Source organism: Sandaracinaceae bacterium (assembly GCA_020633055.1).
In the GTDB taxonomy this organism is placed as follows: Bacteria; Myxococcota_A; Polyangia; order Polyangiales; family Houyiibacteriaceae; genus JADJJE01.
In genome coordinates this window covers 115,343-173,013 of record JACKEJ010000006.1, presented here as the reverse complement: position 1 = coordinate 173,013, position 57,671 = coordinate 115,343, and the positions used below count along the sequence as shown (strand labels likewise).

Below are 57,671 nucleotides of genomic sequence, written 5' to 3'. Positions count from 1 at the left end.
CGACGCGCTGAGGTGATACAGTGGCCGTCGCAAACGCCACGCTGTGGCGCGCACTCGCACCCGCGGCGGGGGGCCTTCGCGGCTACCGCTTTTTCCATCGATGACCGACGCTCCACCGCCACCGCCCGCGCCCAAATCCGATCCCGCGCCGCCCGACACGGCGCCGCCCCCCGCGGCGAGCGCGCCTCCGCCTCCACCTCCGCGCGCGGCGCCGCCGCCGCCACCACCTCCCCGTGCCTTCGTGCCGAAGCCGCCCGTCCCGGGCGCCCCTCCGCGCCCCGCGCCTCCCCCGCCGCGCCCTTTCCCAGGGGCGCCGAGCGCCAGACCCTCAGCGGTTCGTGCGCCAGACAGCCTGGGCGGCGGGGCGCCACGCCGCACCGCGCTCCCACCCCACGCAGTGCCGCCACCTCCGGCCGTGTCGCGCATCCCGGACCTCAGCGACGCCGACGTCTTCAGCCCAGCGTGGCGGGTCGACTGGCTGGAGGCTTCCCTCGAGAGCGTGGACGAGAGCACCCCTGCGGGACAGAAGGCGGCGCTCTTGCACGAGCTGGGGCTCGCGCTCACCGCGCTGGGAGGGCGGGAAACGGACGCGCTCAAGGCGCACCTGCGCGCGTACTCCGAGCAGCCCTCGTTCCGCCCTGCCCTGGCGGAGTTGGTCAACGCTTTCGAACGCAAGCGCAACTTCAAGCACCTGAGTCGCCTTTACGAAGCGGAACGCAAGCTGGACGCAGAGGCTGCGGCGGGTTCTCGCCTCGACCTGGCCAACTTGGCGGAAGACCAAGGTCAGCCTCCAGACGAAGTGCAAGCCATGTTGTCGGACGCACTCTCCGCGACCCCCGACAACGCGCTCATCGCGCTGACGTTGGAGCTCGCCGCCCGCGCGAACCAGTCCCCGGATGATGTGCTCTCCGCGCTTCGCAGCCGGGTCGCGACGACGACCGACCCCGTCTTGCGAGCCACTCTCGCGGTGGACCTCGCGGTCGCGCTCGCGGCCGCCGGAGACGCCGACGAGGCCCTCGAGACCCTCGCGCGCGCCTCCGCCGAGGGGTGCGAGCTGCGAGCCATCTACGACGCGATGGAGCGCCTCGCGCAGCGGCACGAGCGACCCACCTGGGAGGTGCGAGCGCTCGAGGGCCAGGCCGCCCTCGGCGCAGCTGGGCGCCCGGAGACCGACGAAAGCGCCCCCGCGGATGAACGCGCCGCGCGCGATGCCACTGCCGCGAGCGATGCCACTGCCGCGAGCGATGCCACTGCCGCGAGCGATGCCACTGCCGCGAGCGATGCCACCGCCACGAGCGATGCCACCGCCGCGAGCGATGCCACCGCCACGAGCGATGCCACCGCCGCCGCGCGCTGGTTCGAAGCTGCGCAGCTGCGCGCCAACGCCCTGTACGATGCGACGGGAGCGCTCGTGGCGCTCGACGAGGCGATTCGACTCACGCCTCGAGATACGCTGCTGCGTTACGAGCACATGCTCGCCCACGAACGCGCGGGCAACCTCCACGGGGCAGCAGCGGACGCACGGGAGCTTCTCGCCAGCGACGCCGGCCCCGCGCTGGCGGGTGCGCTGTGGTTCCGAGTCGCAGAGGCTGCACGAGCCGAAGGCGACGACAGCGGTCAACGCGAAGCGCTCGAACGCGCCTCGAGCGCGGACCCCAACGCGGTCACCGTCCGGGTGGCGTTGCGCGATCTGTTGGCGCGGACTGGAGACGGCCCTGCGCAGCTCGCGCTGCTGGAGACGAGAGCGGCGGCAGTCTCAGGTAACGCACGCAGCCAGTGGCTCGGATGGGCCGCGCAGCTGGCGGCCACCGAGCTGGACGACAACGCACGCGCCAGCAAGCTCTTTCGAGACGCCGTGCTGGCGGCGACCGATCCGACGGACGCGCTGCGCGAGGCCTACGAGACCGCGATCCGCGCCGGCGACGCGACGACCGCCAACAACGTGTCGGCCGCGTTGGTGGAGCGAGACACGCCCGCCCGCGAGCGCGCACGGCTCCTGCGAGAGCGCTTCGAGCTTCTGCTCGGGCCGCTCGACGACGAGGCAGCCGCGCACGAGCTGCTGGTGACCGCCCTCGAGGATCCAGACGCGGAGGGGTGGGTCCGAGACGCTGCACGCATGGAGGGCGCCCTGTCGCGCAACTACGGCCTCCTCGCGCTGGCCCACGACGCGCTGGCGGTGGGGGTGAGCCCGGAGGTCGCGGCGGCGCACCACGTCGCGGCGGCGCGCGCGCGACTGCGCCAGAAGGACACCGACGGCGCGGAACGTTCCCTCCGAGCGGCGCTCGCGGAGTCTCCAGGAAGCCGCTACGCCGTGACGCTCCTAGAGGAGATCCTCCGCGCACGGGGTGACGCGGACGAGGTCGTGCAACTCCTGCGCAACGCGGCGGACGCGCAGCGCGGGGCCGAGGCCGAGGTCAACCTGCTGCTCGCGGGCGCTGCAGCGGAGATGGGCGAAGACCACGCCGTGGCGGCAGACGCCTATCGCGAGGCGCTCGCGCAGAACCCCGACGCCATCGCCTCGGTGTGGGCGCTGGAGCGCCTCGCCCGACGCACCAAGAACGCGGAGCTGCTGCGCGAGGCCCTGAGCGCACGGGCGGAGCGCGACCGCGTCGCATCGGCGGGGAGCGCCTCCATGCGCGGGGCTTTGATGTTGGGCGAGCGCGCGGCCTTCATGGACGGAGACTCCGGCGAGGCGCTGACTCAGCTGCAGAGCGCGCTGCAGGCCGACGACGCATCGACGCGGGCTGCCGCGGCCGCGGCGCTGCTCTACATGCCGTTGCAGGCGCACGGCGACGATGTGCTCGGCGCGGACGCCGCCCTGAGCGCGAGCATGAGCGCCCTGGTCGAGCGGCTCGGCGCGGAGGACCCTGTACGGCGCGAGCTCGAAGCCGCGTTCGCGCACACGGACGGCGGGAGCCGAGGGCACCGTGGCGCCCCCAGCGAGGGACCCACCGCCGACGCAAGCGACGACAGCACCCGCGAACACGACGTCGCGAGCGGTGGCTTGGATGGCGCCGCGAACGTGCTCGACGGTGTGGACGCCGTGCTCGAAGCCGAGCTCGCCAGCACGCGACGCGCACAGCGCACCACGACGGGAGCCGTGCGTGCCCTCCTCGAGGCATTCCGTGATGGTGGCCTGAGCTCTGGTGACCAAGGCCACCTCGCACGAGCCAACGCCTATCGGGACCTCGCGAACATCGCGCGCGACGAAAGCACGAAGCGCGAGCTGCAGCTGCACGCCATCCGCACGCGCTACTTGGCGGGAGACGACGACGCCGCCACGGACGCCTTCTTGTGGGCACAAGACCTGCTCGGGAGCGCTCGCGCCTCGCTGGAAGCCGCAGCGGCCGTCGACGAGACGAGCGACGCTGCGACCGAGCCCGCGGCGCGCGCGCTCGCTCTCGCGGGGCGCTCGTCGGTCTCCAGTCGTCGTGTCCGACACACGGTCATGACCGCGCGCGCTCGCGCGGAGCTCGCTGCTGGCAACTTCGAGACCGCGGTACGAGAGCTACGCACTGCCCTGGAGGAGGACCCGGAGGACCTGACAGCGTGGGAGGCGCTGCGCGTCGCGGCGCGTGAGGTGGGCGACTACGACAGCGTCGCGGAGTCCTGCGACAAGCTCGCGCGCCGCGTGGACGGGGAGCTCCGCGCGCAACTGTTGGAGGAGGCGGCCGTGTGCCTGATGGACCACATCGGCGACGACCCGGCAGCCGAGGAGCGCCTGCGTGCTGCCCTCGCGCTGGACCCGTCCAGGCCGATTCCCTTCTGGCGCCTGCATGACCTCCTCGCCGAGCGCAAGGACGACGACGCCCTCCTGCAGCTCGTGGACGCCCGGCTCGCTGCGGTCGACGACGCCGACGAGATGCCCAAGCTGTACTACGAGCAGGCACGTCTGCGGCGCGCGCGTGGGGGACGCGAAGACGTGCTGGAGTCGCTCGAGAACCTCCTCATGTTGGAGGAGGATCACCCGGGCGGTCTGGCGTTGGCCGTCGAGGTTCACGTCACGCTCGAGCAGTGGGCGGAAGCAGTGACGGCGCTGAGGGGGCTGGCCAATGCCGACGTCCCACCGGCCCAGCGACGCATCGCCCGTCTCGGCGCGGCCGACTTCCTCGAGAAGAAGCTCGGACGCTCGGCAGACGCCATCGCCGAGTTGCGCGCGCTCGAACCACTGGGGTTCGGCAACAGTGAGCTGTACGAGCGCATCGCCGACGTCGCGGACCGCGGCGCGCTGCCCGCGGAGGCCATCCGGGCCCTCCAACAGCAGCACGACTGCTCGCCGCCCGACGTGGGCGCGGCCGCGCTCCGCCGCGCCGGCACCATCGCCCGTGACGAGCTCCGCGACCGCTCGACCGCCATCGAGTGCTTTCGCGGTGCGCTGCGCGCGGTGCCCACCGACATCGCCGCGCTCGAAGCGCTGGGTGGGCTGATCCAAGACCCGACACAGCGCCGGGTGCTCTCCGAGGCATTCGAAGCTGCCGGACGTGAGGCGGCGAGCGGGCAGTTCAGCCCCGAGCTGCCACGCGTGCTCGTGGCGGCAGCCCGCCTGCGGGGCGAGAAAGACCTCACCTTCTTGGCGATGCAGACGCTCTTGGCCGTGGGCGTCGCCACTCCGGAGGAGCGCGCCGCAGCCGACGAGCACACCGCCATCGTGCGCCGTGTACGCGCCGGGCATCCGCTCGACGCCAGCGTGCTGAACCTCCTGCGCGCGCCTGGGGACGACGGCGTCGTGGCCGAGTTCGCCCAGCTCGTCGGCGAGAGCCTGACGACCGCCGTGGGGATGGAGCCCGCGCTGTTTCACGTCGGTCGTGGCGACCTCACGTCGACCAAGCCAAGCCCGCTCCGCGACGAGCTCAACGCCATCAGCGAAGCGCTGTGCGCCCCACTGGGAGACGTGTACGTCGGGGGCTCGGACGCCGCCCGGGTGACCGCCTTCCATGGCAAGAAAGAGCGCTCGACGTGGGTGGTGGGGCCGGGCGTGTTGGCGCCACTCGACACGGCCCGGCGATACCACGCCGGACGTGCGGCCTTCGCCACGTACGCGGGGTCCATCGCTTGGCTGGATCGCCCCGCGGAAGAGGGAGCCCTGCTGCTGGCCGCCGCCGCCGCTGCCGCCGACGTCGCGCTCCCAGCCATGTCTGCGCTGCCCACGATGGCGGAGTGGACCCGAGCCATCGGGAAGGCCATGCCACGCAAGGTACGCAAGGCCGCGAACGAGCTGGCGCCGCGCATCCCGGGTGGAGGTGCCACGCTGGTGAGCTACTGCCAAGCCGCTCAGCTCAGCGCGGCGCGCGCGGGGCTGGTGGTGTCGGGCGACCTGCACGGCACTCTCAGTCACCTGCACGGGCGCGAGCCCCGCGTGGCAGAGATCAAGAGCAGCCCTCTCCTCTCAGACCTGATCCTCTACTGGACGTCCCGAAGCTCACTCACGCTGCGGCGCGAGCTCGGACTGGCGTCGTGATACACCCATGAGCGATCCCACCGACGACAACGACGACCTGGACCTCGAGTTCGACGAGATCTTCAGCGACCTCGGCCGAGAGAGCGACGCGGAGCGAGGCACTCCAGAGGAGGAACGCAAGGCGCCTACCGCGGCTCCCGCCACTCCCCCGCCGTCGCGCGGCCTCTATCGGCCGAGCACACCCCCGCCACCTGAAGAGCGCGTCACGGCGGTGCCGCGGACACCGCTCCCCCCCGCCTTCGACCGCGTGACCGTCCCCACGCCCTCCAGCGCGCTGCCGCCGCCTCCCGCACCCGTTGGGGCCGCAGCGCCTCCGTTCGATCCCATGACCTCTTGGGACGATGACGAGCCCAACGAGGCGACCCGGGTGGTCGAGCTGCCCGTCGAGATGCTCGCCGCCCTGGGTCGCAAGCGCCAGACCGAACGACCCACGGCCCCGCCTCCAGCGCACGACGATGCCGCTGCAGACAGGGTCGACGTCGCGGGGGCGCCGTCCGACGGTGACGCGGCCCGCGCACCTGCGATCGAGGCGGACGCGGGCGCGAGCCGGAGTGGGGAGGAGCACTGGACGGACGACGACGCGCAGGACGATGACGATGACGATGACGACGACGACGAACCTGTCCTCGAGTTCGAGCCGCTGACATCGCACGATGACGGAGCACCCGACGCGCTCAGCGAGCTGCTGGGTGACCTGATGACCGACGCCCCAGCGACCAGCGCGAGCGCAGACCCGACAGCCCGTTCTGGGGACGACGCCCTGTGGGATGCGCCCCCCCCCTACGAAGGAGCGCGTGGCGGGTCGTCGCCGGCGGTGCCCGTGCCCGAGAACGACAGCTTGGACGCGACGCCCGACCACGGGTTCGACGCGTGGGCGGATGACGTGCCCTCGACGGCTCGGGAGGACGGCCCCGAGCTCGACTTCGGTCCGTCCGACACGGCACCTCCTCCAGCGTCCCCGGCCCCGGCTGCGCCCGGAGGCGACGAGGACCTCTGGCCCGGCACGGAGGCGGACGCCCCTGCCGAGGCGCTGGCCGAGTCGAGCACGCCCGCGATCCGGGACGCCATCGAAGCCGCGGGGCCGTCCGCAGGGCCTGGGGACGGTTCACCCGCCGAGGGCGCGCGGACCGAGCTCGCGTTCGACGCGCCCCGCGCAGCCCAACACGACGACGACGACGACGAGCCCGAGCTCGAGTTCGACGCGCCCCGCGCAGCCCAACACGACGACGACGACGACGAGCCCGAGCTCGAGTTCGACGCGCCCCGCGCAGCCCAACACGACGACGACGACGACGAGCCCGAGCTCGAGTTCGACGCGCCCCGCGCAGCCCAACACGACGACGACGACGACGAGCCCGAGCTCGAGTTCGACGCGCCCGCCCCAGCAGGTCCTGGACCGCGTCCGGACGCAGGCGCCGAGGCCGCCCGCCGCACGGTCCGCGGCCGAAAGAAGCGCCCGGAGGCCTTCCCGTTGGTCGGGCGCTCCAACGAGACCCTCGCTGCGCGTCGCGGGCTGCTCGAGAGCCTCGCGCATGCCGCCATCGGCCCGCAGAAGGCCCAGCTCCTCACGAACGCCGCCGAGCTGGCGCAGCAGCTGGGCCAGACGGAGGACGCGCTGCACCTGCTGTCGCAGGCTCACGAGGCCGACCCGCACGACGCGGTCGCCCTGCGCGCGCTGCGTCAGGAATCGCTGCGGCGGTTCGACATCGACTCGGCCATCACGCGGTTGGAGGCGGAGACGCGGCTCCCCCTGTCGGCAGACGACAAGGCCCTGACGCTCAGCCTGCTGGCGGAGCTCCAGCTCTCCGAGGGTCGCGACGCGGACGCAGAGAAGAGCGCCCGCGCTGGCTTGGCGTTGGCCCCGCGGTCGCTGCCGCTCGCGCTGCTGGCTGCCGAGGCCGCCGCCGCGCGCGGCGATGCGGCGCGTGAGCGGGACGCGCTCTCCAAGGCCGCGGACGCCTCGCAAGACCCCGGCATTCGAGCCGCGTTGTACGTCGAGGCCGCCATGCGGCACGAGCGCAACGGGGCCGTCCCGATCGCAGCGAACCTCTACCGGCGAGCGCTCGACGCAGCGGAGGAGAGCATGACGGCGCGTCTGGGGGCTGCACGCACGGCGCTGGGTCTCGGGGCGCCCGACGCGCTCCAACACGTCCAGGCCATGGAAGCGCGCCTCGAGGCGGACCCCGTGTCGAACGCCGCCGTGCGCCGCTTTCGGGCGCTGCTCGTCTCAAAGCGCGACGAGGGCGCCGCGCTCACGATGCTTGGTGACGCGCCCTTCCGCGCGGGCCGGGAGCTGGCCGCGCACCTCGCCGTCGCGACGGGCGACAAGGAGCGCGCGGTCACGTGCGCGCGGGCCTGGGCCGAGAGCACCTCGGGCACGGATCGCGCAGAGGCCTACCTCGCGCTGGCTGAGGCCGCCGCGGTCGTAGGCGACGACGCGGGGACCGCGGCGGCCCTCGACAGCGCCGCCATCGCGGACCCCGAGTTCGCGGCGACCCGCGTCCTGCGCGAGACCCTCGCCCGCCGCTCTGGTGGCGCTGCGGCCATGACGCGCGTCGCGGTCGCCGAGGCCGAGACCAGCGCCATCGTCGCGGCGGCCCGGCTCGCAGCGGTCGATGCCATCGACGACGAGGCCACCTTGCTGCGCAACGCTCGCGAGAGCGCCGAGGCACCGCTGAGCAGCGACGTCATCGGCTTCGACGTCGCCGCGGAACGCGAAGACTACGAGGGCATGGCCGAGGCGCTCAAGCGCCAGGCGGAACGAACGCAGGGCGCGCGTCAGCTCTCGCCGTTGCTCACGCTCGCGAGCATCCACGTCGGGCGCGGTGACCCGCAGTCCGCCGTGGCAGTGCTGCAACAGGCTCACGAGCTGACGCCAGGCAACCCGCTCGTCACGCGCCCCCTCTCGCGCATGATGGCGGCCAAGAGCCCCGAGGAGGCGGGGGCGCTGTTGCTCCAAGAGGCCGCGAACGCGCGCGGCACCGCTGCGGCCGCGCCGTATCGCGCTGCGGCGGACTGGCTCTCGCAGGACCCGGGCGCCGCGGCCGACGCGCTCTACCGCGCGATCGACGCCGACCCGCAGTCGGCGCCCGCCGTATGGGCGCTCGACGCCCTGGGGCGCCGCCACGCGGGCGACCCCCAGCACCCCGCTGCGAGCTGGCGACGTCGCGCGGCCGAGGCATTGCTCGACTTGGCGGAGGACCCCCTGATGCGCGCCGAGGCCGCCCTGCGTCTGGCCAACGCCGGCGCCGACGGAGGCGCGTCCGAAGCCAATGCAGACGCTGAGGCCGATACCCGCGCGGCCGAGGCGCTCGAGCACCTCTGCCGTGCGCTGGACGAATGTCCACACGACGTGACCCTGGTGGACCTGGTCGCGTCGGCGGACCCGGGGGCAGCCAAGCAGCGCCTCGACGAGCTCGCCGACTCCGTCGCCGCCAGCGCGCCGGCGTTGGCACGGCTGTTGCGGCTGCGGGCCGCGTGGTTGCACGCGGCAACCGGCGAGCACGCCGAGGCGGCGGCCCGCTATCGGCTCGTGCTCGAGTCGAGCCCGGGCGACGCACTGGCGCGCGCAGGTATCGACCGCTTGGAGCTCCGCGCGGGCGAGCACGCGCGCGTCGGCGAGCGCCGCTTCGCCGCGCTTCGGAAAGCCGAGGAGTCCAACGACCCGAACGCTCGCGTCGAGGCGCTGCGCGCGCTGGCAGACCTCGATCTGCAAGCGCGCGGGGACGCCGCCGCGGCCGCGCTCACCCTGCGTGAGCTCGCGGACGCGCGCCCAGGGCACATCCCGACGCTGCGTGCGCTCGAGCGCTTGTACATGGATCAGGGTCGGCGCGCCGACGTCGCCGAGATGTCCGCGCGGCTCCTGCGGGCGCTGACGGCTCCAGAGGACATCGCGACGTACCTGCCGTTCGCCAGCCGCCAAGAGGTGCGCGAAGCCGACGACGGCGCGGCGGGAGACGCGCTCTACCTCGCGCACGCACGGCGCAGCGCCAAGACCCCACGCGTAGCACGCCGCTGGCTGGCCGTGGCCGAAGCCCGTCAAGAACGCGAACAAGCGACCGAGGCGCTACGCGCACTGACGGACCTCACAGACGCCCCGCTGGAGAGAGCGACACATTGCCTGCGTGCCGCGGGCCACAGGAGCGCCGACGGTGGGGCGCAGGGCGCGGCCGCGGAGCTCGGTCGCGAAGAGGCCGTGCTCGCCCACCCCGTGGCCGCAGCGCTCCTAGGACACTATCGGGCGATGGCCGGCTACGCCCTGCCTGCCGCAGAGGCGTTCGTCGAGGCCGCGAAGCTCGCCCCCGACGAGACCTATGCGGCCGCGTTCTGGTACGAAGCCGGCTGCCTGTTCCAAGACAAGCACGAGGATGAACGCGCCCTAGCCGCCTTCGAGCGTACGGTGGCGGTCGACATCACGCACCGCTCCGTGTTCGTTCGAATGCGCGAGCTGCTGGAGGCGCGCTCGGCCCACGACCGGCTGGCGACGCTCATCTCTCAGCGGCTCGCTCGTGGTGGAGACACGGAGACGGTAGCGGGTCTGCATGTGGCCCAGGCGGCCCTCGCGGAGCAGATGAACGACAACGTGGCTGCGCGGGAGGCGCTCCGAGCAGCTCTCGCGCTGCATCCCGACAGCCGCGACTCGCTCGAGCGGTTGGCGCGCATCTGCCTCACCGACGAGCTGTGGACGGAGGCCGAGGGCGCCCTCATCCGTTGGGCGCGCCTCGAGCGGCGCGAGGCGAACCTGCGGTTCATCTTCTTCTCGCTCGGCGACATCTACGACCGCCACATCCGCCAGGACGCGCGCGCCGAGGCCGCGTTTCAACGTGTCCTGAAGCTGGCCCCCGCCGACATGGTGACCCTCGATCGGCTCGCCTCCCTGTATCAGCGCCTCGGCAAGGTCAACGAGGCGGTCGCCGCGCTGCAACGCATGGTGGAGGTCGAACAGAACGTGCTCCAGAAGCGTGACCTGCGCCTCCGCATCGGCAGCACGCTGGAGCTCATGGGGCACGCCCGCGAGGCGGAGCAGGCGTTCGAACAAGTGCGCCGGAGCGCCCCCACGGATCTGGCCGTGGTGCGCGCGTTGGCGTCCTTCTTCGAGCGTCAAGACGCCCGCCCGGCGCTGGCCATGCACCTCAACCGCGCGGTGGGCGACTACCGGCGCGCGATCGAGATCGACCCGGCAAACCCAGCCAACTGGGTGGCGCTGGTGGACGTCATGGTCATGCGCGGTCGCCGTGACGGGGCCCGCTGCGCCGCGAGCGCTGCGTTGGCGCTGGGCATCACCGAGCCCCAGGCCGGTCAGGCAGTGGACACGCGCGGGGGTGTCCCAGGGGCAGGTCACGCCGCGGCCGATCCTGCGATGAAGGACTTCCTCGCCAAGGACGACCTCAGCCACGCGGCGCTCGTCGTGTTCGAGAAAGCGGAGGATGCCCTCGAGAAAGTGCTGCCACTCGACGTGAAGTCGTTGCACCTGGACAAGGTGCTGCCGCGCGAACACCACGTGCGGGCCGAAGCCAGCGAGGCCGGCAAGTGGTTCGGCTTCTCGGACGTGCACCCGCGCGTGACGCACACGGTGCCGCGCGTGTGCGTGCCGATCTCTCTCAACCCCCTGACGCTCGTCGTGGGAGCCGAGCTGCTCGAGACCACGAACACCCGCGAGCGTACCTTCCTCTTCGCGCGGGCGTGCGAGATCGCCAAGGCGGGGCTCTCCGTAGCCCTCCGCAGCCCACCTGCGCAGCTGGCGATGGCGTTGGCCGGGTTGGTGCACGCGTACGATCCCAACTACCTCCCCGAGGGCGTCGACCCCACCCAGCTCGCCGACATCGGGCAGCGTGTCGTCAAGGCACTGCCGCGTCGGGTGCGCGACGAGATGGGTCCGCTGGCCGTGGAGATGGCTGGGCGACCGGGCTTCGACCCACGCTCGATCGGTCTCGCCGCGGGCGACCTCGGCAATCGCGTCGCTCTGCTGGCCACGGGTGACCTGGTCGCCGCCCTGTCGGCTTTGCTGAAGCTCAACGGGCGCGCCCTCGAGGGAGACACGCGGCGTCGCGCGGAGTTGCTGCGGACGGTACCCGAGACCGCATCACTGCTCCGCTTTGCGGTCGCGGAGGAGTACCTGGACGCTCGGCACCGAGCCGGAGCGGACTCGCTCTGATGCGCATCGGGTTCATCGGCCCCGCGGACGGGGATGTCGCTGCGCTGCGCGAAGCGCTCGACTTCCTCCTCGGCGACGCCGGCGCGGACTCGGTGGTGTACATGGGGGAAGACGACACGGCGGACTTGCTGGCCGAGGAATCCCTGAAAGCCGCCACAGGCGGCACCGACGGAACGTTCCTCGGGGCGGCGGTGGACGCGGCACTGCACGGCAGCCCGGCAGCCATCGCCGCGCTGCTCGACGCCGACGCAGAGTTCGAGAAGCTGCGCGCGCTGCAGATCCTGCCGCCCGCCCCTGCCCGCGCGGTCGAGATGCTCGACGACCGCATGGTGCTGCTGGTGCACGACAAGGCAGTGCTCGCGGAGGACGACATCGCGAACGCGAGCGTGATCGTCTTCGGACGCTCCAAGGAGCTCTTGCTCAAGCGCTTCGGGTCTCGCTACTTCTTCACCCCTGGGCCGCTCAGCCAAGGTCAGGTCGGGCTGCTCGAACGAGAAGGCGACGGACGGCTCGCCGCTGCGGCCTTCGACCTCTCGGGCAGGCCGCTGTGGCGCGAGATCCTCCAATGGCGCACGGCCAAGATCATGGTCGCCACGTGAGCGAGCGCATCGCCGTGTACGGGGGCAGCTTCGACCCCCCACACATCGCGCACGTGTTGGTCGCCGCGTGGGCCCTCTCGATGGGCGAAGTCGATCGCGTGCTGGTGCTTCCAACGCTGGCGCACGCGCTCGGGAAGTCCGCAGGCGCGAGCTTCGAGCAGCGGGTCAGCATGTGTGAGCGGGCGTTCGCGGCGCTGCCTGGTGCCTCGGTGGATACACTCGAACGCGAGCTGGGCGCGCCCTCGCGCACGCTCCACACGCTCGAGGCGCTGCGACGGCGGCACCCGTCGGCCAGCTTCCGCCTCGTGATCGGCAGCGACATCCTGCGAGAGACGCACCGCTGGTTCCGCTGGGAGGACGTCGCCTCACTGGCGCCGCCACTCGTGGTGGGTCGGGCAGGCTACGTGACGGACGACGAGGCATCGTTGGTCATGCCGGAGGTGAGCTCTTCGCGCATCCGCGCTGCCCTCTTGGAGGGAGAGTCCGTCGACTCGTGGGTCCCCGCCGAGGTGCGGGCCTTCATCGGCGCGCACGGACTGTACGGCGCGGAGTCGCCATGACCCTCACCGTGCTCGTCGTGGGGCGCGGCAAGGTGGCGGCTGGCCTACGCCGCGCCACGCGACGCAAGGCCGACCTCCAGATCCGCGAACGGTCACACGGGCGAGTCCGAGACGCCGACATCGCGTGGGCCGAGATCGTCTTGCTGGCGGTCCCCGACGGGGCCATCCGCGCCACTGCCGAGGCCCTCGCGCCGCGCGTTGGTCGCGTCCCGGTGCTTCACCTGTCTGGTAACCGCCCGGTGTCGGAGGCCGCGGCGTGCTCCCAGCATGGCGCGCTGCACCCTCTCTCCTCGTTCGCGTCCAAGCGTGCACCGCCCGACCTCACCGGCACGTACTTCGCGGTGGCGGGGACACCGACCGCCAAACGCGCGGGTGTGCGGGTGGCGCGCGCGCTGGGAGGCCACGTGTTGCACGCGACCGACCCGTCCGTCGCGCTACAAGGGCCGGCCTACCACGCTGCGGCCGCCGTGGTGGCCAACGGCGCTGCTGCGCTCGCAGCGAGTGGCGTCGACATCCTCACGCGGCTCGGCGTAGCCCGCGCTCGCGCGCAACGCGCCGTGGCCGCCCTGCTGCGGACGGTCGCAGACAACGTCGAGGACGTGGGTGTCCCCTCCGCGCTGACCGGCCCCGTGATGCGCGGGGACGCCAGCACGGTGGCTGCCCATCGCCTCGCGCTCCAGCAACTGGGTGGACGCAGCGCCGAAGTGTACGACGCCGCCGCGCTCGCGGTCCTCGGCTGCGCCATCGACGCAGGGCTCACCAGCGCGGAGGCGCGCGCCGTACGCGCGGCGCTGGGCCCTGACGGCGCGCCCGCCTCCTCACGCGCCCCGCGCGGGCGGGGCGCATCCGGACGACCCGGCCACCGCTGAGCACGCGCGCGCACCCGGGCCCCGGCGCCCCGCGCGCAGCGTCAGACCGGCGCGCCGCGCGAACCCTGTCTTGGTCGCGCGACAAAGCCTTCGACGAGCGCGAGCGCGACGACCACCCAGCGCGTCACCGGGTCACTACTGCGCCGCGTCGCACTCACCGCCCTCGCGGGTCAGCAGGACCTCACTCCCACGACCACTCAAGCGTACCGTCTCGCCCGCCATGAAGTCGCCGCGGAGCATCATCTCTGCCAGCGGGCTCTCCACCAGACGTCCCACCACACGCTTCATGGGGCGGGCGCCCAGCGTCGGCTCGAAGCCCCCGGCGGCCATCAACGCGGTGATGGTGGTGTCGTCCCACCGCAGGTGGTGGTGCCGCTCCGCCATCAAACGCATCGCCAGCCCCTCCAACATGCGCCGCGCGATCTCGCGCACGTCAGATTCCGTCAGCGCGCCGAACCAGAGCGGCTCGTCGATGCGGTTCCAGAGCTCGGGGGGCAGCGATGCGCGCGCTGCGGCGATCGCGCGCGTCTCCACGGAGCGCTCCGCGGCGTCGGCGCTGCCACCACCGCCGAACCCGATACGCGGCGCGCTGCTCTGCGCCACGCTCATGGACGCGCCCAGGTTGGACGTCATGACGATGATGGTGTTCGTGAAGTCCACTGTGCGCCCGCGGGCGTCCGTCAGGCGCCCTTCGTCGAGCATGGGCAGCATCGTCAGGAGCACCTCGGGGTGCGCCTTTTCGATCTCGTCCAGCAACACGAGTTGGTACGGACGGCGGCGCACGGGCTCGGTGAGCTGTCCCCCCTCGTCGTGTCCGAGGTAGCCCGGAGGCGCACCCAACAGCTTGGCGACGGCGTGCGCCTCGCTCAGCTCGCTCATGTCCAGGCGCGTCATGGGCGTCCCCGGGAAGAAGATCTCGCTGATGGCCTTGGCCGTCTCGGTCTTGCCGACGCCGGTGGGCCCGAGCAGCAGGAACGTGCTGAGCGGTCGCTTCCCTCCGAAACCCGCCGCGCCCTTGCGGAGTGCATCGGCGATCCGCGTGAGCGGGCGCGCATGACCCACGACGAGACGCCCGAGATGCTCCTCCAGTGCCAGCAGCTTGTCGGAGTCGCGCAGCAACAGCCGGTCGAGCGGGACGCGCGCCTCCTCGGAGATGACGCTGGCCACGGCGATGTCGTCGACCACGTCGCCCCCGCGTCGCCGCACCCGCGCGGCGGCGAGGTCGAGGACGCCGATGGCCTTGTCGGGCAGGCGCCTGTCGGGCAGGTACCGCACGCTCAGCTCCACGGCGGCGCGCAGCGCGTCCGGATCGTAGGCCACGGCGTGGTGGAGCTCGTAGCGAGGCGCGATGCCCGCGAGGATGGCGATGGTGTGCTCGGGCGTGGGCTCATCGACGTAGACCGCCGAGAAGCGTCGGGTCAGCGCGGGGTCGCGCTCGAAGTACTTGCGGTACTCGGCCTCCGTCGTGGCGCCCACACAAGGCAGTTCGCCCCGTGCCAGCGCCGCCTTCAGCTCGTGGGCCAGATCGTCCGGGCCCTCACCGCCGCCGATGACGGCGTGGATCTCGTCGATGAACAGCACCACGCGCCCCTCGGTGCGAGCGACCTCCTCCTTCAGCACTCTGAGGCGCTCGGAGAGGGCGCCGCGGACCCCGGTGCCGGACACGAGCGCGCCGGCGCTCAGCTCGATCAACAGGCGGTCTTCGAGCCCACGCACGGCGTCGCCCCCTTCGACCAAGCGCAGGGCCAGCGCCTCGACCACCGAGGTCTTCCCCACGCCTGGCGGACCCACCAGGACGGGGTTGTTCCCGCGTCGTCGCGCGAGGATGTCGAGCAAGCGTTCGACCTCGGCTTCGCGCCCGATGACGGGGTCGATCGCGCCAGCCGCGGCGAGGGCGGTCAGGTTGCGTCCGAGCTGCGCGAGCATCGGGCAGAGCTCTTCATCGAGCGCGAAGGGCTCCGTCGGCGCTGCGGGCAGCGCGTGGACGCCCGACGCGGCCTCGACGATGTCCACGGCGTGGATGCGAGCTGCGTTGCGCGTCGAGGGGTCGGCCGGGAACTCCGACGGACGCCCACGGCGCGCCTTGGGTCGCGGATCGGTGGGCTGACGCTGGGCGACCGGCTGCCGACCACGAGGATCCGTCGCCGGCGTCCGGGGGCGAGGTGGCGGAGGGGCACGCAGCGGCGCCCGCTGCGGCGTACTGGGTAGCGCCGGGGCAGCCGGGGCGAGGCGCGTGCCCAGCCCAGTGGCCTCGCACACGACGGTGACCAACCGGTCCACGTCCACGCCCGCGTCCGCGAGCGCGCGCGCGGCGGCGGCGCGCCTGTCGCGCAGGATCGCCTCCAGCAAGTGCAGCCCGCTCGCACCGCGGCCCTGCGCAGCCGCGAGCTTGTGCGCGCGCTCGAAGGCGCGCTGAACGCTCGACGCCGACTCCCCGAGGTCCCGTGACAGCAGCCCGAGCAAGACGGCTTCATGGAGCCCGGACGCGGCCAAGAGCGGCCCAGTGTCGCGTTCCCGGTGCATCAGGACGAGCAACACGTGGGCCGTAGAGACCGAGTGTCCTCGCTTCCGTGCTTCATGTCGCGCTTGGGCGACTATCCCGTTCACGGCACCACCGTCGCCCGACATCGCACCTCCAAATGCATGCCCCTTGGCACACACGATGAGAGGCCAATAACGCGACTGGCCACCGCGCTCCAAATTATCGGACGAAGATTTTCACCAGCGCGATGAATGCGCGCTCCCCCGCTGCGTCCCGGCAGGGCTCGCCGGGTCCCGTACGCGGGACGTGGCGTTCCATTTGGCCCCGCTTCTGGTACCCTCGCCGCGCGGCTCCACCCGGGCCGCCCGAGGGCAACACCGCCCGCACGACCGAGGAAGAAGACCGTGATCCACCGCCCTCTGACCCTTGCGCTCGCGCTCGCCGCGGCCGCTCTCTGCGTGCTGGCCCTGCGCCCCGAGGCCGCCGACGCCCAGCGGGGGGGCCGCGCCGCGGCGTACATCGTCCAGGCTCAGGTGCCCCGCAACATGGAAGCCAGCGCGCTCCTGCGCTTCGGGCGCTCTCACGCAGCGCGCCGCTTGCAGGAGACCAGCGGCGGGCCCATCAACGAGCGCATGTGGCTCGCGAAGCTCATCGTGAACTTCGGGCGCCCGCTCGGCGACGTGCAGTACGACGTGCTCTACTACGACGTGACCCGCGGCCGCACGTTGGTCACGACGCAGGAGGTCTTCGTCAACGACCGCACGCAGCAGGCGTTCGTGAACCCGGTGCGTCTGCGCCGCCCGCAGTTCTCGCCCGGGCAGCGCATCGAGGTGGTGGTCACCGTGCGTCACCGCGAAGTCGCCACGGCGCGCACCGAGCTGAACGGCGAGGTGCCGCGCAGCTCGGGCGAGGTGGACTTCACCGCCGGTGGCAACGCCGCACCCTGAGCCCGCTCGGAGCGCCATGAGCCAGTCCCTCCCCCAGGTGATCGCCGCCGCGCGAGACGGGCGGTTTCAACCCGTCCACGTCATCGTGGGCGAGGAGACGCTCCTGATCGAGCGTGCGATCGCAGGCCTGCGTCGCGCCGCGGTGGGCGACGGCATCCCGGGCTTCAACGACGACAGCTTCGATGGGCGCGGTCTGGACGCGAGCGTGGTGGTCTCGGCCGCGCGCACCATGCCGATGATGAGCGACTCGCGCTTCGTCTTGGTGCGCAACGCGGACGCCCTCAGCGCGAAGGACCAAGAGACCCTCGCCAGCTACGTGGCAGCACCATGCAGCTCCGCGTGTCTCGTGCTGGTGGCTGCCAAGCTCGACGGTCGTGGGAAGCTCTCGAAGGTCGCGAAGTCGTCGGGCTTCCTGAACACCGCGCCCGTCATGAAAGGGGCCGCGTTGCGAGACTTCGCCGTCGGAGAAGCAAACACCCGCGGGCACACGCTCGCCCCCGACGCGGCTCAGGCGCTCTTGGACGCGCTGGGCGAAGACCTGAGCGCCATCGATGACGCGGTCGAGCGCCTCTCGTTGTTCGTGGGACCGGGGCAACGCATCGGCATGGACGCGGTCGAGGCCTGCGTCACCCGCGTGCGAGCGGACTCCATCTGGACCCTGGTCGACGCCATCAGCGTCAAGAACACGCCCCTCGCGCTAGGCGCTGCGTCCTCCCTCTTGGCGGACCGCGAGCCCGCCCTGCGCATCCTCGCGATGGTCTCGCGGCAGCTGCGCATGGTGGCCAAGATGCGGCAAGCCCTCGGGAGCGGGATGTCACCCGAAGACGCCGCGCGCGAAGCGGGTGCCCCGCCGTTCAAGGCCCGCGACCTCGAGCGCGCCGCGCGCCGCTTCACGCTGCCCCATCTCGCGAACGCGTTCAGCGTCGTGGCCGAGACGGACGGGCTCCTGAAGGGCAGTCGGCGACCAGAGGACGCGCTGCTCCAAGAAGCGGTGCTCCGTCTCTGCGCGGCGTGAGCTCGCCTCGCGGCTTCGTGCCTTGGCTCCCCAGTGCCTCGGACACGACCCACGGCGACGCCGGGAATCGCTGGGTTTGGGACGCAGCGGCCCGTCATCGTCGGCGTCTCGCCCATGGACGCTACGGACTACCACCCTCAGCTGCGGACACGCGAAAAGGGCCCGCGAGGGGCCCTCGTATCGCTGCACCGTGCGTTGGCGCGCAGGGCCCGAAGGCCCGGAGACTCAGAGGCTGGCGACCTGCGCGCTGAGGCGCGAGATGTAGCGCGAGCCGGTCTTGCGATGGTAGACGCCCTTGGACACCGCCATGTCGATGCGACGCACGGCCTCGGCCAGCGCCGACGTAGCGGCCGCCTTGTCGCCGGACTCGATCGCGAGGCGGGCCGACTTGACGAAAGAACGGACGGTGGAGCGGACGTGCTTGTTGCGCTCGGTGCGACGCAGGGTCTGCTTGATGCGCTTCTTGCTGGATTCGTGATTGGCCACGCGAGGACTCTCCTGATGGGGCGCTGTGTCTAGCCGGCCGATGGTCGGAAGTCAAGGCAGGGCTGTGCTTGCCACCCCCCCTGTTTCCGCGTCATATGGGGCTCCGTGAGTGTGCGCGACAACCAGGCGCTCGTGACGCCAAAACCGTCTACGATGCCGCCGTGCATCCCGAACGGAACCACACCGTGCTGAACTGGCTAGCCAATTTGGTGACGCGCAGGCGGGCCCTGGTGCTCAGCGTGCTCGCGCTACTCACGGTCGCGCTCGGGGTGCAAATCCCCGACATTCAAGCGGATCCTGCACCCGAGAACCTCATCTCCTCGTTCGAGCGAGAGGGTGAGGACGTGGCCGCGTTGTTCGAGCGCTCCTTCGGGAGTCGGGAGAAGGTCATCGCGCTGCTGATCCAGACGGACGACGTGCTCTCACCGGCCGCGCTCGGGTACGTTCACGAGCTGTCCCTGTCTTTCCGGGAGCAGCCCTGGGTCGAGAGCGCGGACAGCATCACGACGTTGCCCTTGCCTCGCCGGGTGCGTGGGGCCGCCCCCGCCCCGAGCGGGGAGTCCCTCGAGGACCTCGATGATCTGGTCGGCCCCGACGACGAGCCGGACGGTGCGCCTGCTGGTGAGTCGCTCGAAGACCTGGACGATCTCCTCGGGCCCGAAGGCGAAGATGGAGAGGACTCCGACTGGGCTGCGTCTCAGGACGACTACGACCAAGAGATGGTGGACGCGCTGCTCGACATCATCGAGAGCTACCCCACGTACTTCCCTGGCGGGCTGGCGCAGGTCGGCCCTGCGTTGTCCACCGAGCTGCGCGTGGACCCGGTCATCACGGGCCCCGAGGTGACCGCCGAGCAAGCGCGCGAGATCGCCATGGCGGTCGACCAGTCGCCGCTCCTGATCGGTCGGCTGATCAGCGCGGACCACACGGTCGCGGCGGTCGCCGTACGACTGAAGGACATGAGCCCGCGTGAGACCCATCGCGCGGTGGACGCGCTGCGTCAGCACCTGACGAACCACCCGGCTCCGGCAGGGGTCTCCGTACACATCGGGGGGTTGCCCTACCTGCGCGCCACGATGGTGGAGAAGATGCGGAACGATCAGCTCAAGCTGATCCCCATCACCCTGCTGGTCTGCGTGCTCCTGCTCTACCTCAGCTTCCGCTGGCTGCCTGGCGTGTTCCTCCCGCTGGGAGCGGTCGTCATCACCACGGTGATGGTGGTGGGCGGCATGGTGATCGCGCACGAACCGATGAACGTCATCAACAACATCATCCCGGTGTTGCTGATCATCATCGGCATAAGCGACTCCATCCACATCGTCGGGAGATACCGAGAGGAGCTCGGGCGCACCCCCGATCGGGACGAAGCGGGGCGTCGTACGATCCACACCATGGCCGTCGCGTGCGCGCTCACGTCGCTCACCACCGCAGTGGGCCTGGCCTCCCTCGTGGTGTCGCGGACGGTGATGCTGCGTCACTTCGGCGTCACGTCCGCAGTGGGCGTGATGGTGGCCTACGTGGTGACCATGACGTTCCTGCCCACCATCATGACGTGGGCCAAGGAGCCAGATCAGACGTCCAAGTCGTGGGGCGGCTGGCTCGAGGGCAGCATCATGCTGATGACGGCGCGCATCCTGCGGCGGCCCGGAATGGCGCTCCTCGGCACGGCGATCGCGCTGGGTGCGCTCATTTTCGTGTCGAAGGACCTGAAGGTCGACCACGCGCTGCTCGACCAATTCGACCCTCAAGACGACGTCTACGTCACGACGCGCCTGCTCGAAGAGAAGCTCGACGGCGTCCGCCCGCTCGAGATCGTGTTCCAGTCCGAGACGGCAGGCGCCTTCGACGACCCCGCCCAGATCGCCCGCCTCGACGCCGTGCGTGACTGGGCCATGGAGCGGCCCGAGGTCATCACCGGGCTGGACCACGCCGACGTCATCCGCTCGACGCTCGCGTTGGTCGCCGGAGACGACCACATCCGACAGGAGCCCTTCCCAGACCCGCGCGCGGTGCACGCGGTGCAGACCATCCTCCGCAAGCGCGACGAGAACCCCCTGGACAACTGGGAGACCAACGAGGGGCGGATGGTGCGGCTCCAGATCATGGTGCGTGACGTGGGCGCGCAGGCGACGATGGCGCTCATCGACGACCTCGAGGCCGAGATCGACCGCGTGTTCCCCGAGGGCAGCGGCGTGCGGCACGGGTTCACAGGGGAGGCGCACGACGGATCACGCGGTCAGCGCGCGGTGGTGCACGACCTCGGATCCAGCTTGGCGACGGCCATCGTCATCATCTTCGTGCTCCTCTCCCTGCTGTTCCGGAGCGTGCGCTTGGGCCTCCTGAGCATCCCGCCCAACCTCATCCCGCTGGTCGGGACGTTGGCCTACATGGTCATCCGCGGCATCCCCCTGAACGCAGCCACGGTCATCATCTTCAGCATCAGCCTCGGCCTCGCCGTCGACGGCACCATCCACGTCCTGGCGCGCTTCCGCGAGGAGACCGCCCGTGGATTGCGCAGCAACGCGGCCTTGGTGCGTGCGGCGCGGGGAACCGGACGCGCCATCGTGGTCAGCGGGCTCACGCTCATGGCGGGCTTCGCCGTGCTGCTGATGAGCTCGTTCGTCCCCGTGCGGCACTTTGGCGAGCTGATCTCCGTCACGGTCGCGCTCAGCCTGTTGGCGACCCTGGTGGTCCAGCCAGCCCTGCTCTCCGTGGCCGGCCTGAGCCGCGCGGTGCGGGCCGCGCACCGCGAAGAAGATGCGCGCCTGGCTGCGGCCGTCCGACGCGACCGCGAAGACGGCTGAGCGCCTCGCCCCTACTGGACGATCGTCTCGCGCAGGCGCTTGGCGACGATCGCCTCCAGCTCCGGCACCTTGACGATGTACGGGGTCCCGCAGTGGTCACAGCTCATGTCCAGATCGTTTCCGTCGGCGATGAGTCCGCTCAGATCGTCGTCGCTCAGCGTGCGCAGACTGGCCATGACCCGCTCCTTGCTGCAGTTGCAGCCGAAGCGCAGCGGGGAGTCGCCCAGCATGGTGTGGTCCATGCCATAGAAGATCTCGGCCACCAGATGGTCGGGGGACGCGTCTTCGCGGACCAGGCGCTCCGCGATGTCCTCGAAGTCCTCTAGCCGGGCGCTCATCAGCGCCAGCGCACCGGCGCGCTCCTTGTACTCGGGCAGGATCTGCACCAGGTAGCCGCCGGCTGCGGCGACCTGACCCGCATCGTCCAGCACCACGTCCACCGCGACCATCGTGCTGATCTGCTCGGACGATTGCATGTAGCTCATGACCCCTTCGGCGATGTCGCCGCTCTCGGGCATCTCCACCACGCCGCGGTGCAGGTCTCCGTTGGGCAAGCTGCGGATGAGCTGCAGCATGGCGCCCTGGCCGAGCTGTACCGGACCGTCCGTGCGGCGCTGCAGCAACCCGCGAGACCAGCCCTCCGGGTTGCTATCCGCCAGCAGGTGGCCCGTGCCGTTCGCGCCCTGGAGCACGATCTGCACCCGCAGGGTCGGCGCCATGGTCTCGCGGTACAGCACGGCGGCCGTGACGAGGCGCCCCAGCTGGCGCGCGTCGTCCCCCGCCAGGCGCTGAGCGGCCACCACCCCGCGCACGGTCTCCGTCGTGCGCGCAGCCATGATGCGGAACGCGCCGTCGTCGGTCATGGCGCGCAGGACGCGGTCGGTGGTGACCTCTTCGGGCTTCGAGCTCATGGCGTCAGTGTCCTCGCTGAATGTCGGTCGGGTTCCATCGCACGAGAGTAGATAGCTTCCAGCCCCGTGCGCCGCAATTTCGCTGGTTGTGCCCCACTCGGTCGCGCAGACGCGCGAGAGCGTGACGTAGAAAGCGTTCCGACCGGCGCTGAGCGATCCCGATCCTTGCTCTTGCGTTGCACCCCAGCGGACTCACGCTCTACGCTTGGCCCGTCCCGTCAGCCCCCCCGAGGTTCCATGACCCAGCACACCGTCGTACTCATTCCTGGTGATGGCATCGGCCCCGAAGTGTCGGCGGCCGTGCAGAAGCTGTTCACGGCCGTCCAAGCACCCATCGTGTTCGAAGAGCACCACGCCGGCGTTGCAGCACTGGCCGACAGCGGCGAGGTGATGCCGGAGTCCACCTTGGAAGCCGTGCGCAAGCACCGTGTCGCGCTCAAAGGACCGTGCACCACGCCGGTCGGCAAGGGCTTCACCTCCGTGAACGTGCAGCTCCGCAAGCAGCTGGACCTCTACGCCGCCGTGCGCCCCATCCGCAACCTGGCGGGTGTCGAGACCCGCTTCCAGGACGTCGACATCGTCGTGCTGCGAGAGAACACCGAGGGCCTCTACAGCGGCATCGAGAACGTCGTGACCGAGGGCGTCGTCACGTCGCTGAAGGTCGCCACCGAGAAGGCCTGCCGTCGCATCGCCGACTACGGCTTCGCGTACGCGCGCGAGCGCGGTCGCAAGAAGGTCACCGTGATGCACAAAGCGAACATCATGAAGCTGAGCGACGGCCTCTTCACACGGTGCGCGCGTGAGTCCCGCGAGCAGGGTGGATACACGGACATCGAGTACGAAGAGATCATCATCGACGCGGGCTGCATGCGGCTGGTCCAAGACCCCACGCGCTTCGACGTGCTGCTGCTCGAGAACCTCTACGGCGACGTCATCAGCGACCTCTGCGCCGGCCTCGTCGGTGGGCTCGGCGTGGTACCGGGCGCCAACTTCGGGCGCGACGGCGCGGTGTTCGAGGCCGTCCACGGCTCCGCGCCGGACATCGCGGGCAAGGGCATCGCCAACCCGCTGGCCTTCATCATGAGCGGCGTGATGATGCTCAACCACCTGGCCGAGTCACGCGCGGACGCTGCCTGCGCGAAGGCCAGCGAGCGCATCAAGGCGGCCTACAACCAGGCCCTCTCGGACGGTCAGAAGACCGGCGACCTGGGCGGGTCGCTCAACACGATGGGCTTCGTCGACGCGCTCATCGAGCGGCTGCCGAGCTGAACCGAGACGACCCCTGCGTGACCACCGAACCTGCACAGCCCCCCGTCGGTCCGGTCGCACCACCATCGCCAGCCACCGCCGCGCCCGCCGCCGAGTCGAGCGCTGTGGCGCGCCGTGCTGGACTGGTAGGTGTCGGGATCCTCCTCTCGCGGTTTCTGGGCGCCGTGCGCGACGTGGTCATCGCCGCCACCTTCGCGGTGGGGCTGACCGACGCCTTCTTCATGGCCTTCACCATCCCGAACGCGCTGCGCGTGCTTTTCGGGGAAGGCGCCGCGTCGGGCGCGTTCGTCCCGGTGCTCACCGAGGCCCGCGAGAAGGAGGGCACGGAGCGCGCGGCGACCGTGTTCGGCGGGCTCGTACGCGTGATGGTGCCCGTGCTCGGGGTCGTCACCGTGCTGGGCGTGCTGCTCGCTGGCCCGCTCGTCTATGCGTACGCATCGGGCTTCGACCCACAGCGCTTCGACCTGACCGTGCAGATGACGCGCTGGGTCTTCCCCTACATCTTCCTGATGGGCGTGGCCGCGCTGGTCACCGCGGCGCTGCACTCCCGCAAGTCGTTCACGGCCCCGGCCCTCTCGCCCGCGCTGCTCAACGTGGCCCTGGTGCTGGCCTGCCTGCTGATGGTCCCGCTGCTCGACAGCCTGGGCCTGCCCACGTGGTACGCGCTCGCCTCGGGTGTGCTCGTGGGAGGGGCCCTCCAGGTGCTCGCCCAGTGGCCGACGCTGCGTCGCCTCGGCTTCGGACTGACGGCAGCAGGCAGCCACCGCGACCCCTACGTCCGCAAGGCCATGCGGCTGCTCCTGCCGCTGCTCGCGTCCCTCGGCGTGTACCAGCTCAACGTCATCTTCGCGCGGCAGTTCGCCAGCCACCTCGGACGCGGCCCAGTGAGCTGGCTGTGGTACGCGCAGCGCCTGGTGGAGATCCCGCAGGGCATGTTCGCGCTCGCCATCGCGTCGGCTGCGCTGCCATCGTTGAGTGAGATCGTGTCACGCGGCGACCGCGAAGAGGCCCTCGCGCTGTTCCGAGCGACGCTGCGCATGACCCTCTTCGTGGCCATCCCGTCGACCGTGGCGCTCGGAGCGCTGGCCCTGCCCATCGTGGCGGTGCTCTTCGGGCGCGGTGAGTTCTCGCCGAGCGATGTGCAGGAGACCGCCTACGGCCTGGTGTTCCAGGCGGCAGGCATCTGGGCCGTGGCCTCGGTGCGCACCGTGGTGCCCATGTTCCACGCGCACAACGACACCAGCACCCAAGTGGCGGCCAGCGCGACGAACCTCGTCGTCTTCGCCGCGCTGAGCTGGCTGCTGATGGACAGCATGCGTCACGCCGGTCTGACGCTGGCCATCTCGCTCGCCGCGCTCGCTCAGCTGGGGGTGCTGCTGGCCCTCTTGCGCCGGCGCACGGGACGTCTGGGGCTGGGCCGCGTGGTGGGCGCGGCGGCACGCATGGGGGTGGCGTCCGCCGTCATGGGGGTCCTGCTGATCGCGCTCACCGCGTCGCGCCCATGGCTGAGCGACGCGCTCGCGCCCACGCAGCTGGGCCTGCTCGGGGCGGCGGTGGTGCTCGGCGGCTTGGTCTACCTCGGCGTGGCGCACGTGCTCGGGGTCGAGGAGGCCAGCACCTTCACGCACGGCGTCCTGCGCCGTGTGCGTCGCAGGCGCTGAGCCACGCTAAGGGGAGCAGCGCAGCTCGAGGCTCTGCAGCGCGCCGCCCCCAGAGGCTGCGTCCTCCGCAACCAGCAACCCGAACGCCGCGGCGTCCGGCAGCGGATACACGTAGTGCCCTACCCCCAGGGTCCCGGGGCTGCTGTAGGCCGTCTGCACCGCGCCGAGCGGCACCCCGGCGCCATCGAGCTGACGGGTCCGCAGCGTCGCGCCGACCTCCCACACCACGGTGGCGCCCACTGGCAGCTCCCGCACCGCCAGCTGGGGGCGGCGCTGTGCGCTGCTCCCCGTCTCCACGGACCGTGCCGTCCCGAGCGTTGCGGCCAGCTCCCCCGAGTTGGCGTCGCGCGACTGGACGGACGTGATGACGCGCGCCTGCGTGCCGCAGCCGACGCGGTACGCGAGGAGCAGCTGAGTGTCGCTCATCTTCACGAGCGCGACGTCACCCACGTCGAGACCGTCACCGACGTCGTGGCGCACCGCCTGAGCCAGCGTCGGGACTCCGCTCGCGTCCACGCTCACCCGCGAGAGCACCACGTCCGACCCATCCGCGTGCGCAACGACGAAGCCGTCGGCGCCGAGGGCGATCACCGCCGGACCGCTGGCGTCGTGGCTGCTCCCGAGTGAGAGCGCGGCGGCGCTGCCCGGCGTGAGCACGCGCGAGTTGGCGTTGAAGGTCGCGCCGTTCACGACGACGGGCGCCGCGCTCCCGGAGACGCCGCAGGTGTCCAGGAACGCCCCCGCCACCCACGCGGCGAGCACCCGCGACGTGCTCGCCGCCAGCGCGGGCGTGCGCGCGCGCTGGTCCGTCGGCATGCCAGCCGTGAGGCACGTCTCACCCGAGACGTCCGGCAAGCCTGCGTCGGCGTGTCCCGCGGGGAAGCTGAGGTCCGTACTGGCGCTGTCGCTTCCGAGCGTCGCGAGCGCCACCCGGCGGCAGCCCCCTGCAGGTACCAGCGCTGCCACGTAGCTCTGGCTGTCGAGGGCCGCGAGGGCCGAGGTGCCTCGTGTGGCCCCGTCGCGCGCAGGTGCGGTGACACTGCCCGCAGCGAACGCTACCGTGCCGCTCCCTGTCCCGCCGAAGCGTGCCGTGGTGACGACATGCTGCGGCGTTCCGTCCGGGCTGCTGAACAACGCCGCCACGCGCGCGCTGGCGGGAGGCGCAGCGAACGAGGCGTTCTCGATCCCCGTGGCGACCTGCGTCGCGGAGGGCGTCGTGGGGGTCAACACGTCCTCGTCCACGCGCTCGTCGCAGTCGTTGTCGACACCATCGCACAGCTCCGCGAGCTGCGGCGCGCGCGTCGGGTCCTCCTCGTCGCAATCCACGACCTCGTCGGCCGCGGCGCACTCGGCGTCCTTCGCGCCATCCCCATCGGTGTCCCGCGTCCCGATGCGGCAGAAGCCATCCACCAGCTGCCAGCGCAGGCAGGGGTCGCCGGTGGCGAGCGACGGTTCATCGTTGAGCGCCACACAGTCTGCCGGGTCGCTCGTCATGTCCGGGTCGATGTCCTCCACGGCAACGAAAGAACACCCGAGCACGGGCAGCCAGGCGAGCACCACGATGGACGAGAAGGTCGAGATGCGCCGCATCAGAAGCTCCCCTCGAGCGACAAGCCGCCGCCACCGAGACCCAGGCTCGGGCGCACGCGCAGGCGCGCCTGAGCCGACGCTTCGCGTGCTTCCTCGGACGAGAAGTCCGTCAGGAAGTACACCACCAAGGTGCCAACCGCGAAGACCCCGGCCGTCAGGAAGAACACGTCGGCGATGCGCGCCGTGCGCTTCACATCGTCGCGAATCCGCACCATCTCGTCGAAGGCCAGCGGGTCCACCGCGCGCTGGTCGCCGCGCAGGCGCAGCGCTCGGATGCCGAAGCCGACACCCACCAGCGCGCTCGCGGCCGTCACCCCGACCCCCGCGTAGAAGAGCGTCGGTGGGATGCCCCGGTCTTCGATGACCGTCTGCTCGATCGTCGTCTGCTCGATCGTCGTCTGCTGGGGCTGCTCGAGCGCGACGGTGAGCTCGACGCGCTGGCGCGCCGCCACCTCCACCTCACGCAGCACGGGGATGTAGCCGTCCGCGCGGATCTCGACGCGATGGCGCCCCCCTGGGATGGGCACTTCACCTGGCGCCATACCCACGACGCGACCGCCCACCCACACCTCGGCGGGGACGTTGCTGGACACCACGATGACGCCGAGCAGGTTGCGAAGCGCGCGCATGCTGGCCTCGACGGTCGGGCGGTCCTCGGCGTCTGCAGGGGCGCTGGCGAGGTACTCTTCGTAGAAGCGGATGGCCAGGTCGTAGCGGTTGAGCTGCTCCTGGCACTGCGCGATGTTGTAGAGCGTGTTGGGGCGTGGGACCAAGGCGTAGCTGGCCTGGAACTCGGAGATGGCCCCCTCGCAGTTCCCCGCGCGCGCCAGCGAGAGCCCCTGCGTGAAGCGCTCGCGGGCCTCGCTGCTCGGGTCCGGGGTGGGCGTCTCGTCGGGGACGGGCGCGCCGCCGTCGATCCCTGGCGTGGGTTCGCCGGTGTCCGGGAGGTTGTCCTGGGCCCGCCCCCAGACGGGAGCGCACGTCAGGACCAGCGTGAACACCACCAGCCCACGCCCAGCACCACGGACAGTGCGCGGGGCGCTCTTCGGGTTCTCAGTCGAAGCTCTCACGGAAGCCATCCATTCGGGTTGGGGTCGCAACGGTCATCGCGCCCTCGTTCGTGTCCGCGCTCATCGCGCTGCCCGTCCGACCTCCTGAGCCAGCGCGCGGCCGGGCGGTGGTGGGCTGCAGCGTGATCTCGATGCGCGCGTCCGAGTCGAACACGATCATGCGCTCCTGGGTCTCGTAGCCGTCGAGCTCCATGCGCACACGCACGGGCTCGAGGGAGCGCGGGCGGGGGCTGTCGAGGGGGTTGGGGAACTCACGGTCGTCCAGGAAGATCCTCGCCCCGGCCGGCAGGACAGTCACGCGCACGCGCACCTCGGCTGGGCTCTCGGCAGGCGGGGGGGTCGCCTCGGCGACGGGCGGTACGGGGTCAGCCTCCTCGCCCTCGCCGGGTGTTGGCGGCACCGTCACGGGGACCACGGCATCCGACGGCGCGTCCGTGTCCGGGTCGCCACCTCGCGTGAACGCGAACACCGCACCCCCGGCCACCAGGAGGGCCACCAACGCCATGACCGGCCGGCGCCACGCAGGTGCTGCCCCCCCAGGCGCCATGCCGGGCGTGTCGCTGTCGACCGCACCGGGTACCGCCGACCCAGACGGGGTCGACGACCGCGTGGGCGTCGCCGAGGGTACCTCGGCACGCCGCGACGCAGGCGTCGGCTTGCCTGCTTGTGTCGGAAGACTCGAAGGGCGAGGCTCGATCTGACCCAGCTTCGGCGTCCGCTTGCCGGGCAGAGTGCCATCGAGCGACAAGCGGGTCTTGGGCACGACGACCACTTTGCGCGGTGCGTCCTCGACGTCGCGAAAGGGCGCGAGCGCCCGCGCGAGCTCGCCCACCGACTGATAGCGCTCGCGCACGTCCCGGGCGAGCGCGCGCCGGATGATAGCGTCCACCTCGGTCGGCAGGTCTGGCCGCAGCACGAGCACGGAGGGCGCGTCGGTCGTCACGATCTGGACGATGAGCATGGGGAAGGTCTCGGCCGAGAACGGCACCTCGCCCGTCAGCATGCGATAGAGGATGACCCCGAGCGCGTAGACGTCCGTGCGGTGGTCGGTCGAGGTCATGCCCTGCGCCTGCTCGGGCGACATGTACTGGGGCGTACCCATCGCCATGCCTGTGCGCGTGAGGCTGGGGGACGTCTCCTCGGGCTCCTTCATCTTCGAGATGCCGAAGTCGAGCACCTTCACGAAGTCCTCGTTGCCAGACCGCTGCACCAGGAAGATGTTCTCCGGCTTGAGGTCGCGGTGGACGATGCCCTTGGGGTGGGCCGCTGCCAGCGCGTCGCAGACCTGCTCCATGATGCGCACGGCGCGCCCGAGGGTGAGCGGGCCCTCTTCGATGACGTCGGCCAGCTCACGCCCGCTCAGGTGCTCCATCACGATGAAGGGGGAGCCATCCGGCAGGTCACCGAGGTCCGTCACGTCCACGATGTGCTCGTTGCCGACGGCCGTGGCCGCCCGCGCTTCGCGCTTGAAACGCTCCACGACGATGGGATGCGTGGCGAATTCCGCGTTCAGGCACTTGAGCGCCACGCGCTTGCCGATCAACTCGTGCTGCGCCTCGTAGACGCGCCCCATGCCACCCTCGCCGAGCTTGCGGAGGATGCGGTAGCGCTCGCTGACGAGGGTGCCCACGAGCGGGTCTGGGATGTCCGGGGCCTGCTGTGCCATGTGTTGACAACGGAAGGATACCACCGGAATGTATCTCGAACGGGCCTGAATCGCCCGGAGAAAGGCCGAGTGTGGACGTGGACGTGTTGAAGCGGGCCGGCGGGCCCTCAGTGGCCTTCTTCCTTTCGCTGGTGTGGCTGGGATGCGGTGGCTCGAGCGACCCCGGAGGCATGGACCTGGGCTCGGACGCGAACGTCGCCCCGGACATGGCCACCGCATGTACCCAGTCGAGCGAGTGCGACGATGGGCTCTTCTGCAACGGCGCGGAGACCTGCGTCGACCAGCAATGCGTGGCGGGCACGCCCGTCGCGTGCGACGACGGCATCGCGTGCACCGTGGACCGCTGCTCCGAGGACGCGCGCGCCTGCCAGAGCGACGCACCCGACGTCGATGGGGACGGCCACCGCGACGCATCGTGTCTTGATGGCCAAGGCACCCCGCTCGGCGACGACTGCGACGACGACGACATCAACCGCTTCCCGTCGAACCTCGAGGTCTGCGATGAGGACCACCACGACGAGGACTGCGACGAGAGCACCTTCGGGCGCATCGATCGCGACAACGACACGTTCGCCGACGCGCGCTGCTGCAACCCCCTCGCGGCTGGCGGGATGAACTGCGGCACCGACTGCAACGACGTGCGCCCCGAGATCCGGCCGGGCTCCACGGAGGCCTGCGACCGGCTGGACAACGACTGCGACGGGATGGTCGACGAGACGGTCGCGCTGAGCGGCTTCGTCGACGCGGACTACGATGGCATCGGCGGGAGCATCCCGATGAACTCGTGTGGCGGCGTGGCGGGCTTCTCGACCCAGGGGGGCGACTGCGACGACGGCGATCCATCCATCTTCCCCGGGGCACCCGAGCTGTGCGATGGCGTGAACAACGACTGCGACCTCGGCATCGACGAGACGATGGATGCCGCCGACTGGTACCCCGATCTGGACGGTGACGGCTTCGGCGACCGCGACGCCACGCCCATCTCGTCGTGCTTCGTGCAGCCCGACGCGTCGCTCCGAGGCACGGACTGCAACGACGCGGCGCCAGCGATCAACCCCGCCGCCGCGGAGCTGTGCGACGGCATCGACAACGACTGCAACGGGCTCGCCGACTTCCAGATCGGCGTGAACGACTTCGAGGACGACGACGGGGACGGCGCGGTCGACATCGCCTGCCCGATCTTCGGCTCGGACTGCGACGACGAAGACCCCAGCACGGGGGGCGGCGCGCCCGAGTCATGCGACGGACGTGACAACGACTGCGACGACCGCGTGGACGAGGACGCGGACTCGCGGCAGTGGTTCCGCGACCTCGACGGGGACGGCTACGGCAGCATCGTGTCGGGTTCCATCCTGTCGTGTCGCCCGATGCCCGGCTTCATCGCGCAGGGCGGGGACTGCGACGATGGGCGGGCCGGGCGCTTCCCGAACGCCACCGAGCAGTGCAACAACCTGGACGAGGACTGCGACGGGACGGTGGACGAGGCGCCGGCGTCGAACATGTGCCCCGTCACCAACGCGGTGAGCCAACGCTGCTTCTTCGGCGAGTGCCGCGTCGAGCAGTGCCCGCCCGACCGCCTGGACTGCGACAACTCGGCGGGGAACGGCTGCGAGGTGGCGATGGACGCGTTCAACTGCGGTCAGTGCGGCCGCAACTGCATGGGCCCGAGCGTGCAGAACGCGACCTGCAACGCCGGAAACTGCCAGATCACGCAGTGTCAGCCAGGACGCGCGGACTGCGACGGCGACCCCGCGAACGGGTGCGAGACGAACACGAGCTCGTCGGACGAACACTGCGGCGGCTGCAACTTCATGGGCGGCCAGCTGTGCGGCTTCACGTCCAACGGGCAGACGCGCTGCATCGGCGGCACTTGCCAGGTGACCTTCTGCGCGGCCAACCACGCGGACTGCAACGGCATGCCGAACGACGGGTGCGAGGAAGACCTCAACGTGTCGCAGGACCACTGCGGTGGCTGCTTCCGCTCGTGTGGAGCGGACACCGGGCGGCACTACCTCGCAGGCTCGTGCTTCCAGGGCGTGTGCGAGCGGCCGTGTGAGATGGGCTGGGGCGACTGCAACAACAACCCGGTGGACGGCTGCGAACGACAGATCGATGGCTTCGACATGCAGCACTGTGGTGGGTGCAACCAGCCGTGCCTGGCGCGCCAGAACGCCCAGGGCGCGTTCTGCAGCGGCGGGGTCTGTCAGGACATGTGCCTGCCCGGCTTCCAGGACTGCAACATGAACCCCGGCGATGGCTGCGAGACCGACATCACGCGCGACCTGACGCACTGCGGTGGCTGCGCGGGCATGGGTGGCACCACGTGCGACTTCGGCGCGGGGGGCGAGCCCCCGGTGTGCGAGCTGGGGGTGTGCCGCCTGCTGTGCCCCGCAGGCAGCGGCAGCTGCGACGGCGACCCCATGACCGGTTGCGAGACCGACACGCGCAGCGACCGCGACCACTGTGGCGCGTGCGGCAACTTCTGTCCGGACGGCCCCAGCGGCTTCGGCGCGTGCGTGAACTCGGCGTGCACGTTGACGTGCAATCCGGGCACCGCAGACTGCGACGCGACGCCGGGGTGCGAGACGTTCACGGGCGCCGACATCGCAAACTGCGGCGGCTGCGGCGTGACCTGCGGCGCCGGCGGGAGCTGCGCCCTGGGCTTCTGCGACAGGGGGCTCGCGCTGTCGGTCTCGGGCGACTTCGCGTGCCTCCAGCGTGAGAACGGCGCCCTGGTGTGCTGGGGCAACAACGACAGCAACCGCCTCGGCTACCCGGGGCTGACGCCACCCGTGTCGCCCCCGGCGGCGCCCCCGATAGGCTTCGACGCGCTGGGCTTTCACACCATCGCGGTGGGGGACACCCACAGCTGCGGCCTCGACCTGAACGGGACGCCCTCGTGCTGGGGAAGGAACACGGACTCGCAGCTCGGCTACGTCGGGCCGGACTCGGCGTTCCCGTCGCCCGTGGGCGTCATCTCGCCCGCCGTCGCCATCTCGGCGGGCGCCACCCACACCTGCACGCTCGGCACGGACGCGCGGGTGTACTGTTGGGGCAGTGACATGGTGGGGCAGCTCGGCAGCACTGCCGTGACGGGTGGTTCGGACGTGCCGGTGGAGGTCGAGACCGCGCCGATGACGCCCCTCACGAACGTCGTCGCCGTCGCGACCTCCGCCTTCGCGTCTTGCGCAGTCACGGAGAGCGCGGGCGTGTACTGCTGGGGCAGCATGCCCATGCTCTCGAGCGTCGTCGCCACCCCCGTGACGGGGACCTCCGGATGGACGGACGTCGCAGAGCTGGTGATGGGGTCGAGCTTCGCGTGCGTGCGGCGCTCGTCGTTCGGTGGCTCCATCTACTGCTGGGGCGGCAACAGCCAGGGGGAGATCGCGTCGCCCGTGAGCACCGGCTTCAGCACCCCCGTGCGTGTGCTGGGCGTGAGCAACCCGCTCGAGCTCTACGCGGGCTTCGAGCTGCTGTGCGCCCGCAACGCGGCGAGCGTCCAGTGCCGCGGCAGCAACACGTTGAACCGCCTGGGCACGAACGACGGCGCGAACCCGCTGGCGCGCTTCGCGCCGGTCGTCGGGAGCAGCGCCATCGTCGAGTTGGCGGAGACCAGCGGGAGCTCGGGGACCATCTGCGGCTTCGACGCGCTGCGGGACGTGTACTGCTGGGGCGACAACCCCGTCGGCCTGATCGATCCCACGGGCCCGGCCGCGATCACCACGCCGACGCGCATCCGGGATCTCACCCGCTCGGTGCCCTGACGCCGCAGGGCCCCGCGTGGCGCGCGAGGCCCGATGTCGCTACAACGTCGGGGTGCAGATCCTCGACGCTCGATTCGTAGCAGGCGCCACGAGCTACGCGCAGCTCCCTGCCCCCGCGTTCGCCGAGATCGCGTTCGCAGGGCGCTCGAACGTGGGCAAGTCGAGCCTGATCAACAGCCTGGTCGAGCGGAAGAAGCTCGTGCGCACCAGCGGCACCCCGGGCTGCACGCGCGCCATCAACATCTTTCGGCTGTCCCTCGGTGGCGGAGCCGAATTCGATCTGGTGGACCTCCCCGGCTACGGCTTCGCCAAACGGAGCAAGGGCGAGAAGCGCAGCTGGGGCGTGCTCATCGAGGACTTCCTCAGTCAGCGGCCCGGGCTGCGCGCCGTGGTGATCATCGTGGACGTGCGCCGCGGTGTCGAAGAGGAGGACGCGCAGCTGCTCGAATTCCTGGACCACGTCGGTGTGCGGGCCGTGCTGGTGGCCACCAAGCTCGACAAGCTCCCCGCCAGCCAACGCAAGCTGGCGCTCAAGGCCGTGCAGAGCGCCGCGCCCGCGCGCGTGTTCGGGTATAGCTCGGAGACGGGCGAGGGCCGCGAGCGGCTGTGGAGCGCGCTCCTGCGCGAGGCAGCCATCGCGCTTCCAGAACAGGCGCAACCGGCGTGAGGCCAGTGGAGACGCGCTCTTCCTACGGAGCAGGTGCATCTCGCGGCGGCCCATCCGAGACGCTGCGCCCGCGGTTGGCGCTCTGCTGTGCGGCGCTGCTGGCGACAGGCTGTGCCGGCGGTGGGTCTCCGCCCGAGACGACGCCCCGAGAGACCACGGCGGACCGCGCCGAGCGCCCGCGCACCGACGACCATGACGCGCCCACCGAGACGCCCGAGCCCAGCCCACGCCAGTTGAGCGCGGCCGCCACCTTCGCAGACCTCGTCGCCGCCGTGCGCGCCCTGGACGGGCTGGCCCAGAGCGAGAGCGCGGCCGGCTGCCTGTTGCGCGGCGGGGAGCTCGCGCCGTTCGTCTTGGAGGCGGACTTGGCGAGCGCGGTACACCCCATCCCAGATGCGCCCGCCGAGCTCGGGAGCCGGCTGGACGATCCACGGGAGACTGCGGTCGTCCTGACGCGCTGGGCACAACACGGCGCGAGCAGCGGCCTGGCCCTGGTGGGACTCAACACCACACCGCCACCCGCTGCGGGTCACTTGGCGGTGGTGGTGCTCGCGCGGGAGGGGGCCCACCTGCGCCGCACCGACACGGGCGTCGCCCCTCGACACGCGGGACCCTTCCCCGTCGACCGGCTGCATGAGCATCTTCCCGTCGTGGCCGAAGGGGCGGCGGCGGTGGTGGTCACGGCCGAGGGGCGCGTGCCCCTCAGCACGCTGCGCCTGGCGCTCGGCCAGGTCCCCGGGAGCGCGACCGTGGTGCTGGCCGTCGCGCTCGAGGCGGGGGTGCGGCTGCCCTCGCCTCCGGCCGCGGACCCGAGCACACACGGTCTCTGTGCTGCGGGTGCGCTCCCGCCTCCACCGGCCGACCAGCGCCTCGGCACCCTCGGCGCAGACGCCATCCGCGCACGCCTGGACAGCATGAGCGAGGGAGCCATGCGCTGCTTCGAGTTCGCGCGTGGCGACGCCGCTCGCGGGGGACGCATCCGAGTGCTCACGCGCATCGGCCCACAGGGTCGTGTCACGGAGGCGTGCGCTGCGACCGACGAGCTGGGTGACCCCACCCTCCGCACGTGTGTCCTGAGCGTGGTCCGCGGGGTGGTGTTCCCGGCCCCCACCGAGGGCGATTTCGTCGACGTGGCCCTCCCCATCCGCCTCCGACCGGACACGAGCACGCTGCAGCGACCCTTGTGCGATGGGTGAGGGCACCGCGCGGGGAAGCTTTTTGTGGTAATCCGGTGGAAACACGGTGTAAAACGATAGGATATGTCCACTCCGGCGGAGACCCCCAGTTCCGACCTGGGGACGCACGTGACCGCCCCTGACGGGGTGGACGAGGCGTACGTCGAGCTGTTGAAGCACGCGGGCTTGGTTCACGAGCTGACGGCTCCCCTGATGATGGTGCTGGCCGAGGTGCTCAAGCAGGGGCCGCAAGACCTCGAGACGAGCCGCATCGATCTGCTCGTGCGCTATTACGAAGCCGCTGGCGATGACGACGCTGCCGCGCGGCGCGTACGCGCCGACCGCTTCCTCCTGCACAAGAACGACGACCTGGTGGACGCCCACGGCGTCGTCGAGCGACTGAACCAGCTGGTGCCGGAGGTGGACACCATCCACCTAGAGCGCATCGGCGGCGGTGAGGAGGGCCCGCTCGTGCTGCGCTGTGGAGAGCACCTGAGCGCCGTCACCGACGACTACGACGAAGAGCTGGGCGAGAACGACATCGACCTGCGCTCGTTCGAGCTGGTGGAGACCGTCAGCGTGCGCGGCCTGGTGGGCGCCGTGAACGGCCTGCTCGCCCGCTCGGACTTCGACCGCCGCTTCGTGATGCTGGTCGCCGATGGGCAGCGCGAGGTGTACGTGGCCGTACCGTCAGCCGGCGCGCTGAGCCTCCTGCACGAGCGCGTGCTCGACCACGACTCCGAAGAGTGGCTCATCGACTACTGCGCGTTTTGACGCCGCCCCTGTCATCGCGCTCGTGGTCGTCACCAAACGCTCGCGTGGGTGCTCCACGGGCAGCATCTGAAACGGAAGAGGCACTGCGCCGACTGCGCTGACCATGTCCATGTACGACTTCGATCTCTACGTCATCGGTGCAGGCTCGGGCGGGGTGCGCGCCGCGCGCTTGTCGGCGGCGATGGGCGCCCGCGTCGGCGTATGCGAGGAGCAGTACATGGGCGGGACGTGTGTCAACGTGGGCTGCGTCCCGAAAAAGCTCTTCGTCTACGCCAGCGAGTTCGGCGCCGCGTTTCGCGACGCCTCGGGCTTCGGCTACACCGTGCCCACGCTGTCGTTCGACTGGCCGACGCTGGTACGCAACAAGGACGCCGAGATCGCGCGGCTCAACGGCATCTACGAGTCGCTGCTGACAGGGCCGGGCGCGACCATCCACCGCGGCCGCGGGCGCATCGTCGACGCACACACGGTGGAGGTCGGGGGCGAGCGCTACACCGCCGAGACCATCCTGATTGCGACTGGGGGACGGCCGACCAGGCCGAACATCCCGGGCGCTGAGCTGGGCCTCACCTCCGAGGAGGTGTTCACGATGCCGACGCTTCCGGGGCGCGCCCTGGTGGTGGGCGGGGGCTACATCGGCCTCGAGTTCGCGTCCATCTTCCGCGGGCTGGGTGTGGACGTGACGCTCGTGCACCGCGGCCCGCACGTGCTCACCCCCTTCGACGACGACGTCCGCGCGCACGTCGAGGCGCAGCTGCGCGCCCGCGGCATCGACGTTCGCCTGGGCGTTCAGGTGGAGTGCGTGGAGCGCGCGTCGGATGGGCTCCGCGTTTCGCTGGGCGACGGTTCGCAGCTCTCGGTGGACCTCGTGCTGTTCGCGACCGGACGCACCCCCAACACGCACGACCTCGGCCTCGAGAACGTCGGCGTCGTGGTGGGGGAGCGGGGCGAGATCGTCGTGGACGAGGACCTCCGCACCCACGTGCCCTCCATCCTCGCCGTGGGCGACGTCATCGACCGGCACCAGCTCACGCCCGTCGCGCTGGCCGAGGGCACCGCCATCGCCAAGTCGTTGTTCGGAGGGCAGCAAGTCCGCCCCGACTACCACCTGGTTCCCACCGCAGTGTTCACGCAGCCGCCCGTCGCGGCGGTAGGGCTGACCGAGACCCAGGCCCGCGCCGAACACGGCGACGACGTGCTCGTGTTCCGCTCCAGTTTCCGCCCGATGAAGGCCATCCTCGCAGGCAGCTCCGACCGCGCGCTCATGAAGCTCGTCGTCCAGCGCTCGACGGACCGCGTGCTCGGGTGCCACGTCGTCGCTCCGGACGCAGGCGAGATCGTCCAAGGCTTCGCCGTCGCGCTGCGCTGCGGCGCGACCAAGGCCCAGCTGGACGCGACCATTGGCATCCACCCGACCGCCGCGGAGGAGCTCGTCACGATGCGCACGCCGGTCGGCTGACGGCCTTCATGGTCGTGCGGCGTGGAGGTCTCGACGCACGCGCCGGCGCCCGAACCTGAGCCGGGGGGCCTCCCTTCGCCGCACATGGTGACCATCACCAGGACGGACGAGTCCGACGTGCCGGGGGAGTATCACGTGACGACGAGCGACGACCGCGTGTCGGTCGCGGTTCGGTTGTCGGCTCTCGTGTGCGTTGAAGAGGACCCTGGACGGCCTCCCGATCGACGTTGGGGACGACGATGGTGTCGTGGTCGACGTCGTCGAGGTCTCGCTATCACCCGACCGAGTCCGAGTCGCAGAACGCGCGCCGCGAAGCTGACAAGGAATCCGAGTTCTGCTTCCATGGAGGCATGTCCCTCCGCGTGCTCGCGACAGGCGCCCTCGCGCTCGTCGTCGCTGGTCTCGGCTTCACCACTGGAGCGCCAGTGCGTGGGGACGCGCCCGTGGTGTCGGTCAGAGACGTCGGGGAAACACGAACCGTGACGCGACCGACGGTTCCTTCAGGCTCGCCAAGTGGCCAAGACGCTGTGAGCTCATCGCGTCTTGTCCCGCCTCCCCAGGAAAGGGCCCCCTCCGACGGGGTCGTCCACCCCGACCGGCCGTGCCCGCGCTGCGGCGACACGCCCGACCTCACTCAGAGCGCGAGCGCGTTCGGCTTGCCGCACGGAGGCAGCTCGTACTGCGGTCCCGTGGCCACGACCAACGCGCTGGTGTGGCTCTCCGCGCGTGGCTTCCCAGCGCTGATCTCCGATCGTGGCCTCGAGCAGATGCCGCGGCACCTCGCGTTCAAGCGCTTCCTGAAGACCCACCCGCGCCGTGGCACGCTGCCGTTCGACCTGGTGCGCGGGCTGGAGCGTTGGGTGCACGCGGCGGGCTACGAAGTGGAGACGCTGGCCTATGCGGGCGTGCGCGACCACCCCACGCGGCTGTCGTTCGGTGTGCTGCGTCCTGGGCTCCCGCTGCTGGCCGAGGGGCTCACGCGCGATGGCGTGGTGCTGCTGCACGTAGGCTGGTACGAGGAGGCGCGCGCTGGTCGCTACAGCCGCGTGGGCGGACACTGGCTGACGCTGCTGGACGTGGACGTGCAGACGGGTGTCTTGCGCGCGAGCGACCCCGCGCCCTACGCGAGCGAAGGCCGGCCGGAGCGCATCGTCGCGCGCCCCATGACCGATGGGCACCTGCTGCGGCCTGCGGGGCTGGGGGAGCTGGCGGCGCGTGGCTTCCTCGAGCTGGGCGAGGGCATGGCGCTGCGTGACCCGCGCGAGCGAGCCATCTTGGACGGAGCCGTCGTCCTGCGCCTGCATCCGCCCTCCGCAGCGGCGACCGACACGGAGTCACTGAACGCCGAAGCGGCCTCCTCGCCCGCTACCGAAGCGCGGTGAACACGAGCGCTGCCACGCCGAGCAACGCGAGCGTGATGCCCACCCCCAGCACCACCCACGGCACGTGGTTGGCGGGCGGCTGCGGCACCTCCCCAGCGTGCGGCATGATGCCCGCCCCCGACGACCAGGCCTCGCCGTGCGGCACGACGTCCGGGTTGGAGGACTGCGGGTTGGCCACGCGGTCGAGCGCGTCGGCGAACTCCTGGGCCGTGCTGTAGCGGTCCTCGGGGCGCTTCTCCATGGTCTTCATGACCACCGCCTCGAGCCCCGGCGGGAAGGTCATGCCGGGCACGCGCTCGGTGAGCGGGATGGGGCGCGCGTTCACGTGCAGCTGGATGAACTCGAGGGGCTGCTTCGCGTCGAACGGCAGCTTCCCGGTGAGCAGCTCGTACAGGATGATGCCGAGCGAGTAGACGTCGGAGTTGGGCTCGAGGGTCTTCCCCTGCGCCTGCTCGGGGCTCATGAACTCGGGCGTGCCGAAGACCATGCCCTCGCGCGTGAGGATCATCGAGCCCGGTCGCATCTGCTTCTCGGTCACCTTCGCCAAGCCGAAGTCCAGCACCTTGGGGAAGTCCGGGATGCCACCCTGCGTGGTGAGGAAGATGTTCTCGGGCTTGAGGTCGCGGTGGATGATGCCCGCGCGGTGCGCCTCGTCCAGCGCCGCGCACACCTGGCGCATGATGTGGATGGCGCGCATGGGCTCCATCGGACCCTCGGCGCGCACCGTCTGTGCCAGGTTGCGCCCCTCGAGGTACTCCATGACGAAGTAGCACGCGCCGTCGTCGAGCTGCCCGTACAGGAACACACGCGCCGTGTTGGGGTGCGAGAGGTGGCTCATCGCGCGCGCCTCGCGGCGAAAGCGCGACACGAGGTCTGGCCGGGAAAGATACCGCGGGTGGAGGATCTTCACCGCCACATGACGGTTCATGTCCGGCTGCTCGGCCTTGTACACCGAGCCCATGCCGCCCGCGCCGATGCGCTGGCGGATGTGGAACTGACCCGCGATCTGCTCACCGATGTACTTGTCCGAGCTCACGGGGCGACCATACCAGACTCCCCCCGAGGCGGGAGCGGTGTCATGCGTGAGCGTGCAATTATCGCCGAATGGGTCGATGGGACATTTCTCCGACCGCGCGCGTCTTGCAGCAACTGCGGCGGGCCCGCGCCGACAACGCGACCGTGACCTCACCACCCGCTCCGCCCCGCGCCGCCGCGCTCCCTGACCGCCCCGCGCAAGCGCACGCCCCCCGCGCGCCTACGCCACGCGCTGGGACGTTCGCCAGCCGCCTTCTTTCGCAGCGACCGGCCACACGCGCAGGCGCGTCCCGTAGCCCGCTGCCCGAGAGCGACAGCCCCCTGTTCGCGGCCCTCCTGACCCAGCCGCGGCACGCGCGCGTGGCCCAACACGCGTCGTCCTCAGCGCACGACGACTCGCCGCCATTGCCCGCGGCCCGAGCGGCCGAGCACGCCGACCGTGAGGCCGCTGGCAGCGCAACGCAGGGGGCGTCCGAGGGCGTGCCCTTCCGGCCACTACCGAGCTGCGTCTTCGCGCCGCTGAGCCAAGCCCGCGCGATGTCACCCGCACCCGCACCGGACGATCTCTCGCGCTTGGCGGCGGAGCTGCTGCGCAGCATGCACGTGGGCGGGACGCGGACACGCGGGCAGGTGCGTCTGGTGCTGGACACCGCCGAGGGCGAGCCGCTCGAGGTGACGCTCGACGAGTGTCCGGAGGGCGTGGTCGCCACCCTGCATGGAGAGCAAGGCGCGGGCAGCGCGCGGCTGGTGCGCGCCATCGAGCGCGAGCTGGCTCGCCGGGAGGTCGCGGTCGAGCGTGCCCCGTGAGCGCGTCCCACCGGATCACCCTCGCTCCCTCGTGCACGAAGGACTTCTTCGGCTCGCCGAAGCACTCGGGGCGGACGCCGACATGCGGTCATGCGCAGCCGGGCCGCGTTCAGCTTGCTCCCCGCGCGGCGAGGGCCAGCCACACGAAGGCCATGAAGAGCGCGTCCGCCACCGCCAGGTGCACGAGCTGCATCCACACGGGAGCCAGCAGCAGCATGTTCACGAAGCCGAGCCCGACTTGCAGCAAGGCCAGAGCGAGCACCGTGCGAGCCGCGCCGCGCTGCCCCAGGTCCTCCAGCCGCGTGCCGGCCACGTACGCGAGCCAACCCGCGGTGAGCAGCGCAGCGATGGGGTGGAACACGCGCAGACGCAGGAAGGGGTGCGCGCCGGGCTGGAACTCCTGTGCGAACGACGCCTGGAAGCTCTCGGCCGGAAACAGTGTGTCGCCGAGGGCGGTCACGGCGCCGGTGGTGCCCGTGAGCAGCATCAACAGCAGCCCCAGGGCGAACGGCCAGCGCGACGCGACCCGCCCCTCTGTGCGCGGGACGGCGCGCTCGGGGCGCGCGAAGTACACCGACGCCACCAGCGCGGCGAGCAGCAGGAAGGTGTTCACCAGGTGCGCCGCCATCCAGTACCCGCGCGCGACGCTCAGGTCGTTGGCCACCTTGCGCAGCAGGACGATGGCGCCACCTACCAGGGCCTCGGTGACCATGAACAAGAGCACCAACCGCGTCGCCCGCTGCACAGGCGTCCCGGGCGGGGCGTGGCGCTTGGCCAGCCACGGGAGCAGCATCGCCCCCACCAGCGCGAGCCCCGACGTCACGCGGTGGGTCAGCTCGATCAGCGTCTTGGTGCTGGGTTCGTTCGGCAGCACCACGCCGTGGCACAGCGGCCAGTGATCACCGCAGCCGTCCCCGCTGAAGCTCGCGCGCACGTAGGCACCCCAGAGCACGACGAACAGGCTGTAGGCCAGCAAGCCCTGGGCCCAGCGCTCGAGGCGCGTCGCGGTGACATCGCTCATGGGGACGACCGTGGAGCAGCGCGAAGGGCGGTGCAAATCGGCGGGACCGCACGCTCCCCGCGTGTCATACGAGACCCGTGACATCCGACACGAGCACACATGTCGGTTCGGGAGGAGCGCTGCTGGCGCAGGCCTGGGCGCCAACCTGGTCGGGCGCGGCGCGCGTGCGCCTGGGCGCGTGCCTGCCGGGCTGGGACGTCGGCGCTGTCCCCGCAGTGGCCCAGCGCCTGAGCGCGCTGTGCGCGGCGCGCACCGAGGTGCAGCTGCGGGGCGCCACGCCCCTCGACGCCGGGACCTCGCACGCCCACGGCTACGTGGTGACGTTGGTCGCCCGCGACAAGCAGACCCCGTGCGCCTGGCTCGAGCTGGAGGGTCCCCTGTCGCGAGCGCTGGTGGACCTCGCTCTCGGGGGCACTGCAGACGCCAGCGAGCTGGCGCTGGTGCAGCCTCTGGATCGAACGCGCGAGGGTGTGCTGCTGTACCTCGCTGCCAGCGTCCTCGCCGTGGTCCCCCAGGACGCCCTCGCCATCGCAAACATCACTCGCGCCGAAGACATGGCTCTGCCGACTCGCGTGGCCTGCGCCGTGCGCGTCCAGCTGCACGGTCGGGCGCATGGGGCGCACGTGAGCGTGGCCCTCGACGCACTGCCCCTCCCCACCGAGGCACTCGCTGCCGCGCTGACCCGAGGTGCGCTCCCCAGCTGGGCACGCGACGAACCCTGCGAGCTGTCCATCACCATCGCGGGCGGCGCGCTGCCTGGCGAGGCGCTGCACGCGCTTCAACCGGGCGATCTCCTCATCCCGGCGGAGCTGTGGGCCGACAGCGGCGCATGGCGTACCGCCGCGCTGTGCTGCGACGCATTGGGGGGTCCCATCGCGCGCGTGGTGTGGGACGCGGACGACGCCCTGCTGCGCATCGACACGAGCGCGCGTGTCGCCGACCAGTGCATCCTGCGCGCCGAGCACTTCGATGCCGAGCCGCAGGCGCCAGGTGATCTGGCCGCGGAGGTGCCGTTCCGGATCGACGCGGCGCGCGTCACCATGCCCCTGCACGAGCTGGCGCGCTGGCTGCGTGACGAGCGCGTCCCGCTGACGGTAGACCCCGACGCGCCCCTGACGCTGTACGCCGCCGGTCGCCCCGTCGCGCGCGGGCGGCTGGTGCGCGACGGGGCGAACGTCGGGCTCTGTGTGGAGCGCGTGGCGGCCACCTACTCGAGCGCGGGGTCGCCGAACACCGACGCGTACTCCCGGTGAACGTCCAGCTTGCCCTCCGGGTCCGCCAGCGCCCGCTGCGCGGGTGGGTAACCCGAGCACAGGCGGCACACGCGCACGACCCGTCCGTCGAGCTCGAAGCGCAGCCGCCACGTCTTGAACGCCAACACGAAGGCCGTGTCGCTGCCCGCGATGGCGCGGATGCGGCGGTAGGCGTGCGGCTGCGGCCCGATGGAGAGGCGGTCCACGATCGGCACGCGGATCATCACCCCGCGAGCCTCGAGGAAGCTCAGCTGCGCTTCGGCCTCCTCGCTGAAGGTGACCTCCCACGCTGGCCCCGGGTCCACCGGGCGTCCGTCCGAGCCCAGGGGCTCGAGCCAGCCGCTGCCCGCGTCGGGGATGGCGTCGGCCCATGGCACGTAGGGCTTGATGTCGAGCACCGGCGTCTCGTCCAGTAGGTCGATGTCGCGGACGAACACCGTGAGCCCCTCCACGCGCTCGAGCCGCACCACGCTCAGGCCCAGGGGGTTCGGTCGATGCGGGGCGCGCGTCGACAACACGCCGCGCTTGGTGGGGCTGCGCGGCGGGGTGACCTTGGGGCGCCAAGACGCGTTGCGGTGAAACCAGAACAGCACCCAGATGTGCGTCCACTCCTCGAGATCGCTCACCGCGTCCTCGAGGTTGCGCCCGGAGTACAGCTCGATGCGCCCCTCGAAGCCCAGCGCGGCGCGGGGCTGCCGCGGCGCGTCGAAGCGCTCTCCGAAGGGGGTGCGGGCGACGCCGATGGGGGTGAGGGTGAGCGACGGAGGCGCGCTCATCGACGGAAGGCCCAGCCCAGCGTCCCCGCGTGCACGCGCATGCCCGTGCTGCGCCCGTAGACGAGGTAGCCCAGCTCGAGCTCGAAGTGTCCTTGGCGCACGTCACGACGCGACGGCCACAAGAACACCGCGCCGAGGCCCCCTTCGTGCGCGACGAAGCGCGCCAAGTCGGAGTCGGCGGTGCGTGGCTGGAACGCGTCCACGGCAGCAGGCGAGACCGCCGTCGTCCAGAAGCTCACGGCGCTCTGGGAGTGCGCGCGATAGTGCGCGCGGAGACGCAGGTGCTGACCCGCGTCTTGAAAGACCTCGAAGCGCCCTGTGTGCGCGTCGAGCCCGAAGTCGTCACGGTAGTAGCGGTAGTGCCCGCGCAACGTGGTGCCCGTGGCGGGGATGCGCTGCGCGAGCCACACGCTCAGCGCGTGCCGCAGCCGGGAATCGGGGAAGAGCTCGGCAGCGCGCGGAGGACAGAGTGACGGGTCCGCGCAGGCGACGGGCACGACGTTCCAGGTCTGCGCCAGCGTACCTGTCTGATACGTGAGCCCGTAGCTCACGCCGCCCAGCGTGGTGGGCGACAGCACCTGCGTGCCGCTCACGTTCGTGGTGATGGTCTGGCGGGTGGTGCTGCCCAGGTCCCACCCTTGCGGCGTGATCGGGTCGAACCAGTCGAAGATCGCCTGGACGTTCACCGAGATGGTGGCGTTGCGCTGCGCCAGCCAGCGCGTGTAGCCCGCGCCGAGAAAACCCGAGCGGAACGGCTCCTCGATGTGCAGGCCGTAACGGAAGCTCAGTCCGTCGTCCTCGGTCGCCGCCCAGTCCGTCGTGACGTCCAGCGTGACCGCCTCGTTGACCAGCGACGCACGGGAGATGACGTCCAGCGCGTCGGCCGAGGCGCTGGTGACGATGTCGACGGGGAGCACGACCGTATGGTGGACATCGTCGCCCTGGTCGATACCGAAAGAGAACACGGGCTGGTAGACGTCGAGGCGCTCGCGCCCAGGCACCCCCGGGGCGGCGTCTGCCTGCGACTGAAAGCCGCGCCCCTGCTGGTTGAAGTACGTCATGCGCAGGCGCGCCTCGGTGAGCACGAAGCGCGGCGGGTCGACGAGCGCGGCCAGCGCCACCGCCTCGGCCTCCGTCGCTCCGGCATCGGTCAGGTCACGGGGCTGATCGTCCGCGCTCGCTCCCGAGGCGAGCGCGGCGAGGAGACCGAGGAGCACGAGGGGCGCGTAAGCGGCGCGGGGGTCAGTTCGAGCAGCCACACCCGCCCCCTGCGGCCTCGGCGTCACCCCCGCTCGCGCCCTCACGCGACTGGTGCAGCTTGCGCTCGGAGCGCGCCTGGAGCGCGTCCGCAGTCGGCTGCATCGTGGGGTGGCTGAGGTGCTCACGCTCGTAGGCCGGAACCACGACACAGCCGTTCGACCAGACCACCAGGCCAAGCAGGGACGCCGCTGTCACCACACGCATGGGAAGCCTCATAGCAGTCTCGCGAAGCCATGGCACTCCCCTATGCTCTCATCAGGGTCCGCTGAGCCGGACGCGCTGCGCGCGGCGGGTCGATCTCCGGGCCGCTGTTCCATGGCTCGAGGTCGGGGCGGTCGCCGCCGGTTCTGTCGAGCTGCCCGTTTTCGCTCCCTTCCTAGTGCGCCGGCAACCGAGGCTCGATTGTCGCACGTGAGGGAGCAGAACCTCGACGGTTCTGCGACCGAAGCGGGCGGCAATCGAGCCTCGGGCTGCAAGCGAGAGGAAGGGAGGGTTCTTCAACGGGCTGCTAGAGGGGGTCGATGTCGCGCACGAACGTGCGCAGCACTCCCGTGAGGCGGTACGCGCCACCCGCGGCGGGCACCCGCACGTCGACATCCAAGACGACCTCGCCTCCGCGCCGAGGACCGAGGCGCACCACACCTACGCGACCCGAGGGTCCCGGGTCCACGGGCACCTCGAGGGTCTCGCGACCACGGGTCGGGGCGTCTGTGGACGCGCGCACGGGAGGGCCGCCCACGAGCGGGAGCAGGCCCACCCGGAGCACGTCGGGGCCCAGCGCCACGTCCCGTAGGGGCTCGTCCTCGAGCGGTCCCAGCCGCACGAGGAACGGGCTCAGCTGGAGCTTCTCGTGGTGTGCGAGCGTGCGGCGCGCAGGGGCCAGCTGCAGCGTCGCGACGCCCTCGTGGCGCTCCACGTAGAGCCCGTGGGTGAGGTCCAACTCGACGCGGAGCTCGGTCGACGGGGTCGCCGCTCGTGGTCCGTCCGCGATGAAGTGACCCACGAGCCGACCATCCACGGGCGGCAGGGCGCGCGGGTCGCGTGGCTCGAGCAGCGGCCCCACGCGCGCCACGGCCGCCTCACACGCGAGTTGCTCCACGCCGAGCTCACGGCACAGCTCGGGGTTGCGCTCGAAGGGGGCACGGCACACCAGAGCGTCCGTCCCAGGCACGGCCGCGCAGCGCGCAGGAGCGCGCGCCGCCCACGCCAGGCACGTCGGGTCGCGGCCCCGATCGAGCCAAGGGGGACAATCGTCGGGGCGGCCATGGCGCACCGCGAGACGTCTCCGGCAGCCCGCCCGCAACGCGGTGGCGGTGAGGGCATCGCACGCAGCGGGGTCGCCCTCGCGCACCGCACGCTGGGAGGCACAGGCGTCGGCCAACGCCTCGCGGTAGCCCAGATCGCTCAGCAGGTCGCGCAGCGCGGTCGGCGTGGAGTCCTCGAGCGCAGCCACGCACGAGGCCTGTTCCGGCGTCTGCTGCGGGACCTCGTGCGCCGCCGCCGCGAGCGTGCCCGCTCCCGCCGCAGCGCGTGGACCCTCCTGCTCCGTGTCTTCGCGCCCCTCCTCGGAGTCGCCCTCCGACTCCCCGGCCGGCTCGTCGCCTCCCGCTTCCCCCGCTGAGGGCGCGCCACAGGCGCCCACCAGCAGCAGTAGCAGCGCGAGAGCGACGCCGCGACCACGGCCCGGCGAGGAGGCACAAGGCTGCGCCGTGACCCTGGTCTCCATCGAGCCGGACGACGAGGAACGCATGTCCGCAACCTGCCACGGAACGCAGGCGACGTCCCTCCGCAACAGGCGGTCGGGGGACGCGGACCTTGCTATGCTCGTGCCCGTGATCTCCGTTTGCCCCACTCGGCAGTCACTGGCGCGTGCCGTCTTGTGCCTGCTGCTCGCGCTGGTGCCAGGCCTCGCGCGCGCTCAGCGCCCTGGGGCGGACCTCCCTCCCCCGCCCGGCGCCGACCTCCCGCCGCCCCCGGGACCAGCGCCGGGGGACGCCGACGTCACACCTGACGGCCCGCCGGGCAACCCAGACGTAGGCGCCCCGATACCCGGAGGCGACCCGGCCCAGCTGCCCGCCCCCCCCAGCCCCGCGACGGCAAGCGAGGCGCGCACGGCCATGGTCATCGACGCGGCCACGCGAGGGATCGACCCCCGCGTCGGTCAGCACGTCACACACGTCATGCGGCAGACGCTCACCGCGCTGGGCTACTCCGTGATCGACGCCGCGGCGACCGTCGGCGCAGCGCAGCACGCCCGCATGACCTACCCCCCCGCGCCCGCCGACCTATGGCGCGTGACGCTCAGCGCAGGCGTGGACCGAACCGCGTTCGCGCGCGTGTGGGCCGACGGCGGCCGATACATCTTCGAGCTCACCGTGGCCAGCGCCGACGGAACGGGCCCGTTCTTCGCGCGGGGGAGCTCAGGCGCCGAGGACCTCTACCCCGTGGTGGAGCAGCTCACGCGGCAGGCCGTGCCACCTCCGACCGTGTGGGACGCCGCTGGAGCCGCTCGCTATCGTGGCGCGGCAACCGGGGCCGTGGCCGCCAGCGCCCAGCCCTCGGCAGCCCAGTCACCGCACACCAGCCAGCTGGCTGCCCCCACACCCGGGTTGGTCCTGGGGCCCGTCACGGGAGCGCCCTTCATCCGCCCGCTCTCTCCACGTGAGACACGTGACATGGACGCCCCCGGACGCCGCTTCCAGTTGGCGCTCTACTCCGTCAGCGCCATCGGAGCTGACGGAAATGGCTTCTACAATCACTTGATCGAGCTCAGCCTGGGCGCGCGCTTGCGGCGTGACATCATCCTCTCGCTGCAGCTTGGCTACGCGAACCTGAATGGACGCGAGCAGCGCGAGCACAACCTCCTGCCGATGCTCGTGGTGGAGAAGCGCCTGCGCCTATCGCCAGGCCTCGACCTGAGCATCCCCATCAAGGGCGCCGTGGGGTTCCTGCCGTTCAACGGTCCCGTGCTGCGCGTGTCCGCAGGTCTGGCCTACGCGCTGGGAGAGCGGGTCGAGATCACCGCGGACCTACTCTGTCCGAGCTTCTGGCTGATCGATGACAGCGTGTTCGTGTCCATGAACCTCTCGCTGGGCCTCATCGTGCGCCTCTGACGCGGCCCGTCCGTGGCCCCGCGGCGAGCGCACAGGCGACGCGTCGGCGCGCGTGCTCGCTGGAACGCGGCCCGTCTACAGCTTGCCAAGCAGCGCGCGGAGGCGCAGCGCGGGGACCATGAGCACCGCCTCGGCCACGATGCGCCGCGACATCTTGCTGTGCCCGGCGCGCCGGTCGACGAAGATGATCGGCACCTCGCGCACGGTGCAGCCAGCCAGCGCCGCGCGGTAGGTCAGCTCGATCTGGAACGAGTACCCATTGCTCGAGACGCTCTCGAGCGCGAGCTTCTCCAGCACGGCGCGCCGGAACGCCTTGTACCCGCTGGTGAGGTCCTGCACTGGCAGACCCAGCCAGGTGCGGCTGTAGAGGCTGCCGCCCTTGCTGAGCACGTGGCGCCCCAGGCCCCAGCCCTCGACGCCTCCGCCGGGCACGTTCCGGCTGCCGATGACGAGATCCGCGCCATCGGCCAGCGCGTCCAGGAAGTCCGGCAGGTAGCGCGGATCGTGGCTGAGGTCCGTGTCCATCTCGAAGAACACGTCGAAGCCCTCGGCGAGCCCCCAGCGGAACCCATCCAGGTATGCGGTGCCCAGGCCCAGCTTGCCGGGCCGATGCAGCACCTGAACGCGCTCGTCGTCTGCGGCCAGCTCCTCGGCCAGATCCCCGGTACCGTCCGGGGACGCGTCGTCCACCACCAACACGTGCGCGCGCGGCAAGACCTCGAACACCCCCGCCAAGAAGCGCGCCAGGTTCTCGCGCTCGTTGTAGGTGGGCGTCACGATCAGGACGCGCTCTGCGCTCATTCGGGCTCGCCCTTGAGGTACGTGTAGCCGCGCAAGCTGCGGTCGTAGTGCGCCATGAACGCGCGCAGCTGGTCGAGGCTCATGCGGCCCGCGTTGAGCGCGCGCTCGGCCTGCTTGCGGACGCGCTCGATCATCTCCTCCGGGTCGTACTGCAAGTAGCGCAGCACGTCGGTGATGGCGTCGCCCTTGATGACGTTGGACACGCTGTAGCCGTAGTCCTCGACGCGCACGTGGACCGCGTTGGTGTCGCCGAAGAGGTTGTGCAGGTCGCCCAGGATCTCCTGGTAGGCGCCGCCCAGGAACATGGCCATCAGGTAGCGCTCCCCCGCGCGCACGGGGTGCACGTCGAGCGCCGCCTGCACCTCCTCGATGTCGATGAAGGCGTCGACGATGCCGTCGCTGTCGCAGGTGAGGTCCGCCAGGCGCGCCTTCACGGTGGGGCGCTCGTCCAGGCGATGGATGGGGATGAACGGGAACAGCTGCTCCATGGCCCAGATGTCCGGCGCGCTCTGGAAGATGGAGAAGTTGCAGTAGTAGATGCTGCCCAGGAACTCGTCGAGCTGCTGCAGCTCCTCGGGCACCTGCTTGAGCCGCGGGACGCACGCGCGGATCTTCTCGGCGCAGTTCCAGAACAGGCGCTCGGCCCGCGCCAGCTCGCGCAGCCCCAGGTAGCCGAACTTGAACAAGCTGCGGCTCTCCTCGAGCGCGGTCTGCGCGTCGTGCCAGGCCTCCTGCACGTTCTTGGGCTGGATGCCCTGCCACGTGTCGTAGAACTCGCGGATGACGCGGTGGCAGCCCTCGGGCGGCGGCTCCGGCTGACCGAAGCCGAGCTGGTCCACGCCCAGCGCATCGAACACGAGCACCGACTGGTAGGCCGCCACGGCGCGCCCGCTCTCGCTGACGATGGTCGGGTGTGCCACGCCGGACTTCTCGCACGCGTCCTGCACGGCGGCGACGACGTCGTAGGCATACTCCTGCACGCCGTAGTTCATGGACGCGCGGAAGTCGGTGCGGCTGCCGTCGTAGTCCACGGCGAGACCGCCGCCCACGTCGATGTAGCCCATCTTGCAGCCGAGCTTGACCAGCTCGGTGTACATCTGGGCCGCCTCGCGCATGGCGTTCTTGACGGGCACGATGCTGCTGACCTGGCTGCCGATGTGGAAGTGCAGCAGGCGCAGGCAGTCGAGCATGTCGCGCTCGGCCAAGCGGTCGACCACCTCGACCATCTCGGCCGTGGTGAGCCCGAACTTGGCCTTGTCGCCTGCGGACGACGACCAGCGCCCCATGCCCTTGCTGCTGAGCTTGGCGCGCACGCCGAGCGTCGGACGGATACCCAGATCCTCGAACGCCCGGAACACGATGTCGAGCTCTTCGATGCGCTCGAGCACGACCACGACCGTGTTGTCGAAGCGCTGCGCGACGAGCGCCGTCTCGATGTAGCCACGGTCCTTGTAGCCGTTGCAGATGATGAAGCCGTCTTCGTCGTCCATCGCGGCGAGGGCGATCAGCAGCTCGGGCTTGCTGCCGGCCTCGAGGCCGTAGCGGTAGGGGCGGCCGGACTCGACGACCTCTTCGATGAGGTGGCGCTGCTGGTTGACCTTGATGGGGAAGACGCCGCGGTAGACGCCATCGAACTCGTACTCGTCGATGGCCTTCTTGAAGCACTCGTTGATGAGCCGGATGCGGTCCTCGAGGATGCCCGGGAAGCGGATGAGCAGCGGCAGGTCGAGTCCGCGCGCCCCCAGCTGCACCGTCAGCTCGTAGAGGTCGACGCCCGCCTCCTTGCGCGGGTCGGGCGTGACGCAGACGTGCCCAGCTTCGTTGATGTCGAAGTAGGGTTTGCCCCAGCCACCGATCTGATACAGCTCGGCGCTCTTCTGGACGCTCCAGGCGTCGGGGGGTGGGATGGTTCCATCGATGGGGTCGTCTGCCATGGCGATGCGCGGATCTAGCACAGGAAGACGCGCGAATCTGCCCCGGAGCATTCCCCTCTCGCTTTTGTCGCCACTGATCCTATATCCGACCGTACCTTTTCACCGAGACGCCCCAATGGACACCGAGAACCCTTTCCGAGGCACCGCGCCGATCGAACTCCGCGCCACCCCCCCGCAACTCCTCACCGAGCGCGTGGGCGTGGGGCGCGTGCTGCTGCGCCTGCTGGCGACCTGGTGGATCCTCGGGCTCGCGTTCTGGGCCTGGGTGGCCGATCGGCTGTTCATCCGCCGCGTGTTCTACCTGTTCGTGCCGCGCCGCTACGAGCCGCTGCCCTGGACGCGCGCCCTGCGCCTCGCGTTCGAGCGCCTCGGGCCCACGTACATCAAGTTCGGCCAGGTCATCGCCAGCAGCAAGGGGCTCTTCCCCGAGGCCTTGTGCGAAGAGATGCGCGCCGTGCTCGACGACGTGCCGCCCGAGCCCTTCGAGCGCACCCGCAGGACCATCGAGGAGATGTTCGACGCGCCGCTCGCGACGCTCTTCGACCGCTTCGAGGAGGCGCCGATGGCGGCCGCGAGCATCGCGCAGGTCCACGGGGCCACGCTCCCCGACGGAACGGACGTCGTCGTGAAGGTGCAGCGGCCGAACCTGCCGTTGCGCGTCGGCGCCGACCTGCGCGTCATGGGCGCCGCCGCCCGCTTCGCCGAGCGCGTGTCGCACGAGGCGCGGCTCGGGAACCTGTCGGGCATCGTCGGGGACTTCGCGGAGACGCTCACTCAGGAGATGGACTTCCGCCTCGAGGGGCTGAACATGGACGAGTTCAACGCCATCTTCGACTCGCAGCCCGACAAGCACGTGTGCGCGCCGCGTGTGTACTGGGAGCGCACGCGCACGCACGCGCTCACCATGGAGCGCTTCGTCGGGTGCCGTGTGGACGACGTCGAGCGCATGAAGACGCTCGACGACCCCGAGGCCGAGCTGGTGCGCGGGGTACTCGCGTGGACCGAGACTCTGCTGCGCAACGGCATGTTCCACGGCGACGTGCACGCGGGGAACCTCATGTATCTCGACGACGGGCGCATCGGCTTCCTCGACTTCGGCATCGTCGGGCGCTTCGACCAGACCACACGCGAGCAGTCGATGGAGTTCCTGTTGTGCCTGGCGATGAGCAACTACAAGCGCTTCGCCGAGATCGTGATCGACATGTCCAAGGGCAGCATCGACGGGCGCGAGCTGGACGTGGACGAGGTGGCCGAGGACCTGCGCGCCGCTTACGGGCCGCTCACGAACATGACCATGGCCGAGATCGAGTACGGCGAGGTGCTCCCGAACATCCAGCGCACGGGCATGAAGCACGGGCTGCGGTTCCCGAAAGAGTTCGTGCTCATCACGAAGCAGTTCCTGTACTTCGACCGCTACGCGCGCCTGCTGGCGCCGAACCTGAACATGTTCCAGGACCCGCGCATCGCCATGCAGATCATGCAGCTCCTGCCGCAGCTCCAAGCGGCACAGAGCGGCCCTAGCGCCACCGTCTGAGTGGCGCCCTCAGGTGCCGTTGGCGGCGCCCTCGACCGGCAGCAGCCGCTCGATCGTCGCGGCCAGCTCCCCAAGGTCGAACCCCCTCGGCAGCGCGGCGTCCACCCCGTCGACGACGCATGGATGATCGTCCGGGACGAGAGCGATGACCCGCGTCGCGCGCCCCGCCGCGCGCAGCGCCACGGCGTCGGACGAGGGGACCTGGGTCATGTCGACGACCACGACGTCATAGCGCTCCTCGCTCGCCTGGAGCGCCGACGCCGTCGTGTGACTGACGGTCGCCCCCACGGCCGCCAACGCCCGCTCGAGGAACAGCACGTCACACAGCAGGGCGATCCGAAAGCCGGCGAGTGGCTGCTTGCGCACCACGCCGCTGATGGCACCGCTCGCCTCCGCCGCCTCGCTCGGAGACAGCTGCGCACCTGGGAGCGTGACTGTGAAGGAGGTGCCACCACGCCTCGGCGTGGTCAGCTCGATCTGCCCGCCGAGGCGCTGCACCTCGGCATGCACCAACGAGAGCCCGAGGCCGCGCCCCTCGTCCTTCGTGGAGAAGTGGGCCTCGAACACGCGCTCCCGCAACGAGGCGGGGAGACCACCGCCACGGTCCTCGACGGCGAGGCGCAGGCTCCCGCTCCGATGCTGTGCGGAGACCGTGACCAGTGCGCCTTTCGGCGAAGCCTCGATGGCGTTCTTGAGCAAGTTCCAGACGATCAGCCGGAGGCTCGCGACCGCCACCACGGACATCAGCCCCGGCTCGATGTGCGACTCGACGGCCACCCGCTGCTGCTCTGCGAATGGCGCGAGATCGTCGACCATCTCGCCGATGTCCCGAGACACCTCCCGCGACCCGACGCGCAGCCCGCTTACGGTCGACGGTGCGGTCCCCGCAGAGTCCGCGAGCTTGCGGATGCGGGCCAGCGCCTGGAGCGCCGCGGTCGCCGTGCCCTGCCCCTCCGCTCGCGCGGCCAACGCTGCGATGGCCGTCATGGCGTTCGAGAGCTCGTGCCGCAAGCCCGCGACCTCGTCCGGCGGCGGTGCGCTCGAGCGAGACACGAAGCGATCGGGGACGACCACCACGTCCACGAGGTCGTCCCCCCTCGCGTCGAAGACCCCTTCGACGTCTTGCCGCGCGACTCCAGCGACGGCCGCGTCGAAGCCCGCGAGCGCGACGGCGCCCGGGTCGGCCACTTCGGCGACGTCGCGAAGGGCCTGGAGCGCGACACGCTTCTGGTGGGGGTCATCCATGGGGGGGACCCGAGGGTATTCGCAAACGGCGCGGAGATCTAGTTGGTGGCGCGCTCAGCACGCCACCGGAGGACGCGCCTGGGCCACGCGCCTTCCGGATCGGCGCGACGCCCCGAGAGGATCTGCTTGGCGAACGGGGTCACCACCTTGGCGAGCCCCTCGGGCGCGTGCTCGGGCACGCCGCTCAAGGTGACGCTGCCATCGGCCAGCCGCAGCTCGGCGTCGCACTCGTGTGCGCCGTCTGGAGTGAAGTAGGTGACGCGATAGCGCGCGCCCGCGTCCATGGTGGCGCGCAGTTCGAAGCGCACACGTGCGCCGTTCTCGGGGTGCGTGTTCATGGGGCTCTCGGAGGCGTCGTGGTGGTCAGCGTGGCCGCGCGCGGTGAGGCACCGCCACCGTGGGCTGCCGCCGACTGGGGGCTCGGTGAGGGTGTCCCTGGTGCCATGGTGGGCGCGGCAGCGGGCGCGGCGGGTGACGCTCCCGGCGCGGCGGGTCGGGCGGAGGGCGCCGGCCCGGCGGGTGTGGTCGTCTGATCGTCCTCGCCGGAGATCAAGCCCTCGGCCGCCTCGTCGGCAGCGTCGCCTACGGCTGGGCCGCCGACGATGCCCTCGGTCCCGGGTTCGACCGTGCCCTCGAGCGGCACCGGCATCTCACGCGGCGTGATGTTCCCATGCCTGTCCACGGTGACCCACTGCCCGTCTGGCATCACGTACGCGCCGACCTCGGGGTCGTACTTGGGGATCTCGTGCTCGATGGGGGTCAGCTGCGCGCCCAGGACGCGTCCCTCGAGGACATTCACCGGCAGCGGTCGCTCCAAGCGGAATACGTAGCCGCCCGCGTCGATGGCCATCGGGTAGCTGCGACCGTCGAACTCGATGTTGCGCCGGAAGCCGAGCACCTGCTGCCCACGACGGCTGTGCGGGCGGTGGCGCAGCACGAAGGACATCAGGCGGACGGCGATGTGGTTGTGGAGACGATGGCAGCCGTGACTGTGCCGCCGCATGATGCTCATGTAGTCGACCGAGCCGTGCATGCGGATGCCTTGGTCGCCGCCCAGCCGGATGTTTCCTTCAGGGTCTTCGGAGTACAGCTGGTGGTAGGCGGCCACCAGGCCGTAGGCCGACGCATAGCTGGGCCCCGTCTCGTCGTAGTTCACCTCGAAGCGCCCGCCGCCCGCGGGCACGAGCAGACCGCGCGGGGGCGACGAGTCCGGGGGCAGCCAGACCGGAGAGGCGATGATCCGGCTCCACACGCGCGGGCCCGCGGGCGAGTTCTTGTACCGCCACATCAGGCGCCCGCCGACGTTGTCGCTGCGCCAGCCGCCCACGGTTGTCCCGAAGCGCGCCAGGGCGATCCGCTGGCCTCGGTACTGCGCGTAGATGGTGGTGTGGGGACGCCGCGACACCGGCTGCGCGCGCTCACGCCCCTCGGCGTCGTAGGGGAACTCGTACCACACGTCCCCGCGATCGACCTCCACCGAGAGGTCGATGTCGCTCGAGTAGTACTCCGGCAGCTCGATGGCCGGCACCGCCACCAGCTGCCGTCCGCCGAGATCTCCGAGGCTGTCGAGCCACGCGCCCACGTCCTCCGCGGTCGCGAGGCCGAAGGACGCGACGACGCGTGCTTCCAGCTCCGCGACGAGGTTGCGCACCGCATGACGCTGCCCGTCGGCGCCCAGGAAGCGCGTCTCGCTAGGGTGCGCCTCGGCGGCGCTGCCGTCTTCGATGACCCCTGCGGCGTGGACGGCCCGCTCGGTCAGCACACGGAGCACGGCGTCACGCTCGTTCTCGAGTGGGGTCTTGCGCAGCGCGTCGAGCGTCTCACGACCGATGAAGCCCCAGCCGTAGATTCGGTGCCGCCGCTCGAACTCGGCCAGCGCCTCGTGCGTGGCCCAGTCCATGGCCCCGCGGATGAACGTGCCCTTGTCCTCGAAGTGCCCCTCGCACTGCAGGCGCCGCTGCACCGCGTCGATCACGACGTACTCTGCGTGCCGCTCGCGGTACTCGTTCAGGCGACGGCGGTCGGCGCCGCCGAGCGCGCTGGGGTCGAGCGCGTCCAACGTGACGCCGGAGCGCCGCGCGAGCGCGGTGAGCTCGGTCTCGAGCGCGGCGTGGCGCCGCGACTGATTGCGTGCGGTGCTGTTGCTGTCGTAGGCGATGAACCCCTCGAAGGCACGCAGCGGCTCGTAGTCGATGTCCGCCGCGCACGACAGGGCGCGCGTGGCCACGTTGCGCTGGCGCAGGAGCCCGAGCGTGGGCGGGATGCCGTACAGCTCCAGGTACTTGTCGCGGGAGGCGCGCCGCCCATGGTGGTCGTCCGGGTGTTCCCCGCGTGCGAGCGCCAGATAGGTGCTGCGGTAGGCGTTGGGGATGGGCGTCTGCCCCTCGACGTCCACCTCGGTGAACAGATACGGGGTCCAGTCATCGCCCAGATCGACGAGCAGGTAGCCTTGCTCGGCGGCGCGATCGCGCTCGATGGGCTCCTGCCGAGACCCTTCCGTCCACACCGGGACGGGATGCAGCAGCACGGGGGGTGGCGGTGGCGTGGGGGGCTCCACGGGCTCGGGCGTCGCCTCGGCGACTTCGACGGGCGCGGGGGCCACGGGCGGCGCCACCGGGTCCTCGCAGCCCGGGAGCGCCGCGAATGCGATCAACGGCAGGGCGCAGGTGAGGGCAGAGAGCGATCGGCGGCGGTTCAGCACGCTCATTAGATGGGCCATGGCGCGCAGCTCCGCAAGTTTCGGGCCGACGGAGAAGTCCCAAGATCACACGACGAATTGGGTCGCGACCACGATCGTTCGGGACGCGGGCACGCGCTCACCGTGTCTCCGGTGACACGCTGTGGAGGCCAGCCCAATCCCGCTCCGGGAAGTCCGCGCCGTCGCAGTCGCCGACCGCGGAACGAGACGTGGGACCACAGCTGGTATCCGCGACGAACGACCTCTGGCCGCGCGGCTCAGCCCGGGAGGACCGTCAACCGCCTCGCGAAGCGCTTCTTTGGAGCGAGCGCTGTCCCTTCGGGGGCCGCTGCAGGGCGCGGTGCGCCGCGGACCATCGCGCCACTCTCCCACTCGAGCGGGGCGAACTCGGAGAAGCCGTAGATGTCCGTGTAGCCGCCCCAAACACCTTCGCAGACGTCGCGCATGGAGCAGCGCTCACAGCTGGGGGCCTGGTGCTTGAGGTCGGCGCGCTTGCGATCTTGCCAGTTGAAGCGCGCGCGCCCGTGTTCGATGGCGGACACGCCCTCGCGACGCGCTGCGTTGTCCGTTCCGCCCCCGTCGGCGCGCACGGAGCAATCCGTGCTGAGGTCGCGATAGACATCCCCGCAGTACTTGGTGAGCAGCCGACGGCTGCGCAGGAGCTCCTCGGGGAGCACGCACATCGGGACGCCGCCGAACGTGAAGGTCTTCTTGAAGTGGAACTCGTTCAGGAGGACGGCCTTCGTCAGCACCGGAACGACGTCGGAGTAGGTCGGCGTGAGGTCGGGGTTGCCTTCGGCGTAGCCCTCCGGGCGGACGAAGTTCACCCGGAGATCGTCGAGCTTCATCGTGTCGAAGAAGAACTTCATCATCTTCGGGAGGACACGGTAGTTCCAGCCGTTGAGGACGATGTTCACCGAAACCCCATCGGCGAGGTGCCCCTGCGCCTTGCGGGCGAGGAGGTTCCGGATGGCGGTGCACTTCTTCTCGAAACCGCCGGGCACCATCGTGAGCTTGTCTTCGAGGGCGGCCGTGTGGCCGTGCATCGAGATGGTCGTGCGGGTCAGCCCAGCGTCGATGAGCTTGTCGAGGAACGCTTCACGTCGCAGCATCATCGCGTTCGTCGCCAGCGCGATGCGCGTGAACCCGATGCGATGGGCGTGCGCGACCGACTCGACGATCCACGGATACGTGGTGGGCTCACCTCCCAGGAATCCGACGGACAAGTGCCCCTCCGCACGGTAGCGGTCGAGCTCCGCCAGCATGTCCTCGAAGGGCATGAACGCCTTGTCCTCCTTGGTGGGCATGCCGTCCAAGCAGAACACGCACTTGTTGTTGCACGTCTTGCCGATGTTGATCTCGACGTTGCGCCGAGGGTCGCGAAACGGGCTGACGGGCTGATTTCCCTCGCGCGGCTGGGGGACGTAGACGG

General features: G+C 71.0%; 38 protein-coding genes (1 of these 38 cut by a window edge). 20 read left to right on the top strand and 18 right to left on the bottom strand.

All coding sequences use genetic code 11. From position 1 onward, the window contains the following. Window positions 1–415: 415 nt before the first annotated feature. The 5 genes from H6726_10100 to H6726_10080 are packed head-to-tail and all read left to right on the top strand — an operon-like array spanning window position 416 to window position 13,640. Window positions 416–5,458 carry a tetratricopeptide repeat protein gene (locus tag H6726_10100; protein MCB9657988.1) on the top strand — a complete coding sequence of 1,681 codons (5,043 nt, stop codon included), beginning with the start codon at window positions 416–418 and terminating at the stop codon, window positions 5,456–5,458. Between the two features lie 7 nt (window positions 5,459–5,465). Continuing rightward, the gene (locus H6726_10095; GenBank protein MCB9657987.1) at window positions 5,466–11,612 is read left to right on the top strand and encodes a hypothetical protein; all 6,147 of its coding nucleotides are present in this window, start codon (window positions 5,466–5,468) and stop codon (window positions 11,610–11,612) included. Then, window positions 11,612–12,211 carry a hypothetical protein gene (locus H6726_10090; protein ID MCB9657986.1) on the top strand — a complete coding sequence of 200 codons (600 nt, stop codon included), beginning with the start codon at window positions 11,612–11,614 and terminating at the stop codon, window positions 12,209–12,211. The genes H6726_10095 and H6726_10090 overlap by 1 nt, the downstream gene beginning before the upstream one ends. Then, window positions 12,208–12,771: a nicotinate (nicotinamide) nucleotide adenylyltransferase gene (gene nadD / locus H6726_10085; GenBank protein MCB9657985.1), complete on the top strand. Its 564-nt coding sequence runs from the start codon at window positions 12,208–12,210 to the stop codon at window positions 12,769–12,771. Before H6726_10090 ends, nadD begins: the two co-directional genes overlap by 4 nt. Then, window positions 12,768–13,640, top strand: coding sequence for a DUF2520 domain-containing protein (locus H6726_10080; protein ID MCB9657984.1), 873 nt, complete (start codon window positions 12,768–12,770; stop codon window positions 13,638–13,640). Before nadD ends, H6726_10080 begins: the two co-directional genes overlap by 4 nt. A gap of 135 nt (window positions 13,641–13,775) precedes the next feature. Here the strand turns inward: H6726_10080 and H6726_10075 are convergent, their stop codons facing one another. Beyond that, the gene (locus H6726_10075; GenBank protein ID MCB9657983.1) at window positions 13,776–16,163 is read right to left on the bottom strand and encodes an ATP-dependent Clp protease ATP-binding subunit; all 2,388 of its coding nucleotides are present in this window, start codon (window positions 16,161–16,163) and stop codon (window positions 13,776–13,778) included. A 363-nt stretch (window positions 16,164–16,526) separates the two neighbouring features. On the opposite strand from H6726_10075, the gene H6726_10070 reads away from it, so the two are divergent. Further along, a complete protein-coding gene (locus H6726_10070) occupies window positions 16,527–17,069 on the top strand; it encodes a hypothetical protein (GenBank protein MCB9657982.1) in 543 nt (180 codons plus the stop codon). 16 nt (window positions 17,070–17,085) lie between these two features. Then, a complete protein-coding gene (holA, locus tag H6726_10065) occupies window positions 17,086–18,084 on the top strand; it encodes a DNA polymerase III subunit delta (GenBank protein ID MCB9657981.1) in 999 nt (332 codons plus the stop codon). A gap of 225 nt (window positions 18,085–18,309) precedes the next feature. On the opposite strand, the gene rpsT is transcribed toward holA, so the two are convergent. Then, window positions 18,310–18,570 (bottom strand): 30S ribosomal protein S20, encoded by a 261-nt coding sequence (gene rpsT / locus H6726_10060; GenBank protein MCB9657980.1) that lies wholly within the window; start codon window positions 18,568–18,570, stop codon window positions 18,310–18,312. Window positions 18,571–18,731: 161 nt separating this feature from the next. Between rpsT and H6726_10055 the strand changes: the two genes are divergently transcribed. Beyond that, window positions 18,732–21,374: an MMPL family transporter gene (locus H6726_10055; protein MCB9657979.1), complete on the top strand. Its 2,643-nt coding sequence runs from the start codon at window positions 18,732–18,734 to the stop codon at window positions 21,372–21,374. Between the two features lie 11 nt (window positions 21,375–21,385). Here the strand turns inward: H6726_10055 and H6726_10050 are convergent, their stop codons facing one another. Continuing rightward, window positions 21,386–22,285 (bottom strand): Hsp33 family molecular chaperone HslO, encoded by a 900-nt coding sequence (locus H6726_10050; protein ID MCB9657978.1) that lies wholly within the window; start codon window positions 22,283–22,285, stop codon window positions 21,386–21,388. Window positions 22,286–22,522: 237 nt separating this feature from the next. Between H6726_10050 and H6726_10045 the strand changes: the two genes are divergently transcribed. Then, entirely contained in the window at window positions 22,523–23,554 is a 1,032-nt protein-coding gene (locus H6726_10045) for an isocitrate/isopropylmalate dehydrogenase family protein (GenBank protein MCB9657977.1), read from the top strand. Between the two features lie 17 nt (window positions 23,555–23,571). Then, window positions 23,572–25,215, top strand: a complete 1,644-nt coding sequence (gene murJ / locus H6726_10040) for a murein biosynthesis integral membrane protein MurJ (protein MCB9657976.1) — start codon at window positions 23,572–23,574, stop codon at window positions 25,213–25,215. 6 nt (window positions 25,216–25,221) lie between these two features. On the opposite strand, the gene H6726_10035 is transcribed toward murJ, so the two are convergent. Genes H6726_10035 through H6726_10025 form a run of 3 tightly spaced genes read right to left on the bottom strand, consistent with a single transcriptional unit; the run spans window position 25,222 to window position 29,541 of the window. Continuing rightward, window positions 25,222–26,805, bottom strand: a complete 1,584-nt coding sequence (locus H6726_10035; GenBank protein ID MCB9657975.1) for a putative metal-binding motif-containing protein — start codon at window positions 26,803–26,805, stop codon at window positions 25,222–25,224. After that, the gene (locus H6726_10030) at window positions 26,805–27,875 is read right to left on the bottom strand and encodes a PEGA domain-containing protein (GenBank protein ID MCB9657974.1); all 1,071 of its coding nucleotides are present in this window, start codon (window positions 27,873–27,875) and stop codon (window positions 26,805–26,807) included. The genes H6726_10035 and H6726_10030 overlap by 1 nt, the downstream gene beginning before the upstream one ends. Beyond that, window positions 27,859–29,541, bottom strand: a complete 1,683-nt coding sequence (locus H6726_10025; protein ID MCB9657973.1) for a protein kinase — start codon at window positions 29,539–29,541, stop codon at window positions 27,859–27,861. The genes H6726_10030 and H6726_10025 overlap by 17 nt, the downstream gene beginning before the upstream one ends. 83 nt (window positions 29,542–29,624) lie before the next feature. Between H6726_10025 and H6726_10020 the strand changes: the two genes are divergently transcribed. The 6 genes from H6726_10020 (at window position 29,625) to H6726_09995 (ending at window position 38,762) form a co-directional block, all read left to right on the top strand. Next, a complete protein-coding gene (locus H6726_10020) occupies window positions 29,625–33,305 on the top strand; it encodes a hypothetical protein (protein MCB9657972.1) in 3,681 nt (1,226 codons plus the stop codon). Between the two features lie 52 nt (window positions 33,306–33,357). Next, window positions 33,358–33,972, top strand: a complete 615-nt coding sequence (locus tag H6726_10015; GenBank protein ID MCB9657971.1) for a YihA family ribosome biogenesis GTP-binding protein — start codon at window positions 33,358–33,360, stop codon at window positions 33,970–33,972. Window positions 33,973–34,046: 74 nt separating this feature from the next. Continuing rightward, window positions 34,047–35,168, top strand: coding sequence for an AgmX/PglI C-terminal domain-containing protein (locus H6726_10010; GenBank protein ID MCB9657970.1), 1,122 nt, complete (start codon window positions 34,047–34,049; stop codon window positions 35,166–35,168). Between the two features lie 63 nt (window positions 35,169–35,231). Beyond that, complete coding sequence (locus H6726_10005; protein MCB9657969.1) at window positions 35,232–35,921, top strand: hypothetical protein; 690 nt, start codon at window positions 35,232–35,234, stop codon at window positions 35,919–35,921. Between the two features lie 103 nt (window positions 35,922–36,024). Further along, window positions 36,025–37,380: a glutathione-disulfide reductase gene (gor, locus tag H6726_10000; GenBank protein ID MCB9657968.1), complete on the top strand. Its 1,356-nt coding sequence runs from the start codon at window positions 36,025–36,027 to the stop codon at window positions 37,378–37,380. Between the two features lie 689 nt (window positions 37,381–38,069). Further along, on the top strand, window positions 38,070–38,762 hold the full coding sequence (locus H6726_09995; protein MCB9657967.1) for a hypothetical protein: 693 nt from the start codon (window positions 38,070–38,072) through the stop codon (window positions 38,760–38,762). Here H6726_09995 and H6726_09990 read toward each other — a convergent pair. Further along, entirely contained in the window at window positions 38,746–39,723 is a 978-nt protein-coding gene (locus H6726_09990) for a serine/threonine protein kinase (protein MCB9657966.1), read from the bottom strand. The genes H6726_09995 and H6726_09990 overlap by 17 nt on opposite strands. Window positions 39,724–39,941: 218 nt before the next feature. On the opposite strand from H6726_09990, the gene H6726_09985 reads away from it, so the two are divergent. Further along, window positions 39,942–40,604: a hypothetical protein gene (locus H6726_09985; protein MCB9657965.1), complete on the top strand. Its 663-nt coding sequence runs from the start codon at window positions 39,942–39,944 to the stop codon at window positions 40,602–40,604. 109 nt (window positions 40,605–40,713) lie between these two features. Here H6726_09985 and H6726_09980 read toward each other — a convergent pair whose 3' ends face one another. Then, on the bottom strand, window positions 40,714–41,625 hold the full coding sequence (locus tag H6726_09980) for a COX15/CtaA family protein (GenBank protein MCB9657964.1): 912 nt from the start codon (window positions 41,623–41,625) through the stop codon (window positions 40,714–40,716). A gap of 77 nt (window positions 41,626–41,702) precedes the next feature. Here H6726_09980 and H6726_09975 point away from each other — a divergent pair, with 77 nt between their 5' ends. Further along, the gene (locus H6726_09975) at window positions 41,703–42,878 is read left to right on the top strand and encodes a FliM/FliN family flagellar motor switch protein (GenBank protein MCB9657963.1); all 1,176 of its coding nucleotides are present in this window, start codon (window positions 41,703–41,705) and stop codon (window positions 42,876–42,878) included. Here H6726_09975 and tsaA read toward each other — a convergent pair. The 4 genes from tsaA to H6726_09955 form a co-directional block, all read right to left on the bottom strand. Beyond that, window positions 42,833–43,654: a tRNA (N6-threonylcarbamoyladenosine(37)-N6)-methyltransferase TrmO gene (tsaA, locus tag H6726_09970; protein MCB9657962.1), complete on the bottom strand. Its 822-nt coding sequence runs from the start codon at window positions 43,652–43,654 to the stop codon at window positions 42,833–42,835. The genes H6726_09975 and tsaA overlap by 46 nt on opposite strands. Continuing rightward, a complete protein-coding gene (locus H6726_09965; GenBank protein MCB9657961.1) occupies window positions 43,651–44,871 on the bottom strand; it encodes a DUF3570 domain-containing protein in 1,221 nt (406 codons plus the stop codon). The genes tsaA and H6726_09965 overlap by 4 nt, the downstream gene beginning before the upstream one ends. Window positions 44,872–44,896: 25 nt before the next feature. Beyond that, window positions 44,897–45,118 (bottom strand): DUF4266 domain-containing protein, encoded by a 222-nt coding sequence (locus H6726_09960; protein ID MCB9657960.1) that lies wholly within the window; start codon window positions 45,116–45,118, stop codon window positions 44,897–44,899. Between the two features lie 304 nt (window positions 45,119–45,422). Next, window positions 45,423–46,664 (bottom strand): hypothetical protein, encoded by a 1,242-nt coding sequence (locus H6726_09955; GenBank protein MCB9657959.1) that lies wholly within the window; start codon window positions 46,662–46,664, stop codon window positions 45,423–45,425. 82 nt (window positions 46,665–46,746) lie between these two features. Here H6726_09955 and H6726_09950 point away from each other — a divergent pair, with 82 nt between their 5' ends. Beyond that, on the top strand, window positions 46,747–48,027 hold the full coding sequence (locus H6726_09950; GenBank protein ID MCB9657958.1) for a hypothetical protein: 1,281 nt from the start codon (window positions 46,747–46,749) through the stop codon (window positions 48,025–48,027). 75 nt (window positions 48,028–48,102) lie between these two features. Here H6726_09950 and H6726_09945 read toward each other — a convergent pair whose 3' ends face one another. Both H6726_09945 and speA read right to left on the bottom strand, forming a co-directional pair. Next, a complete protein-coding gene (locus H6726_09945) occupies window positions 48,103–48,828 on the bottom strand; it encodes a polyprenol monophosphomannose synthase (protein ID MCB9657957.1) in 726 nt (241 codons plus the stop codon). Next, window positions 48,825–50,762, bottom strand: coding sequence for a biosynthetic arginine decarboxylase (gene speA, locus H6726_09940; GenBank protein ID MCB9657956.1), 1,938 nt, complete (start codon window positions 50,760–50,762; stop codon window positions 48,825–48,827). The genes H6726_09945 and speA overlap by 4 nt, the downstream gene beginning before the upstream one ends. A 115-nt stretch (window positions 50,763–50,877) precedes the next feature. On the opposite strand from speA, the gene H6726_09935 reads away from it, so the two are divergent. After that, complete coding sequence (locus H6726_09935; GenBank protein MCB9657955.1) at window positions 50,878–52,296, top strand: AarF/ABC1/UbiB kinase family protein; 1,419 nt, start codon at window positions 50,878–50,880, stop codon at window positions 52,294–52,296. 9 nt (window positions 52,297–52,305) lie between these two features. Here H6726_09935 and H6726_09930 read toward each other — a convergent pair whose 3' ends face one another. The 4 genes from H6726_09930 to H6726_09915 all read right to left on the bottom strand — a co-directional run. Beyond that, window positions 52,306–53,541 carry a hypothetical protein gene (locus H6726_09930; GenBank protein ID MCB9657954.1) on the bottom strand — a complete coding sequence of 412 codons (1,236 nt, stop codon included), beginning with the start codon at window positions 53,539–53,541 and terminating at the stop codon, window positions 52,306–52,308. Between the two features lie 38 nt (window positions 53,542–53,579). Further along, window positions 53,580–53,879, bottom strand: coding sequence for a hypothetical protein (locus H6726_09925; GenBank protein ID MCB9657953.1), 300 nt, complete (start codon window positions 53,877–53,879; stop codon window positions 53,580–53,582). Beyond that, on the bottom strand, window positions 53,876–56,260 hold the full coding sequence (locus H6726_09920; protein MCB9657952.1) for a L,D-transpeptidase: 2,385 nt from the start codon (window positions 56,258–56,260) through the stop codon (window positions 53,876–53,878). The genes H6726_09925 and H6726_09920 overlap by 4 nt, the downstream gene beginning before the upstream one ends. Window positions 56,261–56,496: 236 nt before the next feature. Beyond that, on the bottom strand, window positions 56,497–57,671 hold the 3' portion of the coding sequence (locus H6726_09915; GenBank protein MCB9657951.1) for a radical SAM protein. The gene runs 13 nt beyond the window's last position; the window shows 1,175 of its 1,188 coding nt (coding positions 14–1,188); the start codon falls outside the window, past its right edge; it ends in the stop codon at window positions 56,497–56,499.

What these genes read in the sequence shown, in the direction of transcription:
- H6726_09955 (MCB9657959.1), bottom strand. Translation starts at nt 46,664, where the DNA reads ATGCGTTCCTCGTCGTCCGGCTCGATGGAGACCAGGGTCACGGCGCAG.
- H6726_09935 (MCB9657955.1), top strand. Translation starts at nt 50,878, where the DNA reads ATGGACACCGAGAACCCTTTCCGAGGCACCGCGCCGATCGAACTCCGC.
- H6726_10050 (MCB9657978.1), bottom strand. Translation starts at nt 22,285, where the DNA reads ATGAGCTCGAAGCCCGAAGAGGTCACCACCGACCGCGTCCTGCGCGCC.
- H6726_09945 (MCB9657957.1), bottom strand. Translation starts at nt 48,828, where the DNA reads ATGAGCGCAGAGCGCGTCCTGATCGTGACGCCCACCTACAACGAGCGC.
- H6726_09960 (MCB9657960.1), bottom strand. Translation starts at nt 45,118, where the DNA reads ATGCGTGTGGTGACAGCGGCGTCCCTGCTTGGCCTGGTGGTCTGGTCG.
- H6726_10035 (MCB9657975.1), bottom strand. Translation starts at nt 26,805, where the DNA reads ATGCGGCGCATCTCGACCTTCTCGTCCATCGTGGTGCTCGCCTGGCTG.
- H6726_10025 (MCB9657973.1), bottom strand. Translation starts at nt 29,541, where the DNA reads ATGGCACAGCAGGCCCCGGACATCCCAGACCCGCTCGTGGGCACCCTC.
- H6726_09980 (MCB9657964.1), bottom strand. Translation starts at nt 41,625, where the DNA reads ATGAGCGATGTCACCGCGACGCGCCTCGAGCGCTGGGCCCAGGGCTTG.
- H6726_09990 (MCB9657966.1), bottom strand. Translation starts at nt 39,723, where the DNA reads ATGGGCTCGGTGTACAAGGCCGAGCAGCCGGACATGAACCGTCATGTG.
- H6726_09925 (MCB9657953.1), bottom strand. Translation starts at nt 53,879, where the DNA reads ATGAACACGCACCCCGAGAACGGCGCACGTGTGCGCTTCGAACTGCGC.
- H6726_10075 (MCB9657983.1), bottom strand. Translation starts at nt 16,163, where the DNA reads ATGCACCGGGAACGCGACACTGGGCCGCTCTTGGCCGCGTCCGGGCTC.
- speA (MCB9657956.1), bottom strand. Translation starts at nt 50,762, where the DNA reads ATGGCAGACGACCCCATCGATGGAACCATCCCACCCCCCGACGCCTGG.
- H6726_09920 (MCB9657952.1), bottom strand. Translation starts at nt 56,260, where the DNA reads ATGGCCCATCTAATGAGCGTGCTGAACCGCCGCCGATCGCTCTCTGCC.
- holA (MCB9657981.1), top strand. Translation starts at nt 17,086, where the DNA reads ATGAGCCAGTCCCTCCCCCAGGTGATCGCCGCCGCGCGAGACGGGCGG.
- H6726_10005 (MCB9657969.1), top strand. Translation starts at nt 35,232, where the DNA reads ATGTCCACTCCGGCGGAGACCCCCAGTTCCGACCTGGGGACGCACGTG.
- H6726_10045 (MCB9657977.1), top strand. Translation starts at nt 22,523, where the DNA reads ATGACCCAGCACACCGTCGTACTCATTCCTGGTGATGGCATCGGCCCC.
- H6726_10080 (MCB9657984.1), top strand. Translation starts at nt 12,768, where the DNA reads ATGACCCTCACCGTGCTCGTCGTGGGGCGCGGCAAGGTGGCGGCTGGC.
- H6726_10090 (MCB9657986.1), top strand. Translation starts at nt 11,612, where the DNA reads ATGCGCATCGGGTTCATCGGCCCCGCGGACGGGGATGTCGCTGCGCTG.
- gor (MCB9657968.1), top strand. Translation starts at nt 36,025, where the DNA reads ATGTCCATGTACGACTTCGATCTCTACGTCATCGGTGCAGGCTCGGGC.
- tsaA (MCB9657962.1), bottom strand. Translation starts at nt 43,654, where the DNA reads ATGAGCGCGCCTCCGTCGCTCACCCTCACCCCCATCGGCGTCGCCCGC.
- H6726_10095 (MCB9657987.1), top strand. Translation starts at nt 5,466, where the DNA reads ATGAGCGATCCCACCGACGACAACGACGACCTGGACCTCGAGTTCGAC.
- H6726_09930 (MCB9657954.1), bottom strand. Translation starts at nt 53,541, where the DNA reads ATGGATGACCCCCACCAGAAGCGTGTCGCGCTCCAGGCCCTTCGCGAC.